General features: G+C 68.4%; 47 protein-coding genes. 23 read left to right on the top strand and 24 right to left on the bottom strand.

Going from position 1 to position 50,996, the window contains the following annotated elements:
• From C5F48_RS06790 to C5F48_RS06765, 6 genes are all read right to left on the bottom strand, one after another.
• Window positions 1-371 (bottom strand): nitroreductase family protein (locus tag C5F48_RS06790; protein WP_181247676.1); only part of this gene is annotated, 371 nt, incomplete at its 3' end.
• A gap of 126 nt (window positions 372-497) precedes the next feature.
• Window positions 498-1,736 (bottom strand): mandelate racemase/muconate lactonizing enzyme family protein, encoded by a 1,239-nt coding sequence (locus C5F48_RS06785; RefSeq protein ID WP_107663156.1) that lies wholly within the window; start codon window positions 1,734-1,736, stop codon window positions 498-500.
• Window positions 1,737-1,871: 135 nt separating this feature from the next.
• Window positions 1,872-3,110 (bottom strand): TCR/Tet family MFS transporter, encoded by a 1,239-nt coding sequence (locus tag C5F48_RS06780; RefSeq protein ID WP_107663152.1) that lies wholly within the window; start codon window positions 3,108-3,110, stop codon window positions 1,872-1,874.
• Between the two features lie 109 nt (window positions 3,111-3,219).
• Window positions 3,220-4,008 carry a 3-oxoadipate enol-lactonase gene (pcaD, locus tag C5F48_RS06775; RefSeq protein WP_107663151.1) on the bottom strand — a complete coding sequence of 263 codons (789 nt, stop codon included), beginning with the start codon at window positions 4,006-4,008 and terminating at the stop codon, window positions 3,220-3,222.
• 75 nt (window positions 4,009-4,083) lie between these two features.
• Window positions 4,084-5,061 carry a threonine ammonia-lyase gene (locus C5F48_RS06770; RefSeq protein ID WP_107663150.1) on the bottom strand — a complete coding sequence of 326 codons (978 nt, stop codon included), beginning with the start codon at window positions 5,059-5,061 and terminating at the stop codon, window positions 4,084-4,086.
• Window positions 5,058-5,885 (bottom strand): alpha/beta fold hydrolase, encoded by an 828-nt coding sequence (locus tag C5F48_RS06765; protein WP_107663149.1) that lies wholly within the window; start codon window positions 5,883-5,885, stop codon window positions 5,058-5,060. The genes C5F48_RS06770 and C5F48_RS06765 overlap by 4 nt, the downstream gene beginning before the upstream one ends.
• A 134-nt stretch (window positions 5,886-6,019) precedes the next feature.
• Between C5F48_RS06765 and C5F48_RS06760 the strand changes: the two genes are divergently transcribed.
• From C5F48_RS06760 to C5F48_RS06745, 4 genes are all read left to right on the top strand, one after another.
• A complete protein-coding gene (locus C5F48_RS06760; protein ID WP_107663155.1) occupies window positions 6,020-7,807 on the top strand; it encodes an ABC transporter transmembrane domain-containing protein in 1,788 nt (595 codons plus the stop codon).
• A 135-nt stretch (window positions 7,808-7,942) separates the two neighbouring features.
• Entirely contained in the window at window positions 7,943-9,844 is a 1,902-nt protein-coding gene (locus tag C5F48_RS06755; protein ID WP_107663148.1) for an acyl-CoA synthetase, read from the top strand.
• Window positions 9,845-9,967: 123 nt separating this feature from the next.
• A complete protein-coding gene (locus tag C5F48_RS06750; protein WP_107663147.1) occupies window positions 9,968-11,986 on the top strand; it encodes a M3 family metallopeptidase in 2,019 nt (672 codons plus the stop codon).
• A gap of 94 nt (window positions 11,987-12,080) precedes the next feature.
• Entirely contained in the window at window positions 12,081-13,697 is a 1,617-nt protein-coding gene (locus C5F48_RS06745) for a GMC family oxidoreductase (protein WP_107663154.1), read from the top strand.
• A gap of 154 nt (window positions 13,698-13,851) precedes the next feature.
• On the opposite strand, the gene betC is transcribed toward C5F48_RS06745, so the two are convergent.
• Window positions 13,852-15,357, bottom strand: coding sequence for a choline-sulfatase (gene betC / locus C5F48_RS06740; protein ID WP_107663146.1), 1,506 nt, complete (start codon window positions 15,355-15,357; stop codon window positions 13,852-13,854).
• Between the two features lie 122 nt (window positions 15,358-15,479).
• Here betC and C5F48_RS06735 point away from each other — a divergent pair, with 122 nt between their 5' ends.
• From C5F48_RS06735 to C5F48_RS06715, 5 genes are all read left to right on the top strand, one after another.
• Window positions 15,480-17,477, top strand: a complete 1,998-nt coding sequence (locus C5F48_RS06735; protein WP_107663145.1) for a CocE/NonD family hydrolase — start codon at window positions 15,480-15,482, stop codon at window positions 17,475-17,477.
• Window positions 17,478-17,581: 104 nt separating this feature from the next.
• Complete coding sequence (locus tag C5F48_RS06730; RefSeq protein ID WP_107663144.1) at window positions 17,582-19,168, top strand: ABC transporter substrate-binding protein; 1,587 nt, start codon at window positions 17,582-17,584, stop codon at window positions 19,166-19,168.
• Between the two features lie 9 nt (window positions 19,169-19,177).
• Window positions 19,178-20,134 (top strand): ABC transporter permease, encoded by a 957-nt coding sequence (locus C5F48_RS06725; RefSeq protein ID WP_107663143.1) that lies wholly within the window; start codon window positions 19,178-19,180, stop codon window positions 20,132-20,134.
• The gene (locus C5F48_RS06720) at window positions 20,131-20,949 is read left to right on the top strand and encodes an ABC transporter permease (RefSeq protein WP_107663142.1); all 819 of its coding nucleotides are present in this window, start codon (window positions 20,131-20,133) and stop codon (window positions 20,947-20,949) included. The genes C5F48_RS06725 and C5F48_RS06720 overlap by 4 nt, the downstream gene beginning before the upstream one ends.
• Window positions 20,942-22,576 (top strand): ABC transporter ATP-binding protein, encoded by a 1,635-nt coding sequence (locus C5F48_RS06715; protein ID WP_107663141.1) that lies wholly within the window; start codon window positions 20,942-20,944, stop codon window positions 22,574-22,576. The genes C5F48_RS06720 and C5F48_RS06715 overlap by 8 nt, the downstream gene beginning before the upstream one ends.
• Before the next feature lie 72 nt (window positions 22,577-22,648).
• On the opposite strand, the gene C5F48_RS06710 is transcribed toward C5F48_RS06715, so the two are convergent.
• Together C5F48_RS06710 and C5F48_RS06705 are read right to left on the bottom strand one after the other, a co-directional pair.
• Window positions 22,649-23,566, bottom strand: coding sequence for an alpha/beta hydrolase (locus C5F48_RS06710; protein WP_107663140.1), 918 nt, complete (start codon window positions 23,564-23,566; stop codon window positions 22,649-22,651).
• Window positions 23,567-23,688: 122 nt separating this feature from the next.
• Window positions 23,689-23,895 carry a cold-shock protein gene (locus tag C5F48_RS06705; protein WP_107663139.1) on the bottom strand — a complete coding sequence of 69 codons (207 nt, stop codon included), beginning with the start codon at window positions 23,893-23,895 and terminating at the stop codon, window positions 23,689-23,691.
• Between the two features lie 428 nt (window positions 23,896-24,323).
• On the opposite strand from C5F48_RS06705, the gene C5F48_RS06700 reads away from it, so the two are divergent.
• Window positions 24,324-24,839: a PhnA domain-containing protein gene (locus tag C5F48_RS06700; protein WP_107663138.1), complete on the top strand. Its 516-nt coding sequence runs from the start codon at window positions 24,324-24,326 to the stop codon at window positions 24,837-24,839.
• Between the two features lie 30 nt (window positions 24,840-24,869).
• On the opposite strand, the gene C5F48_RS06695 is transcribed toward C5F48_RS06700, so the two are convergent.
• From C5F48_RS06695 to ettA, 3 genes are all read right to left on the bottom strand, one after another.
• Window positions 24,870-25,028 carry a DUF3309 family protein gene (locus C5F48_RS06695; protein ID WP_107663137.1) on the bottom strand — a complete coding sequence of 53 codons (159 nt, stop codon included), beginning with the start codon at window positions 25,026-25,028 and terminating at the stop codon, window positions 24,870-24,872.
• A gap of 190 nt (window positions 25,029-25,218) precedes the next feature.
• A complete protein-coding gene (locus C5F48_RS06690) occupies window positions 25,219-25,578 on the bottom strand; it encodes a hypothetical protein (protein ID WP_107663136.1) in 360 nt (119 codons plus the stop codon).
• Window positions 25,579-25,773: 195 nt separating this feature from the next.
• Window positions 25,774-27,429 carry an energy-dependent translational throttle protein EttA gene (gene ettA / locus C5F48_RS06685; protein ID WP_107663135.1) on the bottom strand — a complete coding sequence of 552 codons (1,656 nt, stop codon included), beginning with the start codon at window positions 27,427-27,429 and terminating at the stop codon, window positions 25,774-25,776.
• A 103-nt stretch (window positions 27,430-27,532) separates the two neighbouring features.
• Here ettA and C5F48_RS06680 point away from each other — a divergent pair, with 103 nt between their 5' ends.
• From C5F48_RS06680 to C5F48_RS06655, 6 genes are all read left to right on the top strand, one after another.
• On the top strand, window positions 27,533-28,141 hold the full coding sequence (locus C5F48_RS06680; RefSeq protein WP_258186486.1) for a nicotinate-nucleotide adenylyltransferase: 609 nt from the start codon (window positions 27,533-27,535) through the stop codon (window positions 28,139-28,141).
• Window positions 28,142-28,280: 139 nt separating this feature from the next.
• Window positions 28,281-29,756 (top strand): D-alanyl-D-alanine carboxypeptidase/D-alanyl-D-alanine endopeptidase, encoded by a 1,476-nt coding sequence (gene dacB, locus C5F48_RS06675; protein WP_107663134.1) that lies wholly within the window; start codon window positions 28,281-28,283, stop codon window positions 29,754-29,756.
• Window positions 29,757-29,901: 145 nt separating this feature from the next.
• Entirely contained in the window at window positions 29,902-31,047 is a 1,146-nt protein-coding gene (locus C5F48_RS26370) for a globin-coupled sensor protein (protein ID WP_107663133.1), read from the top strand.
• A gap of 618 nt (window positions 31,048-31,665) precedes the next feature.
• A complete protein-coding gene (locus C5F48_RS06665; protein ID WP_107663132.1) occupies window positions 31,666-31,947 on the top strand; it encodes a DUF982 domain-containing protein in 282 nt (93 codons plus the stop codon).
• A 416-nt stretch (window positions 31,948-32,363) separates the two neighbouring features.
• The gene (gene rpmG, locus C5F48_RS06660; RefSeq protein WP_002722806.1) at window positions 32,364-32,531 is read left to right on the top strand and encodes a 50S ribosomal protein L33; all 168 of its coding nucleotides are present in this window, start codon (window positions 32,364-32,366) and stop codon (window positions 32,529-32,531) included.
• 69 nt (window positions 32,532-32,600) lie between these two features.
• Window positions 32,601-33,092, top strand: a complete 492-nt coding sequence (locus tag C5F48_RS06655; RefSeq protein WP_107663131.1) for a GNAT family N-acetyltransferase — start codon at window positions 32,601-32,603, stop codon at window positions 33,090-33,092.
• A 57-nt stretch (window positions 33,093-33,149) separates the two neighbouring features.
• On the opposite strand, the gene C5F48_RS06650 is transcribed toward C5F48_RS06655, so the two are convergent.
• A complete protein-coding gene (locus C5F48_RS06650) occupies window positions 33,150-33,923 on the bottom strand; it encodes a Bax inhibitor-1/YccA family protein (protein ID WP_107663130.1) in 774 nt (257 codons plus the stop codon).
• Between the two features lie 128 nt (window positions 33,924-34,051).
• Window positions 34,052-34,282, bottom strand: a complete 231-nt coding sequence (locus tag C5F48_RS06645) for a YjiS-like domain-containing protein (RefSeq protein ID WP_107663129.1) — start codon at window positions 34,280-34,282, stop codon at window positions 34,052-34,054.
• A gap of 129 nt (window positions 34,283-34,411) precedes the next feature.
• Between C5F48_RS06645 and C5F48_RS06640 the strand changes: the two genes are divergently transcribed.
• Window positions 34,412-35,278, top strand: coding sequence for a LysR family transcriptional regulator (locus C5F48_RS06640; RefSeq protein ID WP_107663128.1), 867 nt, complete (start codon window positions 34,412-34,414; stop codon window positions 35,276-35,278).
• A 3-nt stretch (window positions 35,279-35,281) separates the two neighbouring features.
• On the opposite strand, the gene C5F48_RS06635 is transcribed toward C5F48_RS06640, so the two are convergent.
• The gene (locus C5F48_RS06635) at window positions 35,282-36,241 is read right to left on the bottom strand and encodes an NADPH:quinone oxidoreductase family protein (protein WP_107663127.1); all 960 of its coding nucleotides are present in this window, start codon (window positions 36,239-36,241) and stop codon (window positions 35,282-35,284) included.
• 357 nt (window positions 36,242-36,598) lie between these two features.
• Here C5F48_RS06635 and C5F48_RS06630 point away from each other — a divergent pair, with 357 nt between their 5' ends.
• From C5F48_RS06630 to C5F48_RS06615, 4 genes are all read left to right on the top strand, one after another.
• Window positions 36,599-36,961 (top strand): helix-turn-helix domain-containing protein, encoded by a 363-nt coding sequence (locus tag C5F48_RS06630; RefSeq protein ID WP_107663126.1) that lies wholly within the window; start codon window positions 36,599-36,601, stop codon window positions 36,959-36,961.
• Between the two features lie 81 nt (window positions 36,962-37,042).
• The gene (locus C5F48_RS06625; RefSeq protein ID WP_107663125.1) at window positions 37,043-37,846 is read left to right on the top strand and encodes an inositol monophosphatase family protein; all 804 of its coding nucleotides are present in this window, start codon (window positions 37,043-37,045) and stop codon (window positions 37,844-37,846) included.
• A gap of 135 nt (window positions 37,847-37,981) precedes the next feature.
• Complete coding sequence (locus C5F48_RS06620) at window positions 37,982-39,319, top strand: 8-oxoguanine deaminase (protein WP_107663124.1); 1,338 nt, start codon at window positions 37,982-37,984, stop codon at window positions 39,317-39,319.
• Window positions 39,320-39,379: 60 nt separating this feature from the next.
• On the top strand, window positions 39,380-39,694 hold the full coding sequence (locus tag C5F48_RS06615) for a hypothetical protein (protein WP_107663123.1): 315 nt from the start codon (window positions 39,380-39,382) through the stop codon (window positions 39,692-39,694).
• On the opposite strand, the gene guaD is transcribed toward C5F48_RS06615, so the two are convergent.
• Window positions 39,664-40,968, bottom strand: a complete 1,305-nt coding sequence (gene guaD / locus C5F48_RS06610) for a guanine deaminase (protein WP_107663122.1) — start codon at window positions 40,966-40,968, stop codon at window positions 39,664-39,666. The genes C5F48_RS06615 and guaD overlap by 31 nt on opposite strands.
• Window positions 40,969-41,098: 130 nt before the next feature.
• On the opposite strand from guaD, the gene mgtE reads away from it, so the two are divergent.
• Window positions 41,099-42,481 (top strand): magnesium transporter, encoded by a 1,383-nt coding sequence (mgtE, locus tag C5F48_RS06605; RefSeq protein WP_107663121.1) that lies wholly within the window; start codon window positions 41,099-41,101, stop codon window positions 42,479-42,481.
• Window positions 42,478-43,035 carry a 5-formyltetrahydrofolate cyclo-ligase gene (locus C5F48_RS06600; protein ID WP_107663120.1) on the top strand — a complete coding sequence of 186 codons (558 nt, stop codon included), beginning with the start codon at window positions 42,478-42,480 and terminating at the stop codon, window positions 43,033-43,035. Before mgtE ends, C5F48_RS06600 begins: the two co-directional genes overlap by 4 nt.
• Window positions 43,036-43,087: 52 nt before the next feature.
• On the opposite strand, the gene C5F48_RS06595 is transcribed toward C5F48_RS06600, so the two are convergent.
• The 8 genes from C5F48_RS06595 to C5F48_RS06560 form a co-directional block, all read right to left on the bottom strand.
• Window positions 43,088-44,398, bottom strand: coding sequence for a DUF8689 domain-containing protein (locus tag C5F48_RS06595; protein ID WP_107663119.1), 1,311 nt, complete (start codon window positions 44,396-44,398; stop codon window positions 43,088-43,090).
• 29 nt (window positions 44,399-44,427) lie between these two features.
• Window positions 44,428-44,931, bottom strand: coding sequence for a prepilin peptidase (locus C5F48_RS06590; RefSeq protein WP_107663118.1), 504 nt, complete (start codon window positions 44,929-44,931; stop codon window positions 44,428-44,430).
• 2 nt (window positions 44,932-44,933) lie between these two features.
• Window positions 44,934-45,794: a tetratricopeptide repeat protein gene (locus C5F48_RS06585; RefSeq protein ID WP_107663117.1), complete on the bottom strand. Its 861-nt coding sequence runs from the start codon at window positions 45,792-45,794 to the stop codon at window positions 44,934-44,936.
• A gap of 52 nt (window positions 45,795-45,846) precedes the next feature.
• Window positions 45,847-46,416, bottom strand: coding sequence for a tetratricopeptide repeat protein (locus C5F48_RS06580; protein WP_107663116.1), 570 nt, complete (start codon window positions 46,414-46,416; stop codon window positions 45,847-45,849).
• A gap of 9 nt (window positions 46,417-46,425) precedes the next feature.
• Window positions 46,426-47,397 (bottom strand): type II secretion system F family protein, encoded by a 972-nt coding sequence (locus C5F48_RS06575; protein WP_107663115.1) that lies wholly within the window; start codon window positions 47,395-47,397, stop codon window positions 46,426-46,428.
• A 3-nt stretch (window positions 47,398-47,400) separates the two neighbouring features.
• On the bottom strand, window positions 47,401-48,369 hold the full coding sequence (locus C5F48_RS06570) for a type II secretion system F family protein (protein WP_107663114.1): 969 nt from the start codon (window positions 48,367-48,369) through the stop codon (window positions 47,401-47,403).
• 8 nt (window positions 48,370-48,377) lie between these two features.
• Window positions 48,378-49,823: a TadA family conjugal transfer-associated ATPase gene (locus tag C5F48_RS06565; protein ID WP_107663113.1), complete on the bottom strand. Its 1,446-nt coding sequence runs from the start codon at window positions 49,821-49,823 to the stop codon at window positions 48,378-48,380.
• Window positions 49,824-49,849: 26 nt separating this feature from the next.
• Window positions 49,850-50,996 (bottom strand): CpaE/TadZ family protein (locus C5F48_RS06560; protein ID WP_107663112.1); only part of this gene is annotated, 1,147 nt, incomplete at its 5' end.

Genomic DNA, 50,996 nt, shown 5'->3' with positions numbered 1-50,996 from the left:
GCGAGGCAGACCGCGCCGGCGGAGAGGGTCTGCTCGATCTCGGGCACCTTGTCGGAGGGTTTCGGGCTGGCGACCACCACCACCGCCAGATGCGAGGCCTCGAACTGGCCGCGGCCCTTGGCGCGGCGCTCCTCGTCCAGCCCCAGCGCCGCGCCGCGGGCATCGGCCAGGGCGGCGAGCCGCGGCATGGCGGGTTTCTCCAGCACGATGAAGCGCCAGGGCTCCAGCTTGCCGTGATCCGGGCTGCGCGCGGCGGCGGTCAGGATCGGCGCGAGCTCGGCGCGCGAGGGGGCCGGCAGGGCCAGGGTTTTCGCCGGGCGCGAGCGGCGGGCCAGCAGGAAGTCGAGGACGGCGGGGTTGGGGTTGGGCATCGGCGTCTCCTTTGCCGCGATCTTGGGGATCGCGGCGGCGGGGTCAAGCACAAGCCCGGCGCGGGGCCGCGATTTCCGGTCGCGGCCCCGCGCAGGTTGCCCGGCCCGCGCGGGGCCGGGCTGCCGTCACATCTCGGAGGAGGGCGCGCCGCCCTCGAAACGGTTGCCGTGGCGATAGTCGCAGGGGGCTTCCTGCATCTCCAGATGCAGGCGGTCCCCGGTATAGGGATGGGCGCGGGCCACATCCTCGTCGAACTCGATCCCGAGCCCCGGCGCGGTCGGCGGAATGATGTAGCCCTCCTCCCAGGTGATCGAGTTCCGGATCAGCTTCTGGTGGAAGCTGCCGCCGGTCTCGATCGTCTCGGCGATCAGCAGGTTGGGGATCGAGGCGGCGAAATGGATGTTCGCCGCCCATTCCACCGGCCCGGCATAGAGGTGCGGCGCCATCTCGGCGTTGAACACCTCGGCCATGGCGGCGATCTTCTTGGCCTCCCAGATGCCGCCGACCCGACCGAGCGCCGGTTGCAGGATCTTCACCCCGCCCATGCGCAACAGCGCGCCGAACTCGGCCTTGGTGGTCAGGCGCTCGCCCGTGGCCAGCGGCGTGCGGACGGAAGCCGCCACCACGGCGAATTCCGCCAGATTGTCCGGCGGGATCGGCTCTTCGTACCAGAGCGGCAGATAGGGGTCGATCGCCTGCCCGAGCCGGATCGCACCGGGGGTGGTGAACTGGCCATGCGTGCCGAACAGAAGGTCCGCCCGGTCGCCCACCGCCTCGCGGATCGCCTTGCAGAAGGCGGCGGAGCGGCTGATGTCGGACATCGCCGGCTCATGTCCGCCGCGGATGGTGTAGGGGCCGGCGGGGTCGAACTTCACCGCGGTGAAGCCCAGATCGACAAAGCGCAGCGCGGCTTCCGCGGCCATCTCGGGCGAGACCCAGAAATCGGGGTCGAGCTTGCCCGGCGCGGGGTAGAGATAGGTGTAGGAGCGGATGCGTTCGTTCACCATGCCGCCCAGGAGCGCCCAGACCGGACGGTTGCGCGCCTTGCCGAGAATGTCCCAACAGGCGATCTCCAGCCCCGAGAAGGCGCCCATGACCGTCGGGTCGGGGCGCTGGGTGAAGCCTGCCGAATAGGCGCGGCGGAACATCCATTCGATGTTCTCGGGGCTCTGGCCCGCCATGTGGCGCGCAAAGACATCTTCGATCACCGCCTTCATCGCCTTGGGCCCGACGGTGGAGGCATAGCATTCGCCATAGCCGACGATGCCGTCATCGGTGGTCAGCTTGACGAAGGTCCAGTAGCGGCCGCCCCAGCCGGGGGCGGGCGGGGCCACGGTGAAGATCTCGAGGTCGGTCAGGCGCATCATGCCTCCCTTGGGTGCTTGCGGCAGGGCAGGGGCGTCGCGCCCCTCGGCCCGCCGGTCTTCGTTGAGCCCTCCACCGGAGGGGTTTCCGGGTGCTTCTTACCCCGTCAGGGGGCATTTTGACAGGGAAGAAGGCTAGGTGGGCTCTACGCGGGGATCGCGCGGTCCCGCGACATGCAGGAGCATGGCAGCGACCATCATCAGCGCCGCCAGCAGAAACGGTGCGCCGGGGGCGAAGACCGGGGCGGCGGGGCCGGTGAAGGCGCTGAAGGCGCCGGTCATCACCAGCGGTGAGACGATCATGGCGATGGCGTTGAGCGAGGCGAGCACGCCCTGCAGCTCGCCCTGCGCGTCGGCGGGGGCGGCGCGCGACAGGATGGCCTGCAGCGAGGGGGTGACGACCCCGCCCAGCGCCGTGACCGGGGTGATCAGCAGCGCGGCCAGCCCCGAGGTGACGAGGCCATAGCCGGTCAGCGTGACGATATCGACCCAGATCCCCAGCACCACGGCGCGATGCTCGCCGAAGCGGGCGATGGCGGGGCGGACCAGCGCCACCTGACCCGCGGCGAAGGCGATGCCATAGAGCGCCAGCGAGGCGCCGACCATCCCCTCGCCCCAGCCGAAGCGGGCCTGCCCGTAATAGGCCCAGACCGAGGGGTAGACGTTCATGGCGATGCCGAGGATCAGGAACACCGCCAGCGGCCGCCGCAGCCCCGGCAGGCGCGACACCGCGCCGAGCGCGCCCAGCGGGTTGGCGCGGGCGAGGCTGAAGCGGCGTCGCGTGGCCTCGGTCACCGTCTCGGGCAGCACCCACCAGCCCAGCGCGAGATTGGCGGCGGCCATGGCGGCGGCGGCGAAGAAGGGCGCGCGGGTATCGACCCCCGCCAAGAGCCCGCCGATCGCCGGGCCGAGCACGAAGCCGATGCCGAAGCCCGCGCCGATCAGCCCGAAGCGCGGCGCCCGCTCGGCCTCGGGGGTGATGTCGGCGATATAGGCCAGCGCCGTGGCATAGGTGGAGGAGGCGATGCCGGCGATCAACCGGGCGAGCAGCAGCAGCGCCATGGTCGGGGCCAGCGCCATCAGCAGATAGTCCGCGCTCATCACAACCAGCGAGCAAAGCAGCACCGGCCGACGGCCGAAGCGGTCGGACAGGCTGCCGACCACCGGGCCGAACAGGAACTGCATCACCGCATACGAGGTGGAGAGGATGCCGCCCCAGAGCGCCGCCTGCGACAGCGAGCCGCCGGTGACCTCGGCGATCAGCCGGGGCATCACCGGAAAGATCAGCCCGATGCCGATGGCGTCGAGGCAGACGGTGATCAGGATGAAGGTCAGCGCGAGCTTCGGGCTGGCGCTTGGATGGGGGCTTGGCATCGGCAGGTCCGGCCCGGGGATCGGGACCGGGCGAGACTACCGGGCGCGGCCCCGGCGCGGAAGCCCATCGCAAGGGGCGGGATGACGCGGGTCCGGGGCGGAAGGCGGCTCAGCCGTGGCCGATGCTGTCGAGGAAGGTCACCAGCGCCGCGGCATATTCGGCGGGCCGGTCGAGCGACGGGATATGTCCGGCGCCGCGGATCAGCTGGAACCGGCTGCCGCGGATCAGCTCCGCCGTCTCGCGCACGAGATCGGGCGGGGTGGAGCCGTCCTCGCTGCCGGCGATGGCCAGCGTCGGCAGGGTGAGGCTGGCGGTGGTGGTGTAGAAATCGCTGCCCGCGATGGCGGCGGCGCAGGCGGCATAGCCCTCGGGGTCGCAGGCGATCAGCCGCTCGCGCCACAAAAGCCCCTCGGGGCTGTCACGGAAGGCGCTGGGGAACCAGCGCTGCAGCGTCGGGTCGGCCAGCGTGATCATCCCGTAGGCGCGGACCTGATCGATCCGCTCCTGCCAGATCTCGGGCGTGGCGATCTTGGTCGCGGTGCTGGTCAGCACCAGCGCGCGGATCTGGTCCAGCCGCTTCACCGCCAGCCCCTGCGCGATCATCCCGCCGATCGAGCAGCCGACGAAGACCGCCTCCTTCACCTCCAGATGCTCCAGCAGCCGTTCCGCGTCGCGGATCAGCGCCCCCATCGCATAGGGCCCCGAAGGCGTGTCGGAGCCGCCATGGCCGCGCAGGTCGTAGCGGATCAGCCGCAGCCCTTCGGGCATCAAGGGCAGGATGCTGTCCCAGATGCGCAGGTCGGAGCCCAGCGCATGGGCGAAGACCACCGGCGGGCCGGAGGGCTTGCCCTCGTCGCGGTAGTTCAGGCGGAGATCCGGGAGATAGGCGAGAGGCATGGCGGGCCGATGTTGCAGGGTGTCGGGAACAGCGAGTATCGGCTGGAAGCCTTGCGGGAAACTTACCCTTTTGTCTCAGTCGAGAAAGCGGGTCAGCGCCGCGGTGAAGGTGTCGGGGTCGACGTTGCCGCCCGAGGCCACCACGATCACCGCCTCGCCCTCGATCCGGTCGCGGCGGAACAGGGCCGAGGCCAGCGCCACCGCGCCGCCCGGCTCCAGCACCAGTTTCAGCCGCAGGAAGGCCAGCGCCACCGCCTCCAGCGCCTCGTCATCGGTGACGACCAGACCGGGGCCGCAGAGACGCTGCAGGATCGGGAAGGTGATCTGCCCCGGCTCCGGCGTCACGATGGCGTCGCAGATCGACCCCGAGGCGGAGGGGTTGCGGATCACCTCGCCCGCCGCGAGCGAGAGCGCCACATCGTCGAAGCCCGCAGGCTCGGCGGTGCGGACGCGCAGGCCGGGGGCGCGGGCCTCCAGCGCCAGCGCCACGCCCGAGGTCAGCCCGCCGCCGCCGCAACAGACGATGACATCGGCGCGGCTGATGCCCTCGTCGGCGGCCTGCTCGGCGATCTCCAGCCCGACGCTGGCCTGCCCGGCGATCACCAGGGGCTCGTCATAGGGGCGGATCAGCGTCAGCCCGCGCTCCTCGGCCAGCGCATTGCCGATGGCGTCGCGATCCTCGGTGGCGCGGTCGTAAAGCACGACCTCGGCCCCCAGCGCGCGGGTGTTGTCGATCTTGAGCCGTGGCGCGTCGGCGGGCATGACGATCACCGCCGGCACGCCATGCTGCCGCGCCGCCAGCGCCACGCCCTGCGCATGGTTGCCCGAGGAATAGGCGATGACCCCGCGCCGCCGCGTCTCGGGGTCGAGCGCCGAGACCGCCGACCAGGCGCCGCGGAACTTGAACGAGCCGGTGTGCTGCAGGCATTCCGCCTTCACGAAGACCCGCCGCCCGGCGATCTCGTCGAGGAAGGGCGAGGAAAGCAGCGGCGTGCGGCGGGCATGGCCCTCCAGACGGCGGGCGGCGGCTTCGATCATGGTCATATCGGTCATGGCAGGGCTTTCAGAAAGGCGTGGATCGCGGCGAGGCTTTCGGGCTCGTCGAGAAAGGGGATATGTGCGCGGTCTGGCACTTCGGCGCAGATCATGTCGGGGCGGCGGCGGCGCATCTCGGCGACGGTCGCTTCCGACAGCAGGTCGGAGTTCGCGCCGCGGATCAGCGCCAGCGGCAGCCCGGCGCAGGCGTCGAACAGCGGCCAGAGATCGGGCGTCTCGCCTTGGAAGGCGGCAAGGAAGGCCTCGCGCAGCGCCGGGTCATAGGTGATGCGCAGCCCCTCCGCCGTCGCGCGGTGATGCAGCCGCGCCTCGGCAAGCCAGCGCTCCGGCGGCACGTTGGCAAAGCCCGTCATCAGCCGGGGCAGGGCCTCGGCCAGCGCCGCGTGGCTGCGCGCGGCCGGGTTGCGGCCCACGTAATCGAAGATCCGCTCCAGCCCCGCCCGCTCGATCACCGGCCCCACGTCGTTGAGGCAAAGCCCCAGCAGCCGCTCCCTGGCCACCGCCGCCAGCATCATCCCGATCAGCCCGCCGCGCGAGGTTCCCAAGATCGCTGCCTGCCCGAGCCCCAGATGGTCGAGCAGCTCCAGCACGTCCCGCGCCTCCTGCGGCACGGTGTAGCTTGCCGCCCCGCTCCAGCTAGAGGCGCCGCGCCCGCGGTAATCCGGGCGGATCAGCCGGACGCCGGGCAGATGCGGCGCGAGATAGTCGAAGTCGCCCCCCGTGCGGGTCAGGCCGGGCAGGCAGAGCAGCGGCAGGCCCACCCCCTCGTCGGCATAGGCGAGGCGGGTGCCGTCGCTGGCGGTGAACTCACGGTGCGTCATCGGGTCTCCGGGCATCGGGGCGAACCTTGCACAGCTTTCCCCCGGGGGGAAGCGGGAAGGCGGCGATGCAGGCTTTGCTTGCCCCAGCGCCGCTCAGCGCCTAAACCCTCGGCGCGGGACAAAGAGGCGGGATGATGGCCAGAAGACCGACGACCATGCTGGAAGAGCGCGACAGTTCGAAGAAGGTCGGCGCCCTGCGCGGCCTCGCCCCCTTCCTCGCGCCCTATCGCCGGCTGACCTTCGCCGCCCTGGCCGCGCTGGTGCTGACCGCCACCGTCAGCCTGATCCTGCCCCTGGCGGTTCGCCGTGTGGTCGATGGCTTCACCGAGAACAACGCGGAGCTCCTCGACCAGTATTTCGGCGCCTCGCTCCTGATCGCCGCGGCGCTCGCGCTGGGCACCGGGCTGCGCTACTACCTCGTCACCATCCTGGGCGAGCGGGTCGTGGCCGACATCCGCCGCGCGCTCTTCGACCGGATGATGGGCATGAGTCCGGCCTTCTTCGAGCGGATCATGACCGGCGAGGTGCTGTCGCGCCTGACCACCGACACCACGCTGATCCTCTCGGTCATCGGCTCCTCGGTCTCGATCGCGCTGCGCAACCTCCTCATCCTGATCGGCGGGCTGGCGCTGCTGTTCTTCACCTCGGTGAAGCTGACCGGGATGGTGCTGCTGATCGTGCCGGCCATCGTGATCCCGATCGTGGTGCTGGGCCGCCGCCTGCGCAAGCTGAGCCGCGAGAACCAGGACTGGATCGCGCAATCCTCCGGCGACGCCTCGGAGGCGCTGCTGTCGGTGCAGACGGTGCAGGCCTTCACCCATGAGCAGCCGTCGCGGCAGAAATTCGCGCAGGTGACCGAGAAATCCTTCGACTCCGCGAAGACGCGGGTGCGGACGCGGGCGCTGATGACGGTGATCGTCATCTTCCTCGTCTTCACCGGCATCGTCGGCGTTCTCTGGATCGGCGCGCGCGACGTGCGGGCCGGGCTGATGTCGCCGGGCGAGATGGTGCAGTTCCTGATCTACGCCGTGATGGTGGCCGGCTCGGTCGGCGCCCTGTCCGAGATCTGGGGCGAGCTGCAGCGCGCCGCCGGGGCGACGGAGCGGCTGTCCGAGCTCCTGGTGACCAAGGACGCGGTGCAGGACCCCGCCGCGCCGAAACCCCTGCCGCGCCCGGTGCGCGGCGAGATCACCTTCGACGCGGTGCGCTTCCGCTACCCGGCGCGGCCCGAGGCCTCGGCGCTGGACGGCGTCGATCTGGTGGTCCGCCCGGGCGAGACCGTGGCGCTGGTCGGCCCCTCCGGCGCCGGCAAGACCACCATCCTGCAACTGCTGCTGCGCTTCTACGACCCGCAGGACGGCGCGGTGCGGATCGACGGCATCGACCTGCGCGACATGGCGCGCGACGATTTCCGCCGCGCCATCGCGCTGGTGCCGCAGGACCCGGTGATCTTCGCCACCTCCGCGCGCGAGAACATCCGCTTCGGCCGCCCCGAGGCCACCGACGCCGAGGTCGAGGAGGCCGCCCGCGCCGCCGCCGCGCATGATTTCCTCAGCGCCCTGCCGCAGGGCTACGACACCTATGTGGGCGAGCGCGGGGTGATGCTGTCGGGCGGGCAGAAGCAGCGCGTGGCCTTGGCCCGCGCCATCCTCCGCGACGCGCGCATCCTGCTTCTGGACGAGGCGACCTCGGCGCTCGACGCCGAGAGCGAGCGCGCGGTGCAGATGGCGGTGGAGCGGCTGTCGCAGGGCCGCACCACGCTGGTCGTGGCGCACCGCCTCGCCACGGTGAAGAAGGCCGACCGGATCGTGGTCTTCGATCAGGGCCGCATCGTCGCCACCGGCACGCATGACGCGCTGGTGGCCGAAGGCGGGCTCTACGCCCGGCTGGCCCGGCTGCAATTCACCGACGGGCAGGCGTGAGTCGGGCAGGCGTGAGCCGGGCTGACGTTACGTTTCCGTGACACTGCCGGCTTGCGGGCTGCGGCAATACCGCCCATGTTTTCCAACAAGATGACGAACCTCCGGCACAGCGGGGGCCCTGGGGAGGAGGATGTCATGGGAAGCTTCGCGTCACTTGCGGATCTGAAAGCCATTGAAGCGGAAGGGGCCTGGGCCGATCTCGGCGCCCCGACAAGCATCTACCGCTTCCTCACCGCCGCGAAGGACCGCCACGGCGCCCGCCCGGCGATCTCCTTCCAGCTGCTCTCGGGCCCGAAGGACAAGGCCGTGACGCTCAGCTGGGCCGAGCTGCACGGCCAGGTGACGCAGGCGGCGAACCTGTTCCGCAGCCTCGGCATCGGCGAGAAGGACGTCGTCGCCTTCGTGCTGCCCAACAGCATCGAGACGGCGGTGACGCTGCTGGCCGGGGCGGTGGCGGGCATCGTCAACCCGATCAACCCGCTCTTGGAGGCCGGCCAGATCAGCGCCATCCTGCGCGAGACCGGGGCCAAGGTCGTGGTCACGCTGAAGGCCTTCCCCAAGACCGACGTGGCGCAGAAGGTGGCCGAGGCGGTGGCCCATGCGCCCTCCGTGCGCACGGTGATCGAGGTCGATCTCAACCGCTACCTCACCCCGCCGAAATCCTGGATCGTGCCGCTGATCCGCCCGAAGAACCCGGTCTCGCATCTGGCCGACGTGAAAAGCTTCACCGAGGCGAAGCGTTTCCCCTCCGACCGGCTGTGCTTCGACGATCCCTCGGCCGACCGGGTCGCGGCCTATTTCCACACCGGCGGCACCACCGGCATGCCGAAGGTGGCGCAGCACAAGGTCTCGGGCATGGTCTACAACGGCTGGTGCGGCCAGCGCCTCCTGTTCCGCGAGAGCGACACGGTGATCTGCCCGCTGCCGATGTTCCACGTCTTCGCCACCTATCCGATCCTGATGTCGATGATCGCCTCGGGCGCGCATGTCGTCTTCCCGACCCCGGCGGGCTATCGCGGCGAGGGCGTCTTCGACAATCTCTGGAAGCTGATCGAGCGCTGGAAATGCACCTATCTGGTGACGGTGCCCACCGCGCTCGCCGCCCTGATGCAGCGCCCGATCGACGCCGATGTGTCATCCTTGCGCGGCGCCTTCTCCGGCTCAGCCCCGCTGCCGGTGGAGCTCTTCAACCGCTTCGAGAAGGCCACCGGGGTGCAGATCGTCGAGGGCTACGGCCTGACCGAATGCACCTGCCTCGTCTCGGTCAACCCGCCCGAAGGCGACAAGAAGATCGGCTCGGTCGGGCTGCCCTTCCCGCATACCCATATCCGCATCCTGCATTCCAACGGCGCGGGCGAGGTGGTGAAGGAATGCGCGGTGGACGAGGTCGGCGAGATCTGCGTCGCCAATCCCGGCGTCTTCGAGGGCTCGACCTACACCGAGCTCGACAAGAACCGCGGGCTCTTTGCCGAAGGCCGCTACCTGCGCACCGGCGATCTGGGGCGGCTCGACGCCGACGGCTATCTCTTCATCACCGGGCGGGCAAAGGATCTGATCATCCGCGGCGGCCACAACATCGACCCCGCCGAGATCGAGTCGGCGCTGATGCGGCACGAGGCGGTCAGCTTTGTCGGCGCCATCGGCCAGCCCGACGCCTTCGCGGGCGAACTGCCCTGCGCCTATGTCGAGCTGGTCAAGGGCGCGACAGCCACCCCGGCCGAGCTGATGGACTTCGCCCGCAGCCATATTCACGAACGCGCCGCGGTGCCGAAACACGTCGAGGTGCTGGACGAGCTGCCCAAGACCGCCGTCGGCAAGGTGTTCAAGCCCGACCTGCGCCGTCTGGCCATCGCCCGGGTCTATGACGCGGCGCTGGAGAAGGCCGGGCTCGATACCCGCGTGACCGAGGTGATCGAGGACAAGAAGCGCGGTCTGGTCGCGGTTCTCTCGCGCGGCGCGGCGGAGGAGGCCGCGGTGACGGCGGTGCTGGGCGAATTCACCCGGCCCTGGGAGTGGCGGAAGCCGGAGCAGCCCTGAACCGGGGCGCCCCGCTCGCATCTGCGTGACGCGGGGTGAGCCGGGCTGGACCTTGGCGGGCGGCGGTCCTAGCCTTGGCGCAACCGCGCGCATCCTGCCGCGCCCCCGAAGGAGACCGCCCGCATGACCAATCCGCTGCTCGCCCCCTGGGACACGCCCTTCGCCCTGCCGCCCTTCGCCGCGATCCGCGACGAGGATTTCATGCCCGCCTTCGATGCGGCCCTGGCCGAGGCGCGGGCCAATATCGCCGCCATCGCCGGCAACCCCGAAGCGCCGAGCTTCGCCAACACCATCGCCGCGATGGAGCTGGCCGAGGAGAGCCTCGACCGCGTCGGCGGCGTGTTCTACAATCTGGCCGGCGCCGACAGCACGCCAGCGCGCGAGGCGCTGCAGCGGGAACTCGCGCCGAAGATGTCGGCCTTCTCCTCCGAGATCATCAACAACCGCGCGCTGTTCCAGCGCATCGAGACGCTCTGGCAGGAGCGCGAGACGCTGGGGCTGGACGACGAGCAGCTGCGGGTGCTGACGCTTTATCGGCGCATGTTCGTCCGCTCCGGCGCGCAGCTCGACGGCGCGGCGGCCGAACGGCTGACGGCGGTGAAGGCGCGTCTGGCGGTGCTCGGCACCGAGTTCGGCCAGAACCTTCTCGCCGACGAGCGCGACTGGTTCCTGCCGCTCTCCGCCGACGATCTCGAAGGCCTGCCCGATTTCGTCATCGCCTCCGCCCGCGCCGCCGCCGAGGAGCGTGGGCTCGAGGGCCATGTGCTGACGCTGAACCGCTCGCTGATCGTGCCCTTCCTGCAATCCTCGCCGAACCGCCCCCTGCGCCAGCGCGCCTATGAGGCCTGGGTGGCGCGCGGCGCCAATGGCAATGCCAGCGACAACCGCGCCATCGCCGCCGAGATCCTCAGCCTGCGCGAGGAGCGGGCAAAGCTCCTGGGCTACCCGAGCTTCGCCGCCTACAAGCTCGAGCCGGAGATGGCCAAGACCCCGCAGGCGGTGCGCGACCTGCTGATGCGGGTCTGGACCCCGGCGCGGGCCAAGGCCGAGGCCGATGCCGCGGTGCTGGAGGGCCGGATGCATGCCGAAGGCGTGAACGGCGATCTGGAGGCCTGGGACTGGCGCTATTATTCGCAGGCCCGGCGGCTGGAGGAGCACGATCTCGACGAGGCGGCGCTGAAACCCTATCTCTCGCTCGAAGCGATGATCGGCGCCGCCTTCGATTGCGCCAACCGCCTGTTCGGGCTGGAGTTCCGCCCGCTCGACGTGCCGCTTTACCACCCCGACGTCCGGGCCTGGGAGGTGACGCGGAACGGCAAGCATGTCGCGGTGTTCTTGGGCGACTACTTCGCTCGCGGCTCGAAACGCTCCGGCGCCTGGTGTTCGGCGATGCGCAGTCAGCGCAAGCTCGGCGGCGAGGTGCGGCCGATCGTGGTCAATGTCTGCAACTTCGCCAAGGGCGATCCGGCGCTCCTGTCCTGGGACGATGCCCGCACGCTGTTCCACGAATTCGGCCACGCCCTGCACCAGATGCTGTCGGACGTGACGCATGGCTTCATCTCCGGCACCTCGGTGGCGCGCGATTTCGTCGAACTGCCGAGCCAGCTCTACGAACACTGGCTCTCGGTGCCCGAGGTGCTGGAGAAACACGCGAAACACTGGAAGACCGGCCAGCCTATGCCCGCCGACATGGTGCAGCGGCTGCTCGCCGCCTCGACCTATGACCAGGGCTTCGCCACGGTGGAGTTCGTGTCGTCGGCGCTGGTCGATCTGGCCTTCCACGAGGGCGCGGCCCCCGCCGATCCGATGGCGAAACAGGCCGAGGTGCTGGCGGATCTGGGCATGCCCAAGGCGATCCGCATGCGCCATGCCACGCCGCATTTCGCGCATATCTTCTCGGGCGACGGCTATTCCTCGGGCTATTACAGCTACATGTGGTCCGAGGTGATGGATGCCGACGCCTTCGCCGCCTTCGAGGAGACCGGCGATGCCTTCGATCCGGCGATGGCCGAAAAGCTGGAGCGGTTCATCCTCTCGGCGGGCGGCTCGCGCGAGGCCGAGGCGCTCTACACCGATTTCCGCGGCCGGATGCCGGGGGTGGAGCCGCTGTTGAAAGGTCGGGGGCTGCTCGACGCCGCTTGAGGGCGGTCGGGTTCCGACATGAACTGTCGCGTTCCGCCGCGCCGCCGCCTTGCCGGCGGCTAGGTTGACCGCAGACCGCAGGAGAAGCCGCGTGATCGAAACACCGGATTACATCATCGTCGGCGCAGGCTCGGCAGGCTCGGTCCTGGCCGAGCGGCTGAGCGCCGGCGGCAGGCACCGCGTCGTGGTGCTGGAGGCGGGCGGCAGCGACCGGCGCCTTTTCGTGCAGATGCCGCTGGGCTATGGCAAGCTGTTCTACGACCCCTCGGTGAACTGGATGTACCGCACCGAGCCCGATCCCGGTCTGGCCGGTCAGGCGGATTTCTGGCCGCGGGGCAAGCTGCTCGGCGGGTCGTCCTCGATCAACGCCATGGTCTGGATCCGCGGCCACCGGCAGGATTACGAGGATTGGCAGGCCGCGGGCAATCCGGGCTGGGGCTGGGACGAGGTTCTTTCCGCCTACCGGGCGATGGAGGACAACGAGGCCGGCGGCGACGCCTTCCGCGGCAAGGGCGGGCCGCTCTTCGTCTCGGCCAACCGCGACGGGCTGCACCCGCTGGTCACATGCTACATCGACGCCTGCGCCGAGGCGGGGCTGGCCTTCAACCCCGACTTCAACGGCGCGCGGCAGGAGGGGGCAGGGCCCTACCAGCTGACGGTGAAGGGCGGGCGGCGCAATTCGGCGGCGCGGGCCTTCCTGCGCCCGGCGATGAAGCGCGCGAACCTGCACGTCGTCACCGGCGCGCAGGCGACGCGGGTGCTGATGGAGGCAGGCCGCGCCGTGGGGGTGGAATATCGCCACGGCGGCGAGCTGAAGACCCTGCGCTGCAAGGCCGAGGTGATCCTCGCCGGTGGCGCGGTGAACTCGCCGCAGCTCCTGCAGCTCTCCGGCATCGGCCCGGGGGCGCTGCTGCAGGGGCTGGGCATCGAGGTGCTGCGCGACAACCCGAATGTGGGCGATCATCTCGCCGATCATCAGGGCATCAACTACACTTGGCGGATGACGCGGCCGACCTACAACGACCTGCTGCGGCCCTGGTATGGCAAGCTCGCGGTGGGGCTGCGCTGGCTCGCGCTGCGCGACGGGCCGCTGGCCAAGTCGATCAACCACGGCGGCGGCTTCTTCCGCACCTCGCCCGATCTCGACCGGCCCAACATGCAGCTCTACTGTCAGGCCTTCTCGACCCTGATGCCGCGCGAGGGCGAGCGCCCGGTGCTGTCGCCCGACCCCTTCCCGGGCTTCTCGCTCGGCCTGTCGAACTGCCGACCCACCAGCCGCGGCCATATCCGGCTGCGCACCCCCGATCCGCTGGCGGCCCCGGTGATCACCGCCAATGCCTTCTCGACCAACCACGATGTCGAGGAGATGCTGGCGGCGGTGAAATTCTTGCGGCATCTGGCGGCGCAACCGGCGCTGGCCTCGGTCATGGCCGAGGAACTGCGCCCCGGGCCGGAGGTGGTGGGGGACGAGGCGCTGATCGCCGATTTCCGCGCCCGGTCGGGCACGGTCTATCACCCGTCCTGCACCTGCCGCATGGGGCCCGACGAGGGCAGCGCGGTGGTGGATGCCTCGCTGCGGGTGCATGGGGTGGCGGGGCTTCGGGTGATCGACGCCTCGGCCTTCCCCAACATCATCGCCGGCAACACCAACGCGCCCTCGATGCTGATGGGCTGGAAGGGCGCCGAGCGGGTGCTGGCGGATGCCCGCTAGCCGGGGGAGCCGCCCTCGGGGGCATCGAGCCCCCTCGGGCGGCATTGCCATGGCGCGCCGCCCCCGGTCGCGGTGTGGCGACGGGGCGCGGGGGGCTTCGTTGATTAATTTGGGCAAAGAAGAAGCCGCAGCGGGGGCGCTGCGGCCTCAGGGGTCACTCGCCGCGGGGGAAGCGCTTGCTGTCCTCGAGGATGTTGAGGTCCATGTGGTTGCGCATGTAGCGCTCCGAGGCCTTCTGCAGCGGCTGGTAATCCCAGGGGTAGTAGCCGCCCTGGCGCAGCGCCTCGTAGACCACCCAGCGCCGGGCCTGGCTCTCGCGCACCTCTGCGTCGAAACGGGCCAGATCCCAGCGCGCCTCGGAGGCGGCGCGCAGCCGGGCGAGGGTCTCGGCATGGGCCGGATCGGCGGCGAGGTTCCGCCGTTCCTGCGGGTCGCTGGCGAGGTTGAAGAGCTGCTCGGGATCGGCGGCGCAGCGGATGTATTTCCACTCGCCCTCGCGGATCGCCACCAGGGGAGTGATCGAGCCCTCGGCGGCGTATTCCATCAGCACCGGCTCGCTGCGGGCGGTTCCTTGCGCCAGCGGCACGAGGCTCATGCCGTCGGTCCAGGGCATCACCTCGGCCATGTCGACGCCGGCCAGCGCGCAGAGGGTCGGCGTCACGTCGATGCTGCAGACCGGCGTGTCGATCCGGCCGGCGGGCGCCTCGGGCGCGCAGATCATCAGCGGCACCCGGGCCGAGCCCTCGAAGAAGTTCATCTTGAACCACAGCCCGCGCTCGCCCAGCATCTCGCCATGATCCGAGACGAAGATCACGATCGCCTCCTGCCGGCTGCGCTCCAGCACGTCGAGCACCTCGCCGATCTTGTCGTCGACATAGGAGATATTGGCGAAATAGCCCTGACGGGCGCGGCGGATATGATCCTCGGTGATCTCCAGCGCGCGGAAATCGCAGGCATCCATCAGCCGCTGCGCATGCGGGTCCTGATCCTCGTAGGGGATCGGGGTGGGCGCGGCCAGCATCGGGTGATCCTCGTAGAGGTCCCAGTATTTGCGGCGGGCGACGAAGGGATCGTGCGGATGGGTGAAGCTGACCGTCAGGCACCAGGGCCGGTCGTCGAGCCCGCGCGACAGATCGTAGAGCTTCTGGCAGGCCTGATGCGCCACGTCGTCGTCATATTCCAGCTGGTTGGTGATCTCGGCCACGCCCGCGCCGGTCACCGAGCCGAGGTTGTGATACCACCAGTCGATCCGCTCGCCGGGCTTGCGATAATCCGGGGTCCAGCCGAAATCGGCGGGGTAGATGTCGGTCGTCAGCCGCTGCTCGAATCCGTGCAGCTGGTCGGGGCCGACGAAATGCATCTTGCCCGACAGCGTGGTCTGATAGCCCGCGCGGCGCAGGTGATGCGCGTAGGTCGGGATGTCAGAGGCGAATTCGGCGGCGTTGTCATAGACCCGGGTGCGCGAGGGCAGCTGCCCCGACATGAAGGACGCGCGGGCCGGGGCGCAGAGCGGACTCGCCGTGTAGGCATTGGCAAAACGCGCCGAGCGTTCGGCCAGTTTCTTCAGGTTGGGCGCATGCAGCCAGTCCGCCGGGCCGTCGGGAAACAGCGTCCCGTTCAGCTGATCAACCATCAAAATGAGAATATTGGGGCGTGTCATGGTGGCCTTTCCGGTCGTTCTGTGGCAAAGCTGCGCGCAATGACTGTCTTGGAGCCCTGTGCCCCGTCTGTCCTGCCCGCGACCCTTTACGGAATTCCGCGCCAGACCGACAGGAGAGCCAGATGAAAATCGTAACCGAACTGCCCCACCCGGTGGTCGAGAATCCCGATGTGGGGATCGTGCTGGCCGACGGCTGCCGGCTCTCGGCGCGGGTCTGGATGCCCGCCGATGCGGCGGCCCATCCGGTGCCGGCGGTGCTGGAATACATCCCCTATCGCAAGCGCGACGGAACGCTGGCGCGCGACGAGATCATGCATCCTTACGTCGCCGGGCACGGCTATGCCTGCGTCCGGGTCGACATGCGCGGCAATGGCGACAGCGACGGGCTGATGTCGGACGAATATTCCGAACAGGAGCTCGCCGACGCCTGCGAGGTGATCGCCTGGCTCGCCGCCCAGCCCTGGTGCAGCGGCAGCGTCGGCATGATGGGCAAGAGCTGGGGCGGCTTCAACTGCCTGCAGACCGCCTTCCTGCAGCCCCCGGCGCTGAAGGCGGTAATCTCGGTCTATTCCACCACCGACCGTTTCGAGAGCGACATCCACTTCAAGGGCGGCTGCCTGCTGGGCGAGAACATCGGCTGGGGCGCGGTGATGCTGTCCTATTCCTCGCGCCCCGCCGATCCGGCGCTGCGCGACGACTGGCGCGAGCAGTGGCTGGAGCGGCTGGAGGCCGAGCCCTTCCTCGCGCCGCGCTGGGCCTCGCACCAGAGCTACGACGCCTATTGGAAACACGGCTCGGTGCGCGAGGATTACGCGCGGATGCAGATGCCGGTGCTGTCCTTCGGCGGCTGGGCCGACAATTACATGAACACCGTGGGTCATCTGGTGGCCAATGTGCCCGCCCCGGTGCAGGGCATCGTCGGCCCTTGGGTGCACCAATATCCGCATCAGGCGGTGCCGGGGCCGACGGTGGGCTTCCTGCAACTGGCGATCCGCTGGTGGGACCGCTGGCTGAAGGGCATCGAGAACGGCGCCGAGTCCGATCCGGCGATGCGCGCCTACATGCTGCATTCCGCCCCGCCCGACGCCTCGGCCCCGCATCGCGAGGGGCATTGGCTGGCGGAAAGCACCTGGCCCTCCGACCGCACCTACACGCGGCAGATGGCGCTCTCCTTCGACGGCATGCTCGACGGCGACGGCGGGCTTCTGGAACTGCCGATCTCCACGCCGCAGCATCTGGGGCTCGACGCGGGCGAGTTCTTCCCGATGGGCCTCAACGCCGAGATGCCGGGCGACCAGCGCCATGACGACGCCATGTCGCTCTGCTTCGACACGAGGCAGGCGGAAACTCCGGTGGAACTGCTGGGTGCGGCGGTGCTGAAGCTGCGGCTCGTCAGCGACAAGCCGCGCGGCTTCATCGTGGCACGGCTCTGCGACGTGGCGCCCGACGGCTCCTCGGTGCGGATCGCCCATGGCATGCTGAACCTCTGCCACCGCGACAGCCGCGAGACTCCGGCCCCCGTGCCGGTGGGCGAGGAGATCGCGGTGGAGCTGGTGCTCGACCAGATGGCCTACCGTCTGGCGCCGGGCCACCGGCTGCGGCTGGCACTGTCCAACAGCTACTGGCCCTTCCTCTGGCCCAGCCCCGAGCCGGTGACGCTGATCCTGCAGGACGGCATGCTGGAGTTGCCGGTTCACGAGGAAAGCGGCCCGGAATGGCAGCCGCCGCCCGCCGAGGGCGCCGCACCCTGGAAGCACCGCGTGCTGCGCGAGGGCTCCGCCGCCCGGCGGGTGGAGCGCGACCTGATCTCGGGGCGCTGGTCGCTGATCGTCGAGGATGACGGCGGCGAGCGCGAGAACCTGACCCATGGCCTCGTCAGCGGCGAGACCCTGCGCGAGGTCTGGTCGATCCATCCCGACGATCCGCTCTCGGCCCGGGCCGAGATCTTCTGGGAGCAGCGCCTGTCGCGCGGCGACTGGTCGGTGATGACGCGCTGCACCACGCTGATGACCGGCGACGCCGACGGGCTCAGGATGCAGGCCGAACTCACTGCCTACGAGGGCGACAGCCTGATTCTTGCGCGAAGTTTCGACGAGACCGTGCCACGCGACTTCATCTGAACATTGTTCGAGCCGGTTGCAGGAAATCGTTGCCCGAAAAAAGATTCGCGGGTTATTGATTCAGCAATCAACAAAAAAGACGAATTGTCACAGGGAGACTGCGAATGAACGACGAACTCAACCACCTGCTTGCCCGCACCGTGCAGGGCAGGGTCAGCCGCCGCGCCTTCATGGGGCGCGCGGCCGCGATGGGCGTCACTGCGGCGATGGCCAACACCCTGCTTGCCACCAGCCTGCGCGCGCAGGAGCCGGTGAAGGGCGGAACCCTGATCATGGGCCTCGGCGGCGGCGAGAGCACCAACAGCCTCGACCCGGCGCTGGCGGCAAGCCAGGTGCCGTTCCACGTGCTGCGCACCACCGGCGAGAGCCTTGTGGATACCGCCGCCGACGGCGCGCTGGAGATGCGGCTGGCCGAAAGCGTGGAAAGCACGCCCGACGCCAAGACCTGGATGTTCAAGATCCGCAAGGGCGTCGAATTCCACAACGGCGCCACGCTGACCCCGGATGATGTGCTCAAGACCCTGCAGCGCCACAGCGACGAGAAGGCCCAGTCGGGTGCCTTGGGCATCATGCAGGGCATCGAGTCGATGAAGGTCGACGGCGACTACGTCTCGGTCACGCTCGGCACGCCGAACGCCGACCTGCCTTACCTCATGGGCGACTACCACCTGATGATCCAGCCCGGCGGCGGGATCGAGACTCCGGCCGACGGCATCGGGGCAGGGGCCTACAAGATCGTCACCGACGAGCCCGGCGTCCGCCATGTCTTCGAGAAACATGCGAACTACTGGGACAGCAGCCGCGGCCATTACGACCGGGTCGAGTTCATTGTCATCAACGACGCCACGGCGCGGATGGCGGCGGTGCAGTCGGGTCAGGTGCATATCGCCAACCGGGTCGAGCCGAAGGTCGCGGGGCTCCTCGCCCGCGCACCGGGGCTCGAGGTGAAGAACGTCGCCGGCCGCGGCCACTACGTCTTCATCATGCATTGCAACACCGCGCCCTTCGACAACAAGGATCTGCGGCTGGCGCTGAAATACGCCATCGACCGTCAGGAGATGCTCGACAAGATCCTGATGGGCTACGGCACCATCGGCAACGACATCCCGATCAACGCCGCCTATCCGCTGTTCGACGACAGCCTGCCGCAGCGCGAATTCTCGGTCGAGAAGGCCGCCGAGCATTACAAGGCCTCCGGCCATGACGGCAGCCCGATCATCCTGCGCGTCTCCGACGTGGCCTTCCCCGGCGCCATCGACGCCGCGGCGCTGTTCCAGCAGTCGGCGCAGAAGGCGGGCATCCCGCTGCAGATCGAGCGCGAGCCCGGCGACGGCTACTGGTCCGAGGTCTGGAACAAGCAGCCCTTCTCGGCCTCCTACTGGGGCGGCCGTCCGGTGCAGGACCAGATGTACTCCACCGCCTACCAGTCCTCCGCCGACTGGAACGACACGCGCTTCTTCAACGACGAGTTCGACACCCTGCTGCTGCAGGCCCGCGGCGAGCTCGACGAGGCCAAGCGCAAGGCGACCTACGCCCAGATGGCGGCGATCCTGCACGAGGAGGGCGGCCTGATCTGCCCGATGTTCAACGACTTCATCGAAGCGGTGAGCAACAAGGTGCAGGGCTGGGAAGCCAATGGCGTGCAGGAGGTCATGAACGGCCTCGCGCCGCACAAGACCTGGCTCGCGTAAGGTCCGCGGATGAATCCCATCCTGAAACTTCTGGTCCAGCGCATCGCGCTGGGCCTCGTGCTGCTCTTTGCCGCTTCGGTGCTGATCTTCGTCGGCACGACCATCCTCCCCGGCGATGTGGCGCAGAACATCCTAGGCCAAGGGGCAACCCCGCAGGCGCTCGAGAACCTTCGCGCGCAGCTGGGGCTGAACGATCCCGCCTATGTGCGGTATTTCAACTGGCTCGGCGGCGTGCTGCAGGGCGATCTCGGCACCGCGCTGACCAACGGGCAGGACATCGCCACCAGCATGGGCGGCCGGCTCTGGAACACGCTGTTCCTCGCCTTCTGGGCCGCCGTGGTCTCGGTGCCGCTGGCGATCCTTCTGGGCCTCATCGCCGTGCGCTACCGCGACCGCTGGCCCGACAAGGTGATCTCCACCATCACCCTCGCCACCGTCTCGGTGCCCGAGTTCCTCCTGGGCTACATCGCCATCTTCCTCCTGTCGGTCACCTTCCCCATCGCCCCCTCGCTGGCGATGATCAACGACAGCATGTCGCTCGGCGCGAAGCTTCAGGCCATCAGCCTGCCGGTCCTCGTCCTCGTGCTGACCGTCCTCGGTCACATGATGCGCATGACCCGCGCCGCGATCCTCAACGTCATGCAATCGGCCTATATCGAGACGGCCGAGCTGAAGGGCCTGCGTCCCTTCACCGTCATCGCCCGCCACGCCCTGCCCAACGCCATCGCGCCGGTGGTCAACGTGGTGATGCTGAACATGGCCTATCTCGTGGTCGGCGTCGTCGTGGTCGAGGTGGTCTTCGTCTATCCCGGCATGGGGCAATATCTGGTGGACCATGTGGCCAAGCGTGACGTGCCGGTGGTGCAGGCCTGCGGCCTCGTCTTCGCCGCCGTCTACATCAGCATGAACATCCTTGCCGATGTCATCTCCATCCTCACCAACCCGAGATTGAGGCATCCGAAATGAGGGGTATCCCGATCTCCGCCCTCATCGGGCTGGTCTTCACCACCGCCTATTTCCTCGCGGCCATCCTCGCCGACCTGCTCGCCCCCTACGGCATGGCCGAGGTCGTCGGCGGCGTCTGGGAGCCGTCCTCGGCCGAGCATTGGCTGGGCACCGACGGCATCGGCCGCGACCTCCTGAGCCGGATGATCTACGGCGGGCGCACCACCATCCTCGTCGCCACCGCGGCGACGCTGCTCAGCTTCACTCTGGGCTCGGTGCTGGGTTTCCTTGCCGCCGTGCGCGGCGGCTGGGTCGATCAGCTGCTGTCGCGGCTGGTGGACCTGATGATGTCGATCCCCTCGCTGATCTCGGCGCTGGTGGTGCTCTCGGTCATGCCCGTCACCCTGCCGGTGCTGATCCTCGTCATGGGCATCCTCGATGCGACTCGCGTCTTCCGGCTCAGCCGGGCCGTCGCCGTCGATATCGCGGTGATGGATTATGTCGAGGCCGCCCGCCTGCGCGGCGAACGGCAGGGCTGGATCATCGCCCGCGAGATCCTGCCCAACGCGCTCTCGCCGCTGGTGGCCGAGATGGGGCTGCGCTTCATCTTCATGGTGCTGTTCATCTCGACGCTCTCCTTCCTCGGTCTCGGCGTGCAACCGCCGCTGGCCGACTGGGGCGGCATCGTGAAGGAGAACAAGGACGGCATCGTCTACGGCATCCCCGCCGCGCTGATCCCCGCCGTTGCCATCGCAACGCTGGCGATCTCGGTCAATCTCGTTGCCGACTGGGTGCTGAACCGCACCACGAGCCTGAAAGGAGGGCGCGGTGGCTGAACCCCTGCTGACGATCGAAGGCCTGCGCATCGAGGCCACCGCCTATCCGCCCGGCGAGCCGCCGCGCGATGTGGTGCTGGTCGAGGATGTGTCCTTCGCGCTGGAAAAGGGCAAGGTGCTCGGACTGATCGGTGAATCCGGCGCCGGCAAGTCCACCATCGGCCTCTCCTCTATGGCTTACGGCCGTGGCGGGGTGCGGCTGACCGGCGGCGCCATCCGGCTCAACGGGCGCGACATCCGGCTGGCCGGCTCGTCCGATCTGCGCAAGCTGCGCGGGCGCGAGGTCACCTATGTCGCTCAATCCGCCGCTGCCGCCTTCAACCCGGCGCTGCGGCTGATGGATCAGGTGATCGAGACCTCGCTGCGCCACGGCATCCTGTCGAAAGAGGCGGCGGAGAAGCGGGCGATCTCGCTGTTCCGCAAGCTCGGCCTGCCCAATCCCGAAAGCATCGGGCGGCGCTACCCGCATCAGGTCTCCGGCGGCCAGCTGCAACGGGTGATGACGGCGATGGCGCTCTGCCCCAAGCCCGACCTCGTGATCTTCGACGAACCGACCACCGCGCTCGACGTGACCACCCAGATCGAGGTTCTGGCCGCGATCAAGGAGGCCATCGCCGATACCGGGGTGGCCGCGCTCTACATCACCCATGACCTCGCCGTGGTGGCGCAGGTTGCGGATGCGATCATGGTGCTGCGGGCGGGCAAGAAGGTCGAATACGGCACGACGCAGCAGATCATCGAGACGCCGCGCGAGGATTACACCCGCGCGCTGGTCTCGGTCCGCTCGATCGACCACAAGGAAAAGGCCGAGGCCGAGCTGGTGCTCTCGGTGCGCAACGTGACGGCGCGCTATCGCGGCACCAATTTCGACGTGCTGAAGAACATCAACGTCGATCTGCCCGCCGGGCAGACGCTGGCGGTGGTGGGCGAAAGCGGCTCGGGCAAATCCACCCTCGCGCGGGTCATCACCGGGCTCTTGCCCGCCTCGCGCGGCGAGATCAACTTCGCCGGGCGGGTGCTCTCGCCGGAACTGCGGGCGCGCAGCAAGGACGATCTGCGCGAGCTGCAGATGATCTACCAGATGGCCGATACCGCGATGAACCCGCGCCAGACCGTCGGCACGATCATCGGTCGCCCGCTGGAGTTCTACTTTGGCCTCAAAGGCGAGGCCCGGCGCAAGCGGGTGCAGGAACTGCTCGACCAGATCGAGATGGGCTCGGGCTATATCGACCGCTACCCGGCAGAGCTTTCGGGCGGGCAGAAACAGCGCGTCTGCATCGCCCGGGCGTTGGCGGCCAAGCCCAAGCTCATCATCTGCGACGAGGTGACCTCGGCCCTCGACCCGCTGGTGGCCGACGGCATCCTGAAGCTGCTGCTGGAGCTTCAGGCGCAGGAGCATGTGGCCTATCTGTTCATCACCCACGATCTTGCGACGGTGCGCGCCATCGCCGACCGGATCGCGGTGATGTATCGCGGCGAAGTGGTGCGCTACGGCACCAAGACCGACGTGCTCTCGCCGCCCTTCGACGATTACACCGACCTGCTGCTGTCCTCGGTGCCCGAGATGAAGCTCGGCTGGCTCGAGAAGGTGATCGAGACCCGCAGCATGGAAGCGGCGGGCAACTGAGGCGGGGCAGGGGTTAAGAAACCCCTAACACGCTTCGGGAAGTTGCATGAGATCAAGGCCTTGAGGGGATTTTCACGCGTGAAAATCCCCTTTCGCCATGTCGGAGATCGCCGCAACGATCCGCGCGAAACTCTCCCGCGCCCGCCCCACATCATGCCGGGCCCGAAGATAGCCATGCACCAGCCCCGGCTCTTGGATCCAGCGGGCCACCCCGCCCGCCGCCACGATCCGGTCCCGATACTCCCGCCCGTCATCCGACAGGGGATCGCATTCCGCCGTCACGATGAAGGTCGGCGGCAGCCCCGAGAAATCGCTATCCTTCAGCACCTCCGCCGTCGGATCCGCCACCGGAGGCTCCCCCCCGTGCCGGGTCCGGGCATAGAACAGCACATCCTCCCGGCTCAGCATCGGCGCCTCGGCATGGGTCAGGTAGCTCCCCCGATCCGGATCGCCCCCCAGCTCCGGATAGACCAGCACCACCCCCCGCAGATCCAGCTCCCCCCGCGCCGCATGCGCGACCGAAGCCGCCAGACTGCCCCCCGCGCTGTCCCCGGCGAGGATCAGCGCCCCGACCTCCGCCGCAACCGCCCTGGCCGCCGCCAGCGCATCCTCGAACGCCGCCGGATGGACATGCTCCGGCGCCAGCCGGTAATCCACGCTCACCACCCGCAGCCCCGTCGCCGCGCAGATCTCGGCGCAGACATCGTCATGGCTCTCCAGCCCCCCCACCACGAACCCGCCGCCATGCAGGTAGAGCACGGTCAGAGCCGCCTCGCCGCGGCTGTAGACCCGGCAGGGCGCCCCGCCGAAGCTCCGGTCCAGGGTGGTCACCCCGGCTGGCCGAGCCCGGTGGAAGGCGGCGCACATCGCGTCATAGACCGCGCGCTGGTCGGCGATGCTGCGGGAGGCGGTGTCGGGGGGATAGAAGCTCTCGGTCCTGCGGATGAAGGCCCAGGTTTCCGCGTCGCAGAGGCTGGCATAGTCCGGCATGTCGGGCTTTCGGGCTGGCGGGGGCCGGGAAGCTGCCCGCGATCATAGGGCGCGAATGGCAAACGGGGCGGATCGCCGGATCCGCCCCGCTGCAATGTCATTCCGGGCCGGGGCCCGACAAATCAGGCGATCGACAGGTTGGTCGCCGATTCGCGGCCGTCACGGCCAGCTTCGATGTCGAAGGTCACGGCTTGACCGTCGGCCAGCGAGCGGATGCCGGCGCGCTCGAGAGCGGTGATGTGCACGAACACGTCCTTCTTCCCGCCTTCAGGAGCGATGAAGCCGAAACCTTTGGTGGCGTTGAACCATTTCACGGTGCCCTTGGCCATCGTGATGTCTCCTCTAAACATTCCGCCCGCGGAACTGCGGCGGCTCGGCTCAGTCAGGGCAAGATCGATAGACTGTTGCCTTGGAAAGGGAGACAGTGGTCGATAGAGATAACGTCGCCAGCTTTTTATGGCTCTGGCCCGCCGCAAAAGCAAGATAATTTCATCGGGCGCGCGCCGCAGTCGGCAATTCCATGCCTTGCCGGGGGAGCCAATTCGGCGCCGCCCGTGGTCAGAAAACATGCGGCAGATATAGAATGAGAATGACTGGAAAGGGAATTCCTTTCAACTGCGCGGGGATGGCCGTCGTGCCGCTATCCTTCCGACAGGATTGCGGATTTCCGCGACAGTTCTTTGGCCTGGTTCCCTGCGTCGCATTGGCACGCCCGCGCGGAGGGAATAGGCTCTGCGCGAATGGATGGAGAGTGACGATGACCTGGGGAACCTTGATGAGCCGCGCCGGCGGCATGTGCGAGTTTTGCGGCGGGACGGAGGATCTGCTGCCCTGCGACGTGCCGGGGGCGGGGGAGATTCTGCTCTGCGAGATCTGCCAGGGCGAGCCGCCGGCGGCGCATTGGCGCTGTCTCGAGACGGCGGCCTGGTCGGGCGAGCCGGAGGTGCAGGTGGCGGTCTGGCGCAAGCTGGGCGGGATCGACGAAGCCTGGGCGGCGCAGCTGCGCGATCAGATGATCCTGTCGCCCGAGGCCGAGGCGGTGATCGCGGCCCCGGCGGCGCTGGAGCACCGCGATTCGAACGGGGCGCTCTTGGCGGCGGGCGACACGGTGGTGCTTATCAAGGATCTGCCGGTGAAGGGCGCGGGCTTCACCGCCAAGCGCGGCACGGCGGTGCGGGGGATCTCGCTGGTCGCCGACAACGCGGCGCAGATCGAGGGCCGGGTCGAGGGGCAGAAGATCGTCATCCTCACCGAATTCGTGAAGCGGAAGTAGCGCGCCGGACCGGCCGGCGCGCCTTCCGGATCAGATGCGACCCATCAGGATCAGGATCAGCAGGATCACCACCACGAGGCCGAGACCGCCCGAGGGACCGTAGCCCCAGCTGCGCGAATGTCCCCAGGTCGGCAGCACGCCGATCAGGATCAGGATCAGGATGATGAGGAGAATGGTCGAAATGGTCATGGCGGTCCCTTCCAGCGGCCGGTTGATCCGGCTTGTGGCGGGGTAACGCTTTCGCGAGCAAGCGGGTTCCGTGGGGTCGTTTCCGGCGGGATGGGGGAGAAGGTTGGGGGGAAACCCCACCCTACGACATGTGGAATGGTGGGGCGGAACCCCACCCTACGAGGCGCGGGAGGTGGGGGGAAACCCCAGCCTACGGCAGGCGGCGGGGCGTCAGGGCCTTGAAGCGGTCGCCGGTGCGGGCGTTCATGTCGGACATGCTGTCCAGGCTGCGCTGGGTGCGCAGGGTGCGGGTGACGAAGGGGTTGGTCTCGACCTCCACCTCGTCGAGCGCGCCGCGGTCGTTGAGGAGCTCGTCGGCCGGCGGCGGCAGCTCGGGGCGGTTGGCCCCCAGCGCCTTCAGCTGTTTCTCGTGCTCGCACATCAGGTAGTCCAGCGTGATGTCCTCGGTGGTGCGAAGCGGCTTGCCCTTGGTCGGCAGGCATTCGGCGCCGGCCGCGAGCGGCAGGGTGCAGAGGATCAGGGCGAGGATCAGCCGGGGAGCGGCGGTCATGCGGGAGCCTTCCTTCGAGCCGGGAGGGGCCGGAACCGACCGCGGATCGGCCGGGGGTGCTGGTCCATAGATCGGAGCCGGGGCGGGAAATACAATGCACGGCCGGTAAACTTCCCGCCGGATCCGGACCGCCGGAATGCAGGATGCCGCCCCGGGAGGCGGCATCCTATGGCGCGACGCTGAGGGCGCGGGGCCTCAGCGGGTGAATTTCTTGTATTTCACCCGGGTCGGCTCGATCGAATCGGGGCCGAGGCGGCGCACCTTGTCTTCCTCATAGGCTTCGAAGTTGCCCTCGAACCATTCCACATGCGCATCGCCCTCGAAGGCGAGGATATGGGTGCAGAGACGGTCGAGGAAGAAGCGGTCGTGGCTGATGATGATCGCCGAGCCCGCGAAGTCGTCCAGCGCCGATTCGAGCGCCTGCAGCGTTTCCACGTCGAGGTCGTTGGTCGGTTCGTCGAGCAACAGCACGTTGCCGCCCGAGCGCAGGAGCTTGGCCATGTGGACGCGGTTGCGCTCACCGCCCGACAGCAGGCCCACCTTCTTCTGCTGGTCCGGGCCCTTGAAGTTGAAGGCGCCGCAATAGGCGCGGGAGTTCATCTCGGCGTCGCCCAGATGGATCACCTCCAGCCCCTCGGAGATTTCCTCCCAGACGGTCTTGTTCGGGTCGAGCGCGTCGCGCGACTGGTCGACATAGGAGAGCTTCACCGTGTCGCCGAGCACGATCGTGCCCTCGTCCGGCTTTTCCTGCCCGGTGATCATGCGGAACAGCGTCGACTTGCCGGCGCCGTTCGGGCCGATCACGCCGACGATGCCGCCCGGCGGGATGGTGAAGCTGAGATCCTCGATCAGGAGCTTGTCGCCCATGTGCTTCTTGAGGCCCGTGACCTCGATCACCTTGCCGCCCAGACGCTCGCCGTTCGGGATGATGATCTGCGCGGTGGAGATGCGCTCGCGTTCCGACTGGCCGGCCAGTTCGTTGTACTTGTTGATCCGGGCCTTCTGCTTGGCCTGACGCGCCTTGGCGCCGGAGCGGATCCATTCGAGTTCGCGCTGCAGCACCTTCTGCTTGGCCTTGTCCTCGCGGGCTTCCTGCAGCAGGCGCTTGGCCTTCTGTTCCAGCCAGGAGGAATAGTTGCCCTCGTAGGGGATCGAGCGGCCGCGCTCGAGTTCCAGAATCCAGCCGGTGATGTCGTCGAGGAAGTAGCGGTCGTGGGTGACGATCAGGATGGTGCCGGTATAGGCGATCAGGTGCTGCTGCAGCCAGGCGATCGACTCGGCGTCGAGGTGGTTGGTCGGTTCGTCGAGCAGCAGCATGTCGGGCGCTTCGAGCAGCAGCTTGCAGAGCGCGACGCGGCGGCGCTCGCCGCCCGAGAGGCTTTCGACATCGGCGTCATCCGGCGGGCAGCGCAGCGCTTCCATCGCCACGTCGACCTGGCTGTCGAGATCCCAAAGGTTCTGCGCGTCGATCGTGTCCTGCAAGGTCGCCATCTCGTCGGCGGTCTCGTCGGAGTAGTTCATCGCCAGCTCGTTGTAGCGGTCGAGGATGGCGCGCTTGGCCGCGACGCCCTCCATCACGTTGCCGCGCACGTCGAGCGCGGGGTCGAGATAGGGCTCCTGCGCCAGGTAGCCGACGCGGACGCCCTTGGCGGCCCAGGCCTCGCCTTTGAAGTCCTTGTCCATGCCGGCCATGATCTTCAGCAGGGTGGACTTACCGGAACCGTTGACGCCGACGACGCCGATCTTCACCCCCGGCAGGAAGTTCAGATGCACGCCCTCGAAGCATTTCTTGCCTCCGGGGTAGGTCTTGGAGACGTCTTCCATGTGATAGACGTATTGATACGAGGCCATATGAGAGACTCCCTGAGGGCGGTTTGGCGCGTCTTGTAGCGATATCGCTGGACAAGGGCAACGTGGGGGTGGTTTGTCGCAGCCGGATCTGGGGGAGAGCGGGTTGCAGGGCTGGCCGGTGGCACGAGCGGGGATGGTGATCGGCCTGTTGGGCGGGTCCTTCGATCCGGCCCATGCGGGGCATGCGCATATCACCCGCGAGGCGCTGAAGCGCTTCGGGCTGGACCGGGTGTGGTGGCTGGTGTCGCCCGGCAATCCGCTGAAGCCGCGCGGCCCGGCCCCGCTGGCCGAGCGCATGGCCCAGGCACGGGCGGTGATGCGGCATCCGCGGGTGGTGATCTCGGATCTCGAGGCCCGGATGGGCACCCGGCTGACGGCGGATACGCTGCAGGGGCTGCAGGCCCGCTATCCCGGGGTGCGCTTCGTCTGGCTGATGGGGGCGGACAACCTGGCGCAGTTCCACCGCTGGGACCGCTGGCAGTGGATCATGACCCATGTGCCGGTCGGCGTGCTGGCGCGGCCCGGGGCGGGGGTGCGCGGGCGCACCAGCCGGGCGGCGCAGAGCTTTGCCGGCGCGCGGGTGCCGGGGGCGCTGGCCGAGACGCTGGGGCGACAGGCGGCGCCGGCCTGGTGCTTCGTCGATGTGCCGATGGTGGACCTGTCCTCGACCGAGATCCGGGCGCGCGGCGACTGGCGACGCCCGGGGGGCTGAACCGGCGGCGTCGCTCCCCGAGGAGAGGATGCGGCCAAGGAGAAACCGGGGCCGCTCGCCGGAGCGTGAGACCGCGTGGCTTGCCAGAGGGGCCGCGCGGTCTGTAGGCTTCCGGCGGTTCGGGATCGGGGAGGATCACATGCGGATTTCGCGGCGCTGGATGCTGGGCGCACTGCTGGGAAGCGTGGCGGCCCCGGCGCTGCCGGTCTTCGCCGATGCGCCGGCGACCTCGCCGCGGCCGATGCGGCGCGGCGGGCCGGCGCCCGTGGTGCGCGAGGCGGAGGAACTGGTCGCCGAGGCGCGGCTGGGCGGCAGCATCGGCTTCGTGGTGGCCGATGCGGCGACCGGCGAGGTGCTGGAGCAGAGCGATGGCGCGTTGCCGCTGCCGCCGGCCAGCGTCGCCAAGGCGGTCACCGCGCTCTACGCGCTGGAGGCGCTGGGGGCGGAGTACCGCTACGCCACCCAGATCCTCGGCACCGGGCCGGTGGTGGGCGGCGTGGTGCAGGGCGATCTGGTGCTGGCGGGCTCGGGCGATCCGACGCTGAGCACCGATGCGCTGGGCGATCTGGCGGCGCGGCTGCGGGCGGCGGGCGTCACCGGCATCACCGGGCGCTACATCGCCCATGCCGGAGCGCTGCCCGCCGTCACGGCGATCGACGCCGAGCAGCCGGACCATGTCGGCTACAACCCGGCGATCTCGGGGCTGAACCTGAACTACAACCGGGTGTATTTCGAATGGCGCCGCGCCGGTTCGGATTATCAGGTGACGATGGACGCGCGGGCCGAGCGCTTCGTGCCCAAGGTGTCGATGGCGCGGATGCAGGTGGTGAGCCGCGACCTGCCGGTCTACACCTATGCCGCGGCGCAGGGCTCGGACAACTGGACGGTGGCCAGCACCGCACTGGGCAAGGGCGGCAGCCGCTGGTTGCCGGTGCGCCATCCCGAGGCCTATGCCGCTGAGGTGTTCCAGACCCTCGCCAAGGCGCAGGGCATAGAGCTGCCGGCGGCGCAGCTGGTACGGGTGCGGCCCGAGGGCGCGGTGCTGGCCTCGTGGGAGAGCGTGCCGCTGCGGCTGATCCTGCAGGACATGCTGAAGTTCTCCACCAACCTGACGGCGGAGGTGGTCGGGCTGACCGCCTCGGGCGCGGGGTCGCTGGAGGAATCGGCCAAGGCGATGAACCTCTGGGCCGCCGCGCGCTTCGGCATCGCGCCGGAGTTCCACGACCATTCCGGTCTTGGCGGCGGCTCGCGGATCTCGGCCGCCGACATGGTGACGGCGCTGGTCCGGGCGCAGAGCACGCTGACCGGGGCGGAACTGCGCGGGCTGCTGCGCGAGGTGGGGCTGCGCGACGCCAAGGGGCGCGAGCAGCGCAACGCTGCGGTGAGGGTGCAGGCCAAGACCGGGACGCTGAACTTCGTCTCGGGCCTTGCGGGGCATGCGCGGGCGGGGGAGGGGCGCGACATGGTCTTCGCCATCTTCTGCGCCGATCCCGAGCGGCGCGACCGGCTGACCCTGGCCGAACGCGAGCAGCCGCCGGGCGGGCGCGCCTGGGCCGGGCGGGCGCGGCTGCTGCAGAGCCGGTTGATCGAGCGCTGGATCGCCGTCCACGGTTGATGCATCGCATTCTCCGCATTTGCCCCGGCGTCCCTTGCGCCGTCAGCAGGTTGTTAGGACTGCGCTGCCATTCTCGCTGTCGGAGGTGAGGGGCCGGCATCCGACCGTCCGAACCTCGCTGCCGCGGGTGGGTGAAGGACAGGACATGACAGACGATCTGGACGGCCGACTTGCCTTCATCGGGGTAAGCAAGGCGGAGCTTTCGGCGATGGCCCGGCACAGCGCGCTCATCTGCCGCGCTGTCGACCGCGGGCTGGAGACTTTCTACGCCAAGCTGGCGCAGACGCCGGAGCTGGAGGGGTTCTTCCCCGACGGCGCGCAGATCGACCACGCGCGCTCCATGCAGCGGATGCATTGGGGCAAGATCGCCGCCGGGCGGCTCGACGCCGACTACGTCGAGGAGGTGACCCGCGTCGGCAAGGTGCATGCGCGGATCGGCCTCGATCCGCGCTGGTATCTGGGCGGCTACGCGCTGATCCTCGGCGAGGTGGTGAAGGCGATGCTGCCGACGCTGGTGGGCGCGGGCGTCCTCGGCAGCCGGCGGACGCAGGAGGCGGGCGAGGTCATCGGCACGGTGCTCAAGGTCGCGCTGATGGACATGGATTACGGCATCACCACCTATCTCGACGCGCTGACCGCCGAGAAGCTGGCGTTGGAAGCGGAGCGACAGAGCCTCGCCACCGAACAGGCGCGCTCGCTGGGCGAGGCCTCTTCGGCGATGGAGGAGATCACCTCGGCGATCCGGCAGAACGCCGACAACGCGGCACAGACCGAGGAGAGGGCGGGGCGGGCGGTGGAGACCGCACAGCTGGGGGCCGAGGCGGTGCAGCAGGCGGTGGCGGCGATGCAGAACATCGCCAGTCAGGTGCTGCTGGTGCAGGAGATCGCCCGGCAGACCGACCTCTTGGCGCTGAACGCGGCGATCGAGGCGGCGCGGGCGGGGGAGCATGGCAAGGGTTTCGCCGTGGTCGCCGCCGAGGTGCGCAAGCTGGCCGAACGCTCGGCGCGCTCGGCGGGGGCGATCGGCAGCCTTTCGGCGCAGACGCTGGCGATGTCGGAGGAGGCCGACAGCCGGCTGCGCTCGCTGGTGCCCGACATCCGCCGCACCTCGGAGCTGGTCGCCGAAATCTCCGCCGCCTGCCGCGAGCAGACCATCGGGGTGGAGCAGATCACCGTGGCGATCCAGCGGCTGGACGACGCCGGGCAGGGGCTGGCGGGCGAGGAGGGCGGGCCGGCGCAGCATCGCCCCCAGCGCCGGCAGCCGGCGCGGCGGGCGGCACGGCTGGTCTGACTGGGGCAGCGATGGACGGCGGGAGCGGGGCAGAGCCGCTCCGAGCCGACGGCAACTCTTGCGGCTGGCGATCAGCGCCTCCCTCGCGCCGCGGCAAAGGGGGCTTGATGGCGGGGCAGAGGCCTCTGGTCTCCTCGGCAGGAGAGATGGTCCAACTGGAGCCATCCGGTGGGCGTGCCTGTCGCTGAGACCGCACTCCCCGGCAGTGGCCTTCAGAAATGCCACCGCCATCTTGCCCGTTGCACATCAACGCGCAACAGCGCTGACCAGCCCTGGCCGGGGCTCCAGGTGCAGCTTGCGCCTCGCCAGAATTGCGGCGGTGTGGATCGCTCTCAGTGCCGCTTGGGCGAGTCTGTCGTGATCTCCATCACCGTCGTCCGGTCGCCGGTCGTGCAGGCCGGATCCTTTGCCAGGGCCTCCGCCCATTCGGGCTCCTACATCCACGTGCGGGACGCCTTCCACCACAGTGCGGCCTCGGGCGAGAGGCTCGCGAGCCCAGGATTTACCGGAGGAACCTTTCCATCTGAGAATTTGGGGGGACGCACGCCTCGGTCTGTGCATACTTTGACTGGCGATTCTTCCAGGTTGCGTCGAGAGGGATTTCGGGCGCGTCCTTGGATGGCCGAGTCTTCGGTTGGGGGAAGCATGGTCTGGAGCCGTCTGGACTGGCATACGCCGGTCTTTCTCAATCTGCCGGGTGCTGCGGATCCCGAGCCTATCCTCGCTGTCGATGAGGCGAGTGAATTCCTCGCCAACCGCTGGCCGGCAGAGAAGACCGCCGTCTACTGGGAAGCGGCGAATCTTTGCAGACGATGCATCCACGGCCAGGTCGGGCCCCTGGAGGCCCGGGACGCGCTCGTCGCCGCGGCCGAGGAGGCGGGCATTCATATGGCAGCCTGAAGCAGCGGCGGTGCTCCGTTGCATGCCTCCTCCGACTTCCTCCTGCGCGGGCAGTGGTGGCAGGCGCGGGACATGCCGACGCGGAGGGAGCGCCGCCCCGAAGTTCTTTGGAGCCTTCCGCGTGTGATGGCCAGTCCTCGATCCAATCGGGGAGGTCCTCTGCACGAACGTCTTGCGTGAGGCGCCGTTACCCGCTTCCCGATCGGCGCCCGCCGCACGGCGGCATGATCGGCAGGCCGGCGGTCTCCGGCATCAACATCAGGGCGCGTGCCTGTGCTCGATGCATCGGCAGACGCTCCCCGGCATTCAGCGGCAAAAGGTCGTTTGGTTGTTGACTCCGCGGCGGGTCTGGGTAAAAGGCGGGCTTCAAGGATTTCGCGGGGGGCTTCGGCTCGCCGGCTGCAGGAGATACCATCATGGCGAAGCCGACGACGATCAAGATCCGGCTGAACTCGACGGCGGGCACCGGGCACTTCTATGTGACCAAGAAGAACGCCCGCACCATGACCGACAAGATGGTCGTGCGTAAGTACGATCCGGTCAAGCGCGAGCATGTCGAATACAAGGAAGGCAAGATCAAGTAAGATCTGCCGTCTGCGACAGCTGACAGGGCCGCGCCGTTTGTGCGCGGCTTTTTGTCGTTCGGAGGGACGATGGCCGAGGCTCCGGCGCTGCACTACCGGCGGGCCGGGCCGGGCGATCTGGCGGCGGTCGACGCCTTGCTGGCGCGGAGCTATGCGCGGCTGTTGAAGGCGGATTACCCGCCCTCGGTGCTGGTGACGGCGCTGCCGATCCTGTCGCGGGCGCGGCCGGAGCTGATGCGCAGCGGCAGCTACTGGGTGGCCGAGGCCGCAGGCGGGGCGCTGGTGGCGGCGGGCGGCTGGACGCCGCGCGGGGCCGGGGTCGGCGAGGTGCGGCATGTGGTGACCGATGCGGGCCATGTGCGGCAGGGGATCGGCGCGGGGCTGATGCGGGCGGTGATGGCGCAGGCGCGCGACGCGGGCGTCGGGCGGCTGGATTGTCTGGCCACGCGGACGGCGGCGCCCTTCTATGCGGCGCTTGGATTCGTGGCGCGGGGCGAGGTGGAGATCGCGCTGCGGCCCGGGATCGGGTTCCGGGTGGAGCGGATGGACTGCAGTCTTTGAAATGAAAAAGGGCCGGTCCTGCGACCGGCCCTTTCCGTTATCCGGGGCGAGGCGAGGTTACTCGCGGTTGCCCATGAAGTTCAGCAGGAACATGAACAGGTTGATGAAGTCGAGGTAGAGCTGCAGCGCGCCCATGATGGCGGCCTTGCCCAGCCACTCGCTGTCACCCATCTGCGCATGCTGCAGGTAGGTCGTCTTGATGTTCTGCGTGTCATAGGCGGTGAGACCCGCGAAGATCAGCACGCCGATGGCCGAGATGGCGAAGGCCAGCGCCGAGGAGGCGAGGAAGATGTTCACCACCATGGCGACCAGAAGGCCGATCACGCCCATCATCAGGAAGGTGCCGAGACCCGACAGGTCCTTCTTCGTGGTGTAGCCATAGAGCGAGAGGCTCGCGAAGGCGATGGCGGTCACGAGGAAGGTCTGCGCGATCGAGGCGCCGGTGAAGACGAGGAAGATCGAGCTGAGCGACAGGCCCATCAGCGCGGCATAGACATAGAAGAACAGCTGCGCCGAGGCGGTAGACAGCCGGTTGATCATCGCGCCGAAGGCGAAGACCATGATCAGCGGCAGGAACATGATCACCCATTTCAGCGGCGTCGCGTAGAGCAGCGCGCCGAAGTCGGTGAGGTAGCGGCCGTTGCTGAGCGCCATCTCGCCCGGAACGGTGGTGACCGCGAGGCCCGAGATGGCCCAGGCGGCGCCGCCGGTCAGCAGCATGCCGACGGACATCAGCCCGTAGACCTTGTTCATGTGGGCGCGCAGACCCTCGTCGATCACACCAGCCCGGGCGCCTGCGCCGACCGAACGGATATTCTGGTATTCAGCCATGAAGCTCTCCCTATCTGTTCAAAAAGTGTCCCCGGAGGGCCGGAGACACCGCTTGGGTTCAATATTGGGAAGGCTCCCCGGCAATTCAAGCGTTTCTGCCCGGAAGCGCCGGTTTATCTTGCCGCGGCTCAGCGCAGCCAGGTCGAGGGAACGTCCCAGAGAGGGCGGTCGGCTTCGGCCCGGGCCTGGGCGGGGGTGAGGCCGATGTCGGCGAGGGCCGCGGCGTCGAGCCGGGCGAGTTGCAGGCGTTGGCGGCGGGCGACGAGGGCGAGCCGCGCCGTCTTCAGCAGCCGCGCCAGGGTCCCGCCCTTCTGCACGCGCCCGAGGGTCAGCTGTGCGGTGTGAAGCGAGGCGAACATGGTTTTTCCTTTCAGGTTCAATACAGCGGTGACGAGCCGTGAGGGGCTGCAAATCACTTGATCATCATGCCCGAATCGCACACATTTGGAAAATGAATGGTTTTGACGTCTAGCATCAGGATCTGTGATATGGCGCGCAATCTCGACCTGACCGCGCTGCGCTCTTTCGTGGCCGTCGCCGATGCCGGCGGGGTGACGCGGGCGGCGGGCTTTCTCAACCTGACGCAATCGGCGGTGTCGATGCAGATCAAGCGGCTGGAGGAGGCGCTCGATCTGCCGCTGCTCGACCGCTCGGCGCGCAAAGTGGGGCTGACCGCCTCGGGCGAGCAGCTGCTGAGCTATGCGCGGCGGATGCTGTCCTTGAACGACGAGGTCTTCGGGCGGCTGACCCATGACGCCTTCGAGGGCGAGGTGGTGCTGGGCGTGCCGCATGACATCGTCTATCCGGCGATCCCGCAGGCGTTGCAGCGCTTCAACGCCGAATATCCGCGGATGCGGGTGACGCTCCTGTCCTCCTTCACCCGCGGGCTGAAGGCGCAGTTCGCCCGCGGCGAATGCGACGTGATCATGACGACAGAGGACGGGCTGGAGCCCGGGGGCGAGACCTTGGCGCAGCTGCCCTTGGTCTGGGTCGGGGCGCCGGGCGGCTCGGCCTGGAAACAGCGGCCGTTGCGGCTCGCCTTCGAGCACAACTGCATCTTCCGCACCGGGGTGCAGGCGGCGTTGGATGCGGCGGGGATCGGCTGGACCATGGCGGTGGAATCGGACAGCTCGCGCACCATCGAGGCCAGCGTCTCGGCCGATCTCGCGGTGCATGCGGCTTTGCTCGGGACCGAGCCGCCGCATATGGAGCGGATCCAGCACAATGGCGCCCTGCCGGACCTCGCGACGACCAAGGTGAACCTCTATGTCGCCGATCCGGCGCACAGCCCCGCCGTGCTGACGCTGGCCGAGCTGATCCGCCGCGCCTATGCCGGCGGGCGGACCGTGGCCTGAGCCTCAGGGCAGGATGACGACCTTGCCGGTGGCCTGACGCGAGCGCAGCAGCTCCATGCCCTCGGCGACCCGCTCCAGCGGCAGGCGGTGGCTGACATGCGGCGTGATCGCGCCCTCCGCCAGCCAGCCCATCAGCGTGCTGAGGCTTTCGGTCAGCGCCGCCGGGGCGAAGCTGAGATAGCCGCCCCAGTAGAGGCCGATGACGCTGAGGTTCTTCACCAAGAGGAGGTTGGCCGGGATCTGCGGCACGGTTCCGCCGGCGAAGCCGATGCAGAGCAGCCGCCCCTCCGGCCGCGTCGCGCGTAGGGCCTCGGTGAAGGCCTCGCCGCCGACCGGGTCATAGACCAGGTCGACCCCGCCGAGCGCCTTCAGCGCGCCGCGCAGGTCCGGGGCGTCGCTGTCGATCGTGATGTCGGCCCCGGCCTGCCGGGCGATCTCCAGCCGCTCCGGCCCGCGGGCGGAGGCGATGACCCGCGCCCCCATCCGCTTGCCGATCTCCACCGCGGCAAGCCCGACGCCGCCCGCCGCGCCCAGCACCAAGAGCGTCTCGCCGGGTTGCAGCCGCGCCTTGCGCTCCAGCGCCAGATGGCCGGTGCCATAGGCGATCTGCAGCGCGGCGGCCTGCTCGAAACCCACGGCCTCGGGCAACGGAAGGCAGCGCTCGGCCGGAAAGCAGCCCTGCTCGGCCAGCCCGCCATGGGTGCCGAAGACGGCGACGCGGCTGCCGATGGCCGGTCCCTGCATCCCGGGACCAAGTGCGGTGACCACCCCGGCCAGCTCCATGCCGAGGGTGTAGGGCAGGGCCGGATGCTCCTGATACTTGCCCTCCTGCTGCAGCAGATCGGCGAAATTCAGCGCGCAGGCGGCGATCTTCAGCCGGACTTCGCCGGGGCCGGGGTCGGGGACGGGGATGTCGGTCAGGGTCGGAGGGATGCCGATCCGGCTCAATTGAAAGGCGCGCATGGGTCACTTTCGGCAATCAAGAGAAGAGGTTTTGCCGCAATCAGGCGCTCCGCAGTCGTTTTGGCAAGCCGGCTGCGAAGATCTTTGCAAATTGCATAGGTTAAGCCGGTCGAGCTTCGCGATATGCGTTGCAAATCGCAAATCGGCCGTGGGGCGAGTCGGCGCGGGATGACGCTCCCTGCGGGCGATTCCCGCACGGTCGGCAAAGTCATTTCTCCACTTGTATAATTGGACATATCCAAAAAGACAGGTTCAAGGGGGGTTTTGCAGGAAATTGTGGATAACTCTTGGAATGCCGATTTTGGCACGGAATTTGCTTATAGGAAGGCAGGGACAGCAAATTATTGGAGCGAATTTATGAAACACCCCGTTGATGCACATGTGGGCAAACGGATCCGTCACCGTCGCTGGATGGTCGGCATGACTCAGCAGCAGCTGGCCGATTGCGTCGGGATCAAATTTCAGCAGATCCAGAAATACGAAACCGGGATGAACCGGGTCAGCGCCTCGCGCCTCTGGGACATCGCCGAGGCACTGGGCGTGTCGATCAGCTTCTTCTTCGAAGGTCTGGAAGGCGCGGGAGACGCCGCCCGTCAGGCCGAAGGCGACCGGATCACCGACAAGGAAGCGCTGGAACTCGTGCGGTCCTATTACGCGATCCCCGAGGCGCAGCGCCGCCGCCTGTTCGACCTGGCGCGCGTGCTGAGCGAGGCCGCCTAGCTGAGCCCGGAGGCGCCGCCCGAGGGCGACGCTTGACCCCGTGACCACGAGGCATTAGCGCCTTGTGAAAAAGGGGGCGACATGACCAGCATCGACCGGGCCGAACAGGCCGAACTGATTGCGACGGCAGCCGAACTTGCCGATGCCGCCCGCGAGGCCACGCTGATGCATTTTCGCAGCGTCGGTCTCGCGGCGGAGACCAAGGAAACCACCCATTTCGATCCGGTGACCATCGCCGACCGGCTGAGCGAGGAGCGCATGCGCGCCATCCTCGCTCTCCGCCGTCCGCAGGATGCGATTCTTGGCGAGGAGATGGGCGCGACCTCGGGCACCAGCGGCCTGACCTGGGTGCTCGACCCGATCGACGGCACGCGCTCCTATCTCTGCGGCACGCCGACCTGGGGGGTGCTGATCTCGGTCGCGGATGCGACGGGGCCGATCTATGGCCTGATCGACCAACCCTATATCGGCGAGCGCTTCGAGGGCGGCTTCGGCCGGTCGGAAATGACGGGGCCCCTGGGTCGGCGCAAGCTTGGCACGCGGGCGGCGCGGCCCCTGGCCGAGGCGATCCTGATGACCACCTTCCCGGAAGTCGGCACGCCCGAGGAGGGCGCGGCCTTCCGCAAGCTTGCCTCGCAGGTGCGGCTGACCCGCTACGGCACGGATTGCTACGCCTATGCGCTGGTCGCGGCGGGGCAGATCGATCTGGTGGTGGAGGCGGGGCTGCAACCCTATGACGTGCAGGCGCCGATGGCGGTGGTCGAGGCCGCGGGCGGGATCTTCACCGACTGGCAAGGGCGGCGCGATCCGCAGGGCGGGCGGGTGATCGCTGCGGCCAATGCGGAGATCCATGCGGCGGCGCTGGAGGTCTTGCGCGGCGCGTGAGGCTGGCGTCCGGGGGCTGTCTGCCCCCCCCCAGCCCGGCCATGGGCCGGGCGTTCTTCGCTTGAAATCCTCCACAGGAGGATTTCAATGCGCTCATCACCCCCGAGGATATTTTTCGACAGAAAATGGGCGGGTATGTCTGAGGTATTGATCCGGGGCGCGGAAGTTGTCGTGACCATGGACGGGGCGCGACGCGAGATTGCGGGCGGCGATGTGCTGGTCCGGGGCGGGGTGATCGCGGCCGTCGGGCAGGGGCTGACCTCGGCGGGGCGGGTCGTGGAGGCCAAGGGCTGCGTGGTCACGCCGGGGCTCGTCAACACGCATCACCATCTCTACCAGACGCTGACGCGGGCGGTGCCCGGCGGGCAGGATGCGCTGCTCTTCGGCTGGCTGAAGACGCTCTATCCGATCTGGGGGCGCTTCGGGCCGGAGGAGATCTTCGTCTCGGCTCAGGTCGGGCTGGCGGAGCTGGCGCTGTCGGGCTGCACGCTGACCTCGGATCATCTCTATCTCTATCCCAATGGCGCGCGGCTTGACGACACGATCGCGGCGGCGCGGGAGGTGGGGCTGCGGTTTCATCCGACACGGGGGGCGATGAGCATCGGCGAGAGCGCTGGCGGCCTGCCGCCGGATGCGCTGGTGGAGCGGGAGGCGGCGATCCTCGAGGACAGCATCCGGGTGGTGGATGCCTTTCACGACGCCTCCGAAGGCTCGATGCTGCGGGTGGGGCTGGCGCCCTGTTCGCCCTTCTCGGTCAGCCGCGACCTGATGCGCGAGGCGGCGCTGCTCGCCCGCGACAAGCGGGTGATGCTGCACACCCATCTGGCCGAGAATGACGAGGACGTGGCCTATTCGCTGGCGCAGTTCGGCTGTCGCCCGGGGCAATATGCCGAGGATCTGGGCTGGACCGGCCCGGATGTCTGGCACGCGCATTGCGTGAAGCTGGATGCGGGGGAGATCTCGCTCTTTGCCCGCAGCCGGACCGGGGTGGCGCATTGCCCCTGTTCCAACTGCCGTCTCGGCTCGGGCATCGCGCCGCTTCGGGCGATGCGGGATGCGCGGGTCCCCGTGGGGCTGGGGGTGGATGGCTCCGCCTCCAACGACGCGGGCAACCTGATCGGCGAGGCGCGGCAGGCGATGCTGTTGCAGCGGGTGGCGCGCGGGGCCGATGCGATGAGCGTCCGCGAGGCGCTGGAGGTGGCGACGCTGGGCGGGGCAGAGGTGCTGGGGCGGCCGGATTGCGGCTCGCTGGAGCCGGGCAAGCGCGCCGATCTGGCGATCTGGGATGTGTCCGGGATCGAGGCGGCGGGGGCCTGGGACCCGGTGGCGGCGTTGCTCCTTTGCGGGCCGACGCGGGTGCGGGATCTCTTCGTCGAGGGGCGGCAAGTGGTGGGCGATGGCCAGATGCGGACGCTCGACCTGCCGCGGGTGATCGAGCGGCAGCGGCAGCTGGCGCGGGCCTTGGCGCTCTGAGGCCTTGCGGGGCAGGGGGGCGAGCGGCTAGGAGACGGCAGAAGCGGTCCGGGGGAAGCCATGTCGCATGATTACGGGGCGCAGCGCGCCGATACCTACAAGACCTTCGCCGAAATCGGCAAGAACGAGTCCTGGCCGAAGAAGGCGGTCGTCGTCTTCCAGTTCTACCCCGAGGATATCGAGGCGAAGTGGGCGGCGGTGGAGAAGGCGCTGCGGGCCAAGGGCTTCCGCACCAGCCATGACGAGCATCTGCTCGACGCCCGCATCGGCCCGATCGACATCAACCCCGACGAGATCTGGCGCTACGAGCGCATGGCGACCGAGGCGGCGCTGCCCTTCGAGTTCTACCCGGAGGGCTGGGAGCTGGACGACTGAGCCACCGGCTTGCCCGCGATCCGCACATCGCGGATCGCCCGGTCGTCGCCCATCATGATGGTGGGGAACAGCGCCTGCCAGATGTCTCCGGCCCGCCGCGTCGCCTGTTCGATGGCGGGGGTGGAGGCGAGGTCGATCACCACCAGATCGGCCTCCATCCCGGGGGCGATGTTGCCGATCCGGCTTTCGGCATGCAGCGCCCGGGCGGAGCCCTGCGTCGCCAGCCACCAGAGCTGCGCCGGGTGCAGCGCATGGCCGCGCAGCTGGCCGACCTCATAGGCCGCAGCCATCGTGTGCAGCATGGAGAAGGACGACCCGCCGCCGGTGTCGGTGGCGAGCCCGACCCGCAGGCTGGTCGCCAGACCCATGTCGAAGAGCCCCGAGCCGATGAAGGTGTTCGAGGTCGGGCAATGGATCAGGCTCGCCCCGGCCTCGGCCAGCCGGTCCTTCTCGCGCTTGGTCAGGTGGATGGCATGGCCGTAGATCGCCCCCTCGCGCAGCAGGCCTTGCGTCTCGTAGGTGTCGAGGTAATCGCGCGACTGCGGGTGCAGCCCCTGCACCCAGTCGATCTCGTCCAGCTGCTCCGACAGATGCGTCTGCATCAGGCAATCCGGATGCTCGCGCCAGAGCGCGCCGAGGGCGGCGAGCTGTTCGGGCGTGGAGGTGGGCGAGAAGCGCGGGGTGATGACGTAGTTCAGCCGCCCGCGCCCGTGCCAGGCTTCGAGCAGGCGCTTGCTGTCGTCATAGGCGCTCTGCGCGGTGTCACGCAGGCCTTCGGGGGCGTTGCGGTCCATGCAGGTCTTGCCGGCATAGGCGCGCAGGCCGCGCGCCTCGGCGGCGGTGAAGAAGGCCTCGACGCTGCAGGGATGGATCGTGGCATAGCTGCAGACGGTGGTGGTGCCATGCGACAGCGTGAGATCGAAATAGCGGTTGGCGATCTCGGCCGCATAGGCCGGATCGGCGAAGCGCATCTCCTCGGGGAAGGTGTAGCTGTTCAGCCAGTCGATCAGCCGCTTGCCCCAGCTGGCGATGATCGCGGTCTGCGGGTAATGCACATGGGCATCGACGAAGCCCGCCGAGATCAGCGCCCGGCCATAGTCGGTCACCGGCGCCTGCGGATGCGCGGCGCGCAGCCGCCCCGCCGGACCCACATCGGCGATCCGCCCGTCCTTCACCAGCACGGCGCCATGGCTCTCGTGCCGGGCCGCGGCCTCGCCCTCGACGAAGGGATCGCCGGCGAAAGAGATCACCTGTCCCAGCAGCAGTTCGGCCATGCGTATCTCCTTCGTCGCGGCATCCGGCGCAGAGCCTAGCCCCTTTCGCGCCAATGGTAAATTTGCCTTGCGCCCCTGTTTATCCGATCCGCCTTTGGGTATGGTCGCGGCCAAACGGATCGGAGGCGGCATGGCTCAGCACGAAGCATCAGACGCGCGTGACGACGAGCTTCAGGGCCTGACCGGCCGCCGGGTCGATCTGATCCTCGACGCGGTCGAGGCGCGCGACACCGATGCGCTGTCCGAGCTTCTGGAACCGCTGCACCCCGCCGACATCGCCGACCTGCTGGAGCAGATCGGCCCGGTCGAGCGGCGCGGCCTGCTGACCCTCTGGTCGGGCGAGATCGACGGCGAGATCCTGTCGGAGATCAGCGATTCGATCCGCGAGGAGGTCATCGACTACCTGCCGCGGCACGTGCTGACCGAAGCCGTGCGCGAACTCGACACCGACGACGTGGTCGACATCCTCGAGGATCTCGAGGAGCCGCAGCAGGAGATCATCCTCGGCGCGCTGGAGATGGTCGACCGCGTGGCCGTCGAACAGGCGATGGCCTATCCGGAGTATTCCGCCGGCCGCCTGATGCAGCGCGAGGCGGTGGTGGCGCCGATGCACTGGACGGTGGGCGAGGCCATCGACTTCCTGCGCGCCAACGACCGGCTGCCGGACCAGTTCTACCACGTCATCCTCGTCGATCCGCGGATGAAGCCGCAGGGCTATGTCACGCTGGGGCGGCTCTTGTCGTCGCGGCGCGAGGTGAAGCTGACCGAGATCGAGGAGGAAAGCTTCCGCACCATCCGCGCCTCGCAGGAAGAGGCGGATGTGGCCTATATCTTCAACCAGTATCACCTGATCTCCTGCCCGGTGGTGGATGACAGCGACCGGCTGGTGGGCGTCATCACCATCGACGACGCGATGAACGTGCTGGACGAGGAGCACGAGGAGGACATCCTGCGCCTCGCCGGGGTGGGTGACGAGAGCTCGATCTCGGACGGGGTGTTCGACACTGTGAAGCAGCGCTTCCCCTGGCTCTTCGTCAACCTGCTGACCGCCAACATGGCGGCGCTGGTGATCGGCCAGTTCGAGGCGACCATCTCGGTCATCGTGGCGCTGGCGGCGCTGATGCCGATCGTGGCCTCGATGGGCGGCAATGCCGGCACGCAGGCGCTGACCGTGGCGGTGCGGGCGCTGGCGACGCGCGACCTGACCACCTCGAACGCCATGCGGGTGGTGAAGCGCGAGGCGGTGGTGGGGCTGCTGAACGGGCTCGGCTTTGCCATCATCATGGGCGGGATCGGCTGGCTCGGCTACGGCTCCGCCATGCTGGGCGTGGTGCTGGGGCTGGCGCTGATCGTCAACCTGCTGGTGGCGGCGCTGGGCGGCATCCTCGTGCCGCTGGGGCTGAACCGGATGGGGCTCGACCCGGCGCTGTCCTCGGGCACCTTCGTGACCACGCTGACCGACGTGATCGGTTTCTTCGCCTTCCTGGGCCTCGCCACGGTGATCCTGCTGTGACCGTCATCGCCGACAAGACCGAGGCGCGCCGCGCCGCCTTCGCCGCCCGCGCCGCAGCCCATGCCGCAGGGCAGGGCCAGGCCGCGCAACTGCTGGCCGACTGGCTCGTCCCCCATCGCGGCAAAGTGCTGGCGGGCTACATGGCGATGCGGACCGAGATCGATCCGACGCCGGCGATGGCCGCGCATGACGGCCCGGTCTGCGTGCCGGTGATCGTGGCCGCGGGCCAGCCGCTGCGCTTCCGCCAGTGGAGCCACGGCTGCCGCATGGTCGCCGGAACCTTCGGCGCGCTGGTGCCGGAGGAGGGGGCATGGCTCGAGCCCGAGGTGCTGATCGTGCCGCTTCTCTCCTTCGACCGGCGCGGCTTCCGGCTGGGCTATGGCGGCGGCTTCTACGACCGCACCCTCGAAGTGCTGCGCGCTAGGCATCCGGTGCTGGCGGTGGGTTTCGCCTATGCCGCGCAGGAGGCGCCCGAGGTGCCGACCGAGCCCACCGACCAGCCGCTCGACGCGCTGATCACCGAGAACGGCCCCTTCCCCCTTTCATCTTCGTGAAAATATCCCCGGGGGTGCGGGGGCAGGCAGCCCCCGCTGCTGTCCGCCGGGCTCACCGGGCGATCTTCTCGTCGCGCACGAACATGTTGTCCCAGGCCCGGTCGATCAGCTCCGGCGTCATCTGATAGGGCATGCCCTCGAATTCGCAGACCGAGATCATCTGGTCGATCAGGTAGACCGGCTGGTAATTGGCGTAATTGTTCTGGATCGTCGGGAACTTCACCTTCATCAGATGCAGCAGCGCCCGCTCGTCCAGCGGCATGTTCCGCTTGCGGGCGACCATGGCGAAGATCTTCAGGAAGTTCTCCTGGTTCGGTCCCTCGACCTTGATCTTGAAGAAGATCCGCCGCAGCGCGGCGCCGTCGAAGATCTCGTTCGGGTGGAAGTTGGTGGAGAAGATCACCAGCGTGTCGAAGGGCACGGTGAACTTCTCGCCCGATTGCAGGGCGAGGATGTCCTTGCTTTCCTCCAAGGGCACGATCCAGCGGTTCACCAGCTTCTGCGGCGGCTCGGCCTGACGCCCAAGGTCGTCGACGATGAAGATCCCGCCGGTGGATTTCAGCTGCAACGGCGCCTGATAGGTCCGCGCGGTGGGGTTGTAGGTGAGGTCGAGCATGTCGAGGCTCAGCTCGCCCCCGGTGATTACGGTGGGCCGCTCGCAATAGACATAGCGGTTGTCGAAGCGGTTCGAGGTGCGGCGCAGGCTGGTCGGGTCGTCCACCGCCGCCTCGGCCGAGCGGTGCACGATCGGGTCGTAGACGGTGATGACCTGCCCCGAATATTCCAGCGCCCGCGGCACATAGATCTTGTCGCCGAGCGCGTCGCGGATGCCGTTCGAGATCGACGACTTGCCGTTGCCGGGCGGGCCATACATCAGGATCGACCGGCCCGAGGTCACCGCGGGGCCGAGGTGGTCCAGCAGATTGTCCGGCAGGATCAGGTGCCCCATGGCGGCGGTCAGCTGCGCCCGCGTCAGCTTGAGGTTGCGCACCGACTGGCGCTTCACCTGTTTCTTGTAGACCTCCAGCGGCACCGGCATGGCGCCGAAATATTCCGACTGGCTCAGCGCGTCGAGCGCGCGGGCCTTGCCGAGGTCGGTCAGCTGGTAGCCCATCTCGTTGCCAGAGGTGGCGTGCAGCGTGCCCGTCGCCTCCAGCAGGCGCTGGCCGCGCGCCAGGTCCACCAGCTCCTGCGTCACCTGCACCGGCAGGCAGATCACCCGGGCGATCTCGGTCACCAGCTCGAGGTTCATGCGGAACATGGTCTTCAGCAGGATGTCGCGCAGCATCACCGGCGTGAGGCCGGTCTCGGCCATGCTGCGCGCGGCGGGCGGGGCGGTCACGCTGGGGGTCTGCAGGGTCATCGGATCACCTTGGCCGGGCTGCGGTAGGCTCAGGCGATGATCAGCGCCGTGAGCAGGTAGAAGATCAGCGTCCCGGCGAGGGCGAGCCCCATCGGGAAATCCTTGTGGGTCCAGCTGGCCCAATCGGCGGTGGCGCTGCGGAACGGTCCGATCAGGCCGAGCCCGCGATGGCTGACGAAGGCCGCCAAGAGGCAGGCGGCGAACAGCGCCAGCCCGAAGCGCAGGTCTCCCAGCGCGAAGAAAGGCGCCATGGCGGCGGCGAATTTCGCGTCGCCCGCCCCGACCAGCCGGGCCATGTTCAGCGCGAAGCCCACCGCCAGCACCGCCGCGAACTGGGTCCAGCGCCAGGCCCAGACCTCCAGCGGCAGGGCGAGCGGGCCGACCAGCAGGAAGACCGCCAGCAGGGCCAGCACCGCCTTGTTGGGGATCTTCATGAACTTCATGTCGCTCCACGCGACCCAGATGCCGATGGCCAGCGCGAAGGGCAGGAACCAGAGCGCCGTGACATGCGAGGTGGCGATCATCGAGTCCATGGTCAGTTCGTCACGCTGGCGTCGAGCGTTTCCAGGCTGCGCGCCGCCGCCTCGAAATACTGCGGATGGGTGTCGACCGCCTCCTGCATCAGCCCCTTGCCGACGGTCACGTCGCCCTGCTTCACCGCGGTCAGCGCCAGGGTGTAGAGCAGCTGCGCCCGCTCGGTCTGGGTCATCTGGATCACCGGCATGTCGTACTTGCGCTGCGCGCCACGGGCGAGGATCAGGTTGTTCTTTGAGGTGAAGAGCTTGGAATCATAGGTGATGGCCTCGAGGAACAGCCGCTCCGCCCCCGCCGCGTCGCCGCGGGTCAGCTTGGAATAGCCCCAGTTGTTCAGCACCCCCGAAGGCTTGGTGGTCAGGCCCGAGGCGATCTCGTAGAAGCTGTCGGCCTTGGTCCAATTCTTGTTGCTGTCGGCCACCATCGCCTCCAGCCGGTAGCGCTGGAAGGTCTCGTGCGTCGGCGGGATCCGGTTCAGCTCGGCCTCGGCGCGCTTCCACTCGTTGGCGCGGATCAGCGCCTCGGCATAGTCCACCCGGTCGTCATTGGTGGCGCCGGGGCTGGCGGCGACATCGGCCCAGATGGCGATCGCCTCGGAGGGCCGGTTGGCCCGCACCAGCGATTTCGCCAGCCCGCGCTTCAGGTCCACCCGCTCCGGCGCCTTGGCCGAGGCGCCGCGGAAATAGGCCACCGACTCGTCGGGCGAGCCGACGGTCAGCATGATGTCGTTCAGGTTGCTCTCGTCGATCACGTTCACGCTCTTCAGCGCGCGATCCACCTCGGCGTCCGAATTGCCTCTGCCGCAGGCGCTCAAGGAGGCCATGCCCGCAAGGCACAGCGCGATCAGGACAGGGTGGCGCATTCTGCGTCCTCTTTCTGCTCGGGGCCGGAATTCTGCACGGGACAGGACATCGTCAGAGCTGCGAGAGCAGCGCATATTCGCCCTGCCCACGCCGCACCAGAGAGAAGTCATGCCGTTCGTCCTCGCCGGTATAGGGGGTTTGCTCGGTCCTCGCGATGGCGAGCCGCAGATTTTCGCGGATGGAGTCCGTCGCGCCACTGTCCAGCCCGTAGGCCTGCTGGAACACCAGCCGCGCCTCGCCGATCTGGCCGCGTTCCATCAGCACCACGCCGAGATTGTTCACCGCCGGCACGAAGCTCGGGTCCAGCTCGATGGCGCGGCGCAACAGCTGCTCGGCCTGACCCAGCCGGCCGAGCTGCAGATTGGCCGAGCCGAGCGCCGAAAGCACGTCGACATTGATGCCCTGTTCGCCGGCGGCGCGCAGATAGGCCTTCAGTGCCAGCTCGTTCTCGCCCGCCGCCAGCAGCCGATGCCCGACCAGCAGCCCGTCGACGCCCTCGGCGCTGCCATCGGCGGCATAGGGCGCATTGCGGGCGGCCGCCTCGGGGGAAAGCCCGCCCCGGTCGCCACAGGCGGGGAGCAGGGCAAGCGCCGAAATCGTCAGCATCAGCGCGCGTCGCATGGGTCTCCTTCACTTGCCGCCGAGTTGCGTGGCGATCCCATGGATGGAAGGGCCGATCAGGATGATCATCAGCGGCGGCACGGTGAAGAGCATTGTGCCCAGCGTCAGCTTGGTCGGCAAGGTGTTTGCCTTCTCTTCCGCCCGCATCACCCGCTTGTCGCGCATCTCGGCGGAATAGACCCGCAGCGCCTCGGACATCGAGGTGCCGAAGGTCGCCGACTGGATCAGCGTGGTGACGAAGGAGGAGACATCGGGAATGCCGACCCGCTCGGCCATGTCCTTCAGCACCATCGTCCGCTCCTTGCCCGCCTTCACCTCATGCGAGACCGTCTCGAACTCCTCGCCGAGGGCGGGGTAGCCGACCGAGGTTTCCTTCGCGACGCGCAGGATCGACTGGTCCAGCGACTGCCCGGCCTCGACGCAGACCAGCATCAGGTCCAGCGCGTCGGGAAAGCCCTCGACGATCTGGTCATGCCGCTCCTGCGCCCGGCGCTTCACCCAGTAGATCGGCAGGTAGTAGCCGATGACGCCCGGCAGCAGGCTGTAGAGCAGCATCTGCTGCGTGGTCAGCGGCGCCTTGGTCTGGGCGATCATCGCATAGATCACCCCGGCCAGCAGGAAGCCGATCCCCAGCGCGAATTGCGAGGCGTGGAAGATCCGCACCGCGTTCTTGGCCTTGTAGCCCGCGCGCAGCATCTTCAGCCTTGAGGCGGTCAGCTCCTCGGCGTTCTGCGGTTCGAGGAAGGTGGCGAATTTCTCCAGCTTGTCGTCGCCGCCGGCCCGGCGCAGCTTCTGCTGCGCATCCACCGGCTTCGCCGCCTCGGTCTGCTGCCGGCGCAGCTTCTCGAAGGGCTCGGCCGGCCGCTTCAGCAGGAAGGGCAGCGTGCCGCCGATCAGCGCCAGCCCGAGAAAGCCCAGGGCGAACAGCGGCCCCATCGGGCCCATCAGGTCGGTCAGTGTCGTCTGCAGGCTGTTCAGCATGGTTCAGACCTTGATGTTGACCATGATCTTCATGAAGACCACGTTGGCGATGAGGAAGGCCCCGACGACCAGCGCCGCGGGGATGAAGGCGGGGCTTTCCTTCACCCCGTCGTAGTAATCCGGCTTCAGCACCGAGATCATCACCAGCGCAGCGATCGGGAAGCCCGAAAGGAACATCCCCGACCACTTGGCCTCGGCGGTGATCGCCTTGACCCGGCGGAACAGCTTGAACCGGGCGCGGATCACCTTGGCCAGCCCGGCGAGGATCTCGGCCAGGTTGCCGCCCGACTGCTGCTGGATGGTCACCGCCACCGCGAGGAAGCGCAGGTCCTGGCTCTCCATCCGCTCGGCGAAGGCTTTCAGGCATTCGGCCACATCGCGGCCATAGGCTGCTTCGTCGGCGATGACGCCGAATTCGGTGCCCAGCGGGTCCGCCACCTCCTTGGCGACGATGGCGATGGCCGAGGAGAAGGGGTGGCCGACCCGCAGCGAGCGCACCATCAGCTCAACCGCGTCGGGCAGCTGCTCTTCCAAGAGCGCCATGCGCTTCTTGGCCTTGCCGTTCACCCAGACATAGATGCCGCCGACGCCCATGGCGATGGCGACCGCGATCCGGACCGGCGTCTCGGCCGAGGTGCCGACCGTCAGGCCGAAATAGCTGAACACCGCCAGCACCCCCATCAGCCCGACCAGCGCCTTGGGCGAGAAGGCGATATTGGCCTTCTGCGCCTTGGCGGCAAGAATCGAGTAGAGCGGGATGCCCTTCACCTTCAGGTGCTGGCTCATCTCCTTGCGGAGCTGCTCCAGCACCTGTTCGCGGTTGTGGTTCTTTTCCAGCAGCGCGAGGCGGCGGCTCATCCGGCTGTTCAGGCTGATCGACTTGCCGAAGACGGTCAGGTAGATGCCCTCGACCAGCAGCAGCACGGCGACGAAGATCAGGATGTAGATGATGGGGGCGGCGCTGATCTGCATGCTCTGCCTCAGAAGACCGGTTCATAGATGCTGGCCGGCAGGTCGTAGCCCCATTGCCGGAAGCGGTCGGAGTAATGCGAGCGCACGCCGCTGGCGTTGAAGCGGCCGATGATCTTGCCGTTCGGCTCCATCCCCAGACGCTCGTAGCGGAAGATCTCCTGCATCGAGATCACGTCGCCCTCCATCCCGGTGATCTCGGTGATCGACACCATGCGGCGCGAACCGTCCTGCAGGCGCGAGGCCTGCACGATCAGGTTGACGGCCGAGGCGATCTGGGCGCGCACCGCCTTGATCGGCATCTCGATCCCGGCCATGGCGATCATGTTCTCCAGACGGCTGATGCCGTCGCGGGCCGAGTTGGCGTGGATCGTGGTCATTGACCCGTCATGGCCGGTGTTCATCGCCTGCAGCATGTCGATGACCTCCTCGCCGCGGGTTTCGCCGACGATGATCCGGTCGGGTCGCATCCTGAGCGCGTTCCGGAGACAGTCGCGCTGGGTGACGGCGCCCTTGCCCTCGACGTTGGCGGGGCGGCTTTCCATCCGGCCGACATGGACCTGCTGCAGCTGGAGTTCCGCGGTATCCTCGATGGTCAGGATGCGCTCGGAGTTGTCGATGAAGGACGAGAGCGCGTTCAGCGTCGTCGTCTTGCCGGACCCGGTGCCGCCCGAAACGATCACGTTCAGCCGCGTCGCCACCGCCGCCTGCAGATAGGCCGCCATCTCCTCGGTGAAGGCGCCAAAGCGTACCAGATCGGGGATGCCGAGCTTGTCCTTCTTGAACTTGCGGATCGACACCAGCGACCCGTCCACCGCGATCGGCGGCACCATGGCGTTGAAACGGCTGCCATCGGCCAGACGGGCGTCGACGTAAGGGTTTGACTCGTCGACCCGCCGCCCCACCGCCGAGACGATCTTGTCGATGATCCTCAGGAGGTGGCGCTCGTCCTTGAAGGTGATGTCGGTCAGCGTCAGCTTGCCGTTGCGCTCGACGAAGATCCGGTTCGGCCCGTTGACCAGGATGTCGTTGACCGTCTCGTCCTTCAGCAGCGGCTCCAGCGGGCCGAGACCCATCACCTCGTCATAGAGCTCCTGGAACAGGATGGTGCGGTCTTCCTTGTTCAGGGCGACGCTCATCTCTTCCAGCGCCTCGGTGGCGATGGCGGCGATCTCGGAGCGCAGGTTGGCCTCGGTGGCATGTTCCAGCGCGGCGAGGTTGAGGTTGTCCAGCAGCCGGCGGTGCAGCTCCCCCTTCAGCTCCATCAGCCTTTCCTTGCGCTTCCGCTCCTTGTCGGCGGCGACGACCTCGGCCGGCGCGCGGGGCGGGGCGACGGGGCGCTGCTGCATCATCGACTTGGCCGCCGGCGCGGGCGCCGCGGCCGGGGTCGCCGCCCCGACGGGCGCGAGCGGAACGTCTTTCGCGGCGGGCGCGGATTTCTTGTAGCGCGAAAACATCTCGATATGCCCCTTGCCGCGAACGGTCAGCGTTTGCCGGTCTCGACGGATTTGTTCAGGTCGTGCAGCGATTTCGCCAGCTTCTGCAACTCGCGGCGCAGCGGGTTCTTGGCGGCGGTTTCCGACAGCGGCAGGCCGTGGTCATTGGCTTGGGTCACCGCCACGCCGCCGTCGGGCAGCTGGATCTCGATGTCGATCGACAGGCTTTCCGCCATCCGCTTCACCCGGCTCTTGGCCGAGAGATCGGTGAAGCGCGGCGCGCGATTCAGCACGTAGCGCAGCTTCTCGTGCGGCAGGCCCTCGGCCTTCAGCGCCCGCACCAGCCGCAGCACGTTCTGCGCCGAGCGCAGGTCGAGCTCCATCAGCCCGAAATACACATGCGCCCGGGTCAGCACCGTCTCGGTCCAGGCGACGACGGTGGTCGGCATGTCGATCACCACGAAGTCGAAATTCGCCTGCGCCATGTCCAGCAGCCGGGCGATGTCCTCGGCGCCGACGATGTCGAGCGGCAGCATCTCGGTCGGGGCGGTGAAGACATGCAGCCGGTCGTTGAAGGTCAGCATGGCCTGCAGGAAGCTGTCGCTGTCGGCGCTCGCCGTGTCCGACAGGATGTCGAACACCGCCTCGCGCCGCGGCAGGTCCAGATAGGTCGCCGCCGCGCCATACTGGAAGTCGAGGTCAATGAGGCAGACCCGCGGCCCGTCGGTCTTCGAGACGGTGGCCAGCTCCCAGGCGAGGTTGCAGGCGAAGGTGCTGGCGCCGACGCCGCCCGACAGCCCGTGCACCGGCAGCAGCACGCCGTCGCGGTCGCCCTTGGCCTTGAAGGCCGGGGCCTGCGGCGCGCCGGTCTCCACAGGCGCCGGGGTCTCGGCGCGGGGCAGGGGGGCGGCGGGCTTGCGCACCCGGGCGATGGCCTCGTGCAGCGCGCCATTCGGCAGCGGGTAGGGAACGAAGTCGTCGGCCCCGAGCCGCAGCAGCTGGTGCAGCGCCACCGGGCTGACCCGGTCGGCGATCAGCACGATCCTGATGTCCTTGGCCTTGGCCTTGGCGATGACCTCGGTGATCCGGCCCAGATCGGCCTCGTCCTCGCCATCCACGGCGATGGCGACGAAATCGAGCATCTTCGACTCGAGCTGGTCCAGGAAGAGCAGCGCATCCTCGAAGGTCAGGTCG

The sequence above is a fragment of the Cereibacter changlensis JA139 genome (assembly GCF_003034985.1).
Classification (GTDB): Bacteria; Pseudomonadota; Alphaproteobacteria; order Rhodobacterales; family Rhodobacteraceae; genus Cereibacter; species Cereibacter changlensis.
Note: the sequence above shows the minus strand (reverse complement) of the source record. Positions and strands in the feature narration are given on the sequence as shown.

What these genes read in the sequence shown, in the direction of transcription:
- betC (WP_107663146.1), bottom strand. Translation starts at nt 15,357, where the DNA reads ATGACACGCCCCAATATTCTCATTTTGATGGTTGATCAGCTGAACGGG.
- C5F48_RS06695 (WP_107663137.1), bottom strand. Translation starts at nt 25,028, where the DNA reads ATGACCATTTCGACCATTCTCCTCATCATCCTGATCCTGATCCTGATC.
- C5F48_RS06625 (WP_107663125.1), top strand. Translation starts at nt 37,043, where the DNA reads ATGACCAGCATCGACCGGGCCGAACAGGCCGAACTGATTGCGACGGCA.
- C5F48_RS06705 (WP_107663139.1), bottom strand. Translation starts at nt 23,895, where the DNA reads ATGGCCAAGGGCACCGTGAAATGGTTCAACGCCACCAAAGGTTTCGGC.
- C5F48_RS06630 (WP_107663126.1), top strand. Translation starts at nt 36,599, where the DNA reads ATGAAACACCCCGTTGATGCACATGTGGGCAAACGGATCCGTCACCGT.
- C5F48_RS06690 (WP_107663136.1), bottom strand. Translation starts at nt 25,578, where the DNA reads ATGACCGCCGCTCCCCGGCTGATCCTCGCCCTGATCCTCTGCACCCTG.
- C5F48_RS06755 (WP_107663148.1), top strand. Translation starts at nt 7,943, where the DNA reads ATGGGAAGCTTCGCGTCACTTGCGGATCTGAAAGCCATTGAAGCGGAA.
- rpmG (WP_002722806.1), top strand. Translation starts at nt 32,364, where the DNA reads ATGGCGAAGCCGACGACGATCAAGATCCGGCTGAACTCGACGGCGGGC.
- C5F48_RS06750 (WP_107663147.1), top strand. Translation starts at nt 9,968, where the DNA reads ATGACCAATCCGCTGCTCGCCCCCTGGGACACGCCCTTCGCCCTGCCG.
- C5F48_RS06760 (WP_107663155.1), top strand. Translation starts at nt 6,020, where the DNA reads ATGGCCAGAAGACCGACGACCATGCTGGAAGAGCGCGACAGTTCGAAG.
- C5F48_RS06720 (WP_107663142.1), top strand. Translation starts at nt 20,131, where the DNA reads ATGAGGGGTATCCCGATCTCCGCCCTCATCGGGCTGGTCTTCACCACC.
- ettA (WP_107663135.1), bottom strand. Translation starts at nt 27,429, where the DNA reads ATGGCCTCGTATCAATACGTCTATCACATGGAAGACGTCTCCAAGACC.
- C5F48_RS06620 (WP_107663124.1), top strand. Translation starts at nt 37,982, where the DNA reads ATGTCTGAGGTATTGATCCGGGGCGCGGAAGTTGTCGTGACCATGGAC.
- C5F48_RS06765 (WP_107663149.1), bottom strand. Translation starts at nt 5,885, where the DNA reads ATGACGCACCGTGAGTTCACCGCCAGCGACGGCACCCGCCTCGCCTAT.
- C5F48_RS06615 (WP_107663123.1), top strand. Translation starts at nt 39,380, where the DNA reads ATGTCGCATGATTACGGGGCGCAGCGCGCCGATACCTACAAGACCTTC.
- C5F48_RS06780 (WP_107663152.1), bottom strand. Translation starts at nt 3,110, where the DNA reads ATGCCAAGCCCCCATCCAAGCGCCAGCCCGAAGCTCGCGCTGACCTTC.
- C5F48_RS06590 (WP_107663118.1), bottom strand. Translation starts at nt 44,931, where the DNA reads ATGGACTCGATGATCGCCACCTCGCATGTCACGGCGCTCTGGTTCCTG.
- C5F48_RS06635 (WP_107663127.1), bottom strand. Translation starts at nt 36,241, where the DNA reads ATGCGCGCCTTTCAATTGAGCCGGATCGGCATCCCTCCGACCCTGACC.
- C5F48_RS06785 (WP_107663156.1), bottom strand. Translation starts at nt 1,736, where the DNA reads ATGCGCCTGACCGACCTCGAGATCTTCACCGTGGCCCCGCCCGCCCCC.
- C5F48_RS06770 (WP_107663150.1), bottom strand. Translation starts at nt 5,061, where the DNA reads ATGACCGATATGACCATGATCGAAGCCGCCGCCCGCCGTCTGGAGGGC.
- C5F48_RS06710 (WP_107663140.1), bottom strand. Translation starts at nt 23,566, where the DNA reads ATGCCGGACTATGCCAGCCTCTGCGACGCGGAAACCTGGGCCTTCATC.
- dacB (WP_107663134.1), top strand. Translation starts at nt 28,281, where the DNA reads ATGCGGATTTCGCGGCGCTGGATGCTGGGCGCACTGCTGGGAAGCGTG.
- C5F48_RS06665 (WP_107663132.1), top strand. Translation starts at nt 31,666, where the DNA reads ATGGCCGAGTCTTCGGTTGGGGGAAGCATGGTCTGGAGCCGTCTGGAC.
- C5F48_RS06585 (WP_107663117.1), bottom strand. Translation starts at nt 45,794, where the DNA reads ATGCGCCACCCTGTCCTGATCGCGCTGTGCCTTGCGGGCATGGCCTCC.
- C5F48_RS06565 (WP_107663113.1), bottom strand. Translation starts at nt 49,823, where the DNA reads ATGTTTTCGCGCTACAAGAAATCCGCGCCCGCCGCGAAAGACGTTCCG.
- C5F48_RS26370 (WP_107663133.1), top strand. Translation starts at nt 29,902, where the DNA reads ATGACAGACGATCTGGACGGCCGACTTGCCTTCATCGGGGTAAGCAAG.
- C5F48_RS06655 (WP_107663131.1), top strand. Translation starts at nt 32,601, where the DNA reads ATGGCCGAGGCTCCGGCGCTGCACTACCGGCGGGCCGGGCCGGGCGAT.
- C5F48_RS06575 (WP_107663115.1), bottom strand. Translation starts at nt 47,397, where the DNA reads ATGCTGAACAGCCTGCAGACGACACTGACCGACCTGATGGGCCCGATG.
- C5F48_RS06640 (WP_107663128.1), top strand. Translation starts at nt 34,412, where the DNA reads ATGGCGCGCAATCTCGACCTGACCGCGCTGCGCTCTTTCGTGGCCGTC.
- C5F48_RS06580 (WP_107663116.1), bottom strand. Translation starts at nt 46,416, where the DNA reads ATGCGACGCGCGCTGATGCTGACGATTTCGGCGCTTGCCCTGCTCCCC.
- guaD (WP_107663122.1), bottom strand. Translation starts at nt 40,968, where the DNA reads ATGGCCGAACTGCTGCTGGGACAGGTGATCTCTTTCGCCGGCGATCCC.
- C5F48_RS06700 (WP_107663138.1), top strand. Translation starts at nt 24,324, where the DNA reads ATGACCTGGGGAACCTTGATGAGCCGCGCCGGCGGCATGTGCGAGTTT.
- mgtE (WP_107663121.1), top strand. Translation starts at nt 41,099, where the DNA reads ATGGCTCAGCACGAAGCATCAGACGCGCGTGACGACGAGCTTCAGGGC.
- C5F48_RS06735 (WP_107663145.1), top strand. Translation starts at nt 15,480, where the DNA reads ATGAAAATCGTAACCGAACTGCCCCACCCGGTGGTCGAGAATCCCGAT.
- C5F48_RS06570 (WP_107663114.1), bottom strand. Translation starts at nt 48,369, where the DNA reads ATGCAGATCAGCGCCGCCCCCATCATCTACATCCTGATCTTCGTCGCC.
- pcaD (WP_107663151.1), bottom strand. Translation starts at nt 4,008, where the DNA reads ATGCCTCTCGCCTATCTCCCGGATCTCCGCCTGAACTACCGCGACGAG.
- C5F48_RS06725 (WP_107663143.1), top strand. Translation starts at nt 19,178, where the DNA reads ATGAATCCCATCCTGAAACTTCTGGTCCAGCGCATCGCGCTGGGCCTC.
- C5F48_RS06595 (WP_107663119.1), bottom strand. Translation starts at nt 44,398, where the DNA reads ATGACCCTGCAGACCCCCAGCGTGACCGCCCCGCCCGCCGCGCGCAGC.
- C5F48_RS06730 (WP_107663144.1), top strand. Translation starts at nt 17,582, where the DNA reads ATGAACGACGAACTCAACCACCTGCTTGCCCGCACCGTGCAGGGCAGG.
- C5F48_RS06645 (WP_107663129.1), bottom strand. Translation starts at nt 34,282, where the DNA reads ATGTTCGCCTCGCTTCACACCGCACAGCTGACCCTCGGGCGCGTGCAG.
- C5F48_RS06650 (WP_107663130.1), bottom strand. Translation starts at nt 33,923, where the DNA reads ATGGCTGAATACCAGAATATCCGTTCGGTCGGCGCAGGCGCCCGGGCT.